At 71.9% G+C, this 57162-nt stretch carries 49 protein-coding genes (1 of these 49 only partly in view); 24 read left to right on the top strand and 25 right to left on the bottom strand.

Going from position 1 to position 57162, the window contains the following annotated elements:
* The 5 genes from ACFYW9_RS27115 to ACFYW9_RS27095 form a co-directional block, all read left to right on the top strand.
* Positions 1–747: the 3' portion of a glycoside hydrolase family 11 protein gene (locus tag ACFYW9_RS27115; protein WP_389155368.1), read on the top strand. The gene continues 285 nt to the left of window position 1, outside the view; the window shows 747 of its 1032 coding nt (coding positions 286–1032); its start codon lies off the left edge, out of view; its stop codon occupies positions 745–747.
* A 37-nt stretch (positions 748–784) separates the two neighbouring features.
* Positions 785–1783: a polysaccharide deacetylase family protein gene (locus ACFYW9_RS27110; protein WP_389155365.1), complete on the top strand. Its 999-nt coding sequence runs from the start codon at positions 785–787 to the stop codon at positions 1781–1783.
* Between the two features lie 363 nt (positions 1784–2146).
* On the top strand, positions 2147–6022 hold the full coding sequence (locus ACFYW9_RS27105) for a Pls/PosA family non-ribosomal peptide synthetase (protein WP_389155362.1): 3876 nt from the start codon (positions 2147–2149) through the stop codon (positions 6020–6022).
* 73 nt (positions 6023–6095) lie between these two features.
* Positions 6096–7502, top strand: coding sequence for a M1 family metallopeptidase (locus ACFYW9_RS27100; protein ID WP_351864055.1), 1407 nt, complete (start codon positions 6096–6098; stop codon positions 7500–7502).
* Positions 7503–7506: 4 nt separating this feature from the next.
* Positions 7507–7881, top strand: a complete 375-nt coding sequence (locus tag ACFYW9_RS27095; protein ID WP_389155359.1) for a YchJ family protein — start codon at positions 7507–7509, stop codon at positions 7879–7881.
* A gap of 26 nt (positions 7882–7907) precedes the next feature.
* Here ACFYW9_RS27095 and ACFYW9_RS27090 read toward each other — a convergent pair whose 3' ends face one another.
* Positions 7908–8609: a FadR/GntR family transcriptional regulator gene (locus ACFYW9_RS27090; protein WP_351864060.1), complete on the bottom strand. Its 702-nt coding sequence runs from the start codon at positions 8607–8609 to the stop codon at positions 7908–7910.
* 130 nt (positions 8610–8739) lie between these two features.
* Here ACFYW9_RS27090 and ACFYW9_RS27085 point away from each other — a divergent pair, with 130 nt between their 5' ends.
* Positions 8740–9252, top strand: a complete 513-nt coding sequence (locus ACFYW9_RS27085; RefSeq protein ID WP_389155355.1) for a gluconokinase — start codon at positions 8740–8742, stop codon at positions 9250–9252.
* A gap of 196 nt (positions 9253–9448) precedes the next feature.
* Positions 9449–10846: a gluconate:H+ symporter gene (locus ACFYW9_RS27080; protein WP_351864065.1), complete on the top strand. Its 1398-nt coding sequence runs from the start codon at positions 9449–9451 to the stop codon at positions 10844–10846.
* A gap of 194 nt (positions 10847–11040) precedes the next feature.
* Here the strand turns inward: ACFYW9_RS27080 and ACFYW9_RS27075 are convergent, their stop codons facing one another.
* The 5 genes from ACFYW9_RS27075 to ACFYW9_RS27055 form a co-directional block, all read right to left on the bottom strand.
* On the bottom strand, positions 11041–11676 hold the full coding sequence (locus tag ACFYW9_RS27075) for a cytochrome b/b6 domain-containing protein (protein ID WP_389155352.1): 636 nt from the start codon (positions 11674–11676) through the stop codon (positions 11041–11043).
* Complete coding sequence (locus tag ACFYW9_RS27070; protein ID WP_351864322.1) at positions 11660–12337, bottom strand: molybdopterin-dependent oxidoreductase; 678 nt, start codon at positions 12335–12337, stop codon at positions 11660–11662. Before ACFYW9_RS27070 ends, ACFYW9_RS27075 begins: the two co-directional genes overlap by 17 nt.
* Before the next feature lie 357 nt (positions 12338–12694).
* Positions 12695–14260, bottom strand: a complete 1566-nt coding sequence (locus ACFYW9_RS27065) for an APC family permease (protein ID WP_389155349.1) — start codon at positions 14258–14260, stop codon at positions 12695–12697.
* Positions 14261–14300: 40 nt separating this feature from the next.
* Positions 14301–15251, bottom strand: a complete 951-nt coding sequence (locus ACFYW9_RS27060) for a hypothetical protein (protein ID WP_389155346.1) — start codon at positions 15249–15251, stop codon at positions 14301–14303.
* A gap of 404 nt (positions 15252–15655) precedes the next feature.
* Complete coding sequence (locus ACFYW9_RS27055) at positions 15656–17311, bottom strand: FAD-binding dehydrogenase (protein ID WP_351864076.1); 1656 nt, start codon at positions 17309–17311, stop codon at positions 15656–15658.
* A gap of 300 nt (positions 17312–17611) precedes the next feature.
* Between ACFYW9_RS27055 and ACFYW9_RS27050 the strand changes: the two genes are divergently transcribed.
* The 6 genes from ACFYW9_RS27050 (at position 17612) to ACFYW9_RS27025 (ending at position 22427) form a co-directional block, all read left to right on the top strand.
* Positions 17612–18505, top strand: coding sequence for a DMT family transporter (locus ACFYW9_RS27050; RefSeq protein WP_351864079.1), 894 nt, complete (start codon positions 17612–17614; stop codon positions 18503–18505).
* Between the two features lie 197 nt (positions 18506–18702).
* On the top strand, positions 18703–19218 hold the full coding sequence (locus tag ACFYW9_RS27045; protein WP_351864081.1) for an NUDIX domain-containing protein: 516 nt from the start codon (positions 18703–18705) through the stop codon (positions 19216–19218).
* A gap of 72 nt (positions 19219–19290) precedes the next feature.
* Entirely contained in the window at positions 19291–19683 is a 393-nt protein-coding gene (locus ACFYW9_RS27040; RefSeq protein ID WP_351864083.1) for a DUF202 domain-containing protein, read from the top strand.
* Positions 19680–20009 carry a DUF202 domain-containing protein gene (locus ACFYW9_RS27035; protein WP_389155341.1) on the top strand — a complete coding sequence of 110 codons (330 nt, stop codon included), beginning with the start codon at positions 19680–19682 and terminating at the stop codon, positions 20007–20009. The genes ACFYW9_RS27040 and ACFYW9_RS27035 overlap by 4 nt, the downstream gene beginning before the upstream one ends.
* Before the next feature lie 174 nt (positions 20010–20183).
* Positions 20184–21206: a phosphotransferase family protein gene (locus tag ACFYW9_RS27030; RefSeq protein ID WP_389155338.1), complete on the top strand. Its 1023-nt coding sequence runs from the start codon at positions 20184–20186 to the stop codon at positions 21204–21206.
* A 6-nt stretch (positions 21207–21212) separates the two neighbouring features.
* Positions 21213–22427 carry an acyl-CoA dehydrogenase family protein gene (locus ACFYW9_RS27025; protein ID WP_389155335.1) on the top strand — a complete coding sequence of 405 codons (1215 nt, stop codon included), beginning with the start codon at positions 21213–21215 and terminating at the stop codon, positions 22425–22427.
* A 143-nt stretch (positions 22428–22570) separates the two neighbouring features.
* Here the strand turns inward: ACFYW9_RS27025 and ACFYW9_RS27020 are convergent, their stop codons facing one another.
* The 3 genes from ACFYW9_RS27020 to ACFYW9_RS27010 form a co-directional block, all read right to left on the bottom strand.
* Positions 22571–23164 carry a TetR/AcrR family transcriptional regulator gene (locus ACFYW9_RS27020; protein ID WP_328454182.1) on the bottom strand — a complete coding sequence of 198 codons (594 nt, stop codon included), beginning with the start codon at positions 23162–23164 and terminating at the stop codon, positions 22571–22573.
* Between the two features lie 62 nt (positions 23165–23226).
* On the bottom strand, positions 23227–24888 hold the full coding sequence (locus ACFYW9_RS27015) for a class I adenylate-forming enzyme family protein (RefSeq protein ID WP_389155332.1): 1662 nt from the start codon (positions 24886–24888) through the stop codon (positions 23227–23229).
* Complete coding sequence (locus ACFYW9_RS27010; RefSeq protein ID WP_326788713.1) at positions 24885–25649, bottom strand: SDR family oxidoreductase; 765 nt, start codon at positions 25647–25649, stop codon at positions 24885–24887. Before ACFYW9_RS27010 ends, ACFYW9_RS27015 begins: the two co-directional genes overlap by 4 nt.
* A gap of 204 nt (positions 25650–25853) precedes the next feature.
* Between ACFYW9_RS27010 and ACFYW9_RS27005 the strand changes: the two genes are divergently transcribed.
* Together ACFYW9_RS27005 and ACFYW9_RS27000 are read left to right on the top strand one after the other, a co-directional pair.
* Positions 25854–27101 carry a DUF1343 domain-containing protein gene (locus ACFYW9_RS27005; protein WP_351864097.1) on the top strand — a complete coding sequence of 416 codons (1248 nt, stop codon included), beginning with the start codon at positions 25854–25856 and terminating at the stop codon, positions 27099–27101.
* Between the two features lie 125 nt (positions 27102–27226).
* Positions 27227–28549, top strand: a complete 1323-nt coding sequence (locus ACFYW9_RS27000) for a serine-threonine protein kinase (RefSeq protein ID WP_389155327.1) — start codon at positions 27227–27229, stop codon at positions 28547–28549.
* A gap of 95 nt (positions 28550–28644) precedes the next feature.
* Here the strand turns inward: ACFYW9_RS27000 and ACFYW9_RS26995 are convergent, their stop codons facing one another.
* A complete protein-coding gene (locus ACFYW9_RS26995) occupies positions 28645–31437 on the bottom strand; it encodes a penicillin acylase family protein (RefSeq protein WP_389155324.1) in 2793 nt (930 codons plus the stop codon).
* A gap of 294 nt (positions 31438–31731) precedes the next feature.
* On the opposite strand from ACFYW9_RS26995, the gene ACFYW9_RS26990 reads away from it, so the two are divergent.
* Together ACFYW9_RS26990 and ACFYW9_RS26985 are read left to right on the top strand one after the other, a co-directional pair.
* Positions 31732–32334: a hypothetical protein gene (locus tag ACFYW9_RS26990; RefSeq protein ID WP_389155321.1), complete on the top strand. Its 603-nt coding sequence runs from the start codon at positions 31732–31734 to the stop codon at positions 32332–32334.
* A gap of 428 nt (positions 32335–32762) precedes the next feature.
* Positions 32763–33869 (top strand): RNA ligase (ATP), encoded by a 1107-nt coding sequence (locus ACFYW9_RS26985; RefSeq protein WP_351864110.1) that lies wholly within the window; start codon positions 32763–32765, stop codon positions 33867–33869.
* 62 nt (positions 33870–33931) lie between these two features.
* On the opposite strand, the gene soxR is transcribed toward ACFYW9_RS26985, so the two are convergent.
* The gene (gene soxR / locus ACFYW9_RS26980; protein ID WP_389155317.1) at positions 33932–34483 is read right to left on the bottom strand and encodes a redox-sensitive transcriptional activator SoxR; all 552 of its coding nucleotides are present in this window, start codon (positions 34481–34483) and stop codon (positions 33932–33934) included.
* Between the two features lie 106 nt (positions 34484–34589).
* Between soxR and ACFYW9_RS26975 the strand changes: the two genes are divergently transcribed.
* Complete coding sequence (locus ACFYW9_RS26975) at positions 34590–35051, top strand: MaoC family dehydratase (RefSeq protein ID WP_326788706.1); 462 nt, start codon at positions 34590–34592, stop codon at positions 35049–35051.
* A 106-nt stretch (positions 35052–35157) separates the two neighbouring features.
* Here the strand turns inward: ACFYW9_RS26975 and ACFYW9_RS26970 are convergent, their stop codons facing one another.
* From ACFYW9_RS26970 to ACFYW9_RS26960, 3 genes are all read right to left on the bottom strand, one after another.
* On the bottom strand, positions 35158–35784 hold the full coding sequence (locus ACFYW9_RS26970) for a TetR/AcrR family transcriptional regulator (RefSeq protein ID WP_328454166.1): 627 nt from the start codon (positions 35782–35784) through the stop codon (positions 35158–35160).
* 96 nt (positions 35785–35880) lie between these two features.
* A complete protein-coding gene (locus ACFYW9_RS26965) occupies positions 35881–36135 on the bottom strand; it encodes a YiaA/YiaB family inner membrane protein (RefSeq protein ID WP_326788704.1) in 255 nt (84 codons plus the stop codon).
* Between the two features lie 65 nt (positions 36136–36200).
* Positions 36201–37352 (bottom strand): acyl-CoA dehydrogenase family protein, encoded by a 1152-nt coding sequence (locus ACFYW9_RS26960; protein ID WP_389155311.1) that lies wholly within the window; start codon positions 37350–37352, stop codon positions 36201–36203.
* Positions 37353–37455: 103 nt separating this feature from the next.
* Between ACFYW9_RS26960 and ACFYW9_RS26955 the strand changes: the two genes are divergently transcribed.
* Positions 37456–38097 carry a TetR/AcrR family transcriptional regulator gene (locus ACFYW9_RS26955; RefSeq protein WP_389155308.1) on the top strand — a complete coding sequence of 214 codons (642 nt, stop codon included), beginning with the start codon at positions 37456–37458 and terminating at the stop codon, positions 38095–38097.
* Between the two features lie 306 nt (positions 38098–38403).
* On the opposite strand, the gene ACFYW9_RS26950 is transcribed toward ACFYW9_RS26955, so the two are convergent.
* The 8 genes from ACFYW9_RS26950 to ACFYW9_RS26915 all read right to left on the bottom strand — a co-directional run bounded on the left by ACFYW9_RS26950 (position 38404) and on the right by ACFYW9_RS26915 (position 48187).
* Positions 38404–39486, bottom strand: coding sequence for a Zn-dependent alcohol dehydrogenase (locus tag ACFYW9_RS26950; protein WP_389155305.1), 1083 nt, complete (start codon positions 39484–39486; stop codon positions 38404–38406).
* Between the two features lie 10 nt (positions 39487–39496).
* Entirely contained in the window at positions 39497–40885 is a 1389-nt protein-coding gene (locus ACFYW9_RS26945) for an aldehyde dehydrogenase family protein (RefSeq protein WP_389155302.1), read from the bottom strand.
* A gap of 133 nt (positions 40886–41018) precedes the next feature.
* Positions 41019–42365 carry an ABC transporter ATP-binding protein gene (locus ACFYW9_RS26940; RefSeq protein ID WP_389155299.1) on the bottom strand — a complete coding sequence of 449 codons (1347 nt, stop codon included), beginning with the start codon at positions 42363–42365 and terminating at the stop codon, positions 41019–41021.
* Positions 42366–42605: 240 nt separating this feature from the next.
* Positions 42606–43319 (bottom strand): class F sortase, encoded by a 714-nt coding sequence (locus ACFYW9_RS26935; protein WP_389155296.1) that lies wholly within the window; start codon positions 43317–43319, stop codon positions 42606–42608.
* A gap of 52 nt (positions 43320–43371) precedes the next feature.
* Positions 43372–44076: a hypothetical protein gene (locus ACFYW9_RS26930; RefSeq protein WP_389155293.1), complete on the bottom strand. Its 705-nt coding sequence runs from the start codon at positions 44074–44076 to the stop codon at positions 43372–43374.
* A 188-nt stretch (positions 44077–44264) separates the two neighbouring features.
* The gene (locus ACFYW9_RS26925) at positions 44265–46523 is read right to left on the bottom strand and encodes a molybdopterin oxidoreductase family protein (protein WP_389155290.1); all 2259 of its coding nucleotides are present in this window, start codon (positions 46521–46523) and stop codon (positions 44265–44267) included.
* A 327-nt stretch (positions 46524–46850) separates the two neighbouring features.
* Positions 46851–47468 carry a TetR/AcrR family transcriptional regulator gene (locus ACFYW9_RS26920; RefSeq protein WP_351864134.1) on the bottom strand — a complete coding sequence of 206 codons (618 nt, stop codon included), beginning with the start codon at positions 47466–47468 and terminating at the stop codon, positions 46851–46853.
* 146 nt (positions 47469–47614) lie between these two features.
* Entirely contained in the window at positions 47615–48187 is a 573-nt protein-coding gene (locus tag ACFYW9_RS26915) for a hypothetical protein (protein WP_389155286.1), read from the bottom strand.
* A gap of 192 nt (positions 48188–48379) precedes the next feature.
* On the opposite strand from ACFYW9_RS26915, the gene hmgA reads away from it, so the two are divergent.
* The 4 genes from hmgA to ACFYW9_RS26895 all read left to right on the top strand — a co-directional run bounded on the left by hmgA (position 48380) and on the right by ACFYW9_RS26895 (position 53159).
* On the top strand, positions 48380–49720 hold the full coding sequence (gene hmgA / locus ACFYW9_RS26910; protein WP_351864139.1) for a homogentisate 1,2-dioxygenase: 1341 nt from the start codon (positions 48380–48382) through the stop codon (positions 49718–49720).
* Between the two features lie 49 nt (positions 49721–49769).
* Positions 49770–50519 carry a GntR family transcriptional regulator gene (locus ACFYW9_RS26905; protein WP_389155282.1) on the top strand — a complete coding sequence of 250 codons (750 nt, stop codon included), beginning with the start codon at positions 49770–49772 and terminating at the stop codon, positions 50517–50519.
* A 41-nt stretch (positions 50520–50560) separates the two neighbouring features.
* Positions 50561–51775, top strand: coding sequence for a type ISP restriction/modification enzyme (locus ACFYW9_RS26900; protein WP_389155279.1), 1215 nt, complete (start codon positions 50561–50563; stop codon positions 51773–51775).
* Between the two features lie 175 nt (positions 51776–51950).
* Entirely contained in the window at positions 51951–53159 is a 1209-nt protein-coding gene (locus ACFYW9_RS26895; RefSeq protein ID WP_389155276.1) for a CaiB/BaiF CoA transferase family protein, read from the top strand.
* 157 nt (positions 53160–53316) lie between these two features.
* Here the strand turns inward: ACFYW9_RS26895 and ACFYW9_RS26890 are convergent, their stop codons facing one another.
* The 3 genes from ACFYW9_RS26890 to ACFYW9_RS26880 all read right to left on the bottom strand — a co-directional run bounded on the left by ACFYW9_RS26890 (position 53317) and on the right by ACFYW9_RS26880 (position 55088).
* Positions 53317–53586: a hypothetical protein gene (locus ACFYW9_RS26890; RefSeq protein WP_328667958.1), complete on the bottom strand. Its 270-nt coding sequence runs from the start codon at positions 53584–53586 to the stop codon at positions 53317–53319.
* 115 nt (positions 53587–53701) lie between these two features.
* Entirely contained in the window at positions 53702–54490 is a 789-nt protein-coding gene (locus ACFYW9_RS26885; protein ID WP_351864152.1) for an anti-sigma factor, read from the bottom strand.
* A gap of 55 nt (positions 54491–54545) precedes the next feature.
* Positions 54546–55088 (bottom strand): sigma-70 family RNA polymerase sigma factor, encoded by a 543-nt coding sequence (locus ACFYW9_RS26880; protein ID WP_037628546.1) that lies wholly within the window; start codon positions 55086–55088, stop codon positions 54546–54548.
* 352 nt (positions 55089–55440) lie between these two features.
* Here ACFYW9_RS26880 and ACFYW9_RS26875 point away from each other — a divergent pair, with 352 nt between their 5' ends.
* On the top strand, positions 55441–56982 hold the full coding sequence (locus ACFYW9_RS26875) for a DUF4331 domain-containing protein (protein WP_389155271.1): 1542 nt from the start codon (positions 55441–55443) through the stop codon (positions 56980–56982).
* Positions 56983–57162: the final 180 nt, after the last annotated feature.

Below are 57162 nucleotides of genomic sequence, written 5' to 3'. Positions count from 1 at the left end.
GTCGCCGGCAAGGGCTGGAGCAACGGCGGACGCAGGAGCGTGACCTACTCGGGCACCTTCAACCCGTCCGGCAACGCCTACCTGGCCCTCTACGGATGGACGGCCAACCCGCTCGTCGAGTACTACATCGTCGACAACTGGGGCACCTACCGGCCCACGGGAACGTTCAAGGGCACCGTCACCACCGACGGCGGCACGTACGACATCTACCGGACGACGCGGACGAACGCGCCGTCCGTCGAGGGCACCCGCACCTTCGACCAGTACTGGAGCGTCCGGCAGTCGAAGCGGACGGGCGGGACCATCACCACCGGCAACCACTTCGACGCCTGGGCCCGCGCCGGAATGAACCTGGGCAGCTTCAACTACTACATGATCCTGGCCACCGAGGGTTATCAGAGCAGCGGGAACTCCAACATCACGGTGGGCGACGCGGGATCGGGCGGCGGATCCGGGGGTGGAACCGGGGGTGGAACCGGCGGCGGGTGCGCGGCGGCCCTGTCCGCGGGCCAGCAGTGGAACGACCGCTACAACCTCAACGTCGCCGTCACCGGATCGAGCAACTGGACCGTGACGATGAACGTGCCCGCTCCGGCGAAGATCCTCTCGACCTGGAACATCAGCGCCGGTTACCCCAGCGCCCAGGTCCTGACCGCCCAACCCAACGGCAGCGGCAACACCTTCGGCGTCACCATCCAGACCAACGGCAACTGGACCTGGCCCACCGTCTCCTGCAGCGCGAGCTGACCCCTCCCCCGCCCCCGAGGCCGAAGGACCACTACGCATGACCTTCCGCACGAGAATCCGGACGGCGTCCGGACGACTTCGCTCGTTACGCACGCTGATCACGGGGCTGGCCGTCGTCGCGACCGCCGTCGCGAGCCCCCTCGCCCTCGACGCCGGAGCCGCGCACGCCGCCACCTGCAACGGGTACGTCGGACTCACCTTCGACGACGGGCCGTCCAGCACCACGTCGACCCTGCTCAACGCCCTCAAGCAGAACGGGCTGCGGGCCACGATGTTCAACCAGGGCCAGTACGCGGCGTCCAACCCGGCGCAGGTACGGGCCCAGGTCGACGCCGGCATGTGGGTGGGCAACCACAGCTACACCCACCCGCACCTCGTCCAGCAGAGCCAGGCGCAGATCGACTCGGAGATCTCCCGGACCCAGCAGGCCGTCGCCGGCGCCGGCGGCGGCACGCCGAAACTGTTCCGTCCGCCGTACGGGGAGACCAACGCGACGGTGAAGGCGGTCGAGGCCAAGTACGGGCTGACCGAGATCATCTGGGACGTCGACTCGCAGGACTGGAACGGCGCGAGCACCGACGCGATCGTCCAGGCGGCCGGCCGGCTCACCAACGGCCAGATCATCCTCATGCACGACTGGCCGGCCAACACGATCGCCGCGATCCCGCGCATCGCGCAGGGACTGGCCGCCCGCGGCCTGTGCGCCGGGATGATCTCCCCGGGGACCGGCCGCGCCGTGGCCCCCGACGGCGGCGGCACAGGTGGCGGCGGCGGGTGCACCGCCACACTGTCCGCCGGCCAGCAGTGGAGCGACCGGTACAACCTCAACGTCACGGTCACCGGTTCCAGCAACTGGACCGTGACGATGAACGTCCCGGCCCCGGCGAAGATCCTCTCGACCTGGAACATCAGCGCCGGTTACCCCAGCGCCCAGGTCCTGACCGCCAAACCCAACGGCAGCGGCAACACCTTCGGCGTCACCATCCAGACCAACGGCAACTGGACCTGGCCCACCGTCTCCTGCGCCGCGGGCTGACCGGACCGGACCGCACCGAGGAACAGCGCGCCCGGCGTGGCGGCGGCGAGCCGTCACGCCGTCCCGCCGCGCCTGGCACAGCGAGGGTCCCGATCATCGGATCGGGGCCCTCGCTCACCGTGTCCGCGGTGTCACGCAAAGATGTGGGGCAGATCTCGTCACGTTGACATACCCCCACGTCACAGCGCTGGAGCGCGGGCCGGACGACGCTCCCGAGGACGCCTCGCATCGCTGATCCGCAGGTCCGAAGCTAGCGTCGTACTAAAATTGCAGGCTTGTTCGGAGCTGGACCGGAATATCCCCAGGCGTACCTGCGGGCCCACCGGCTCCCCGGAGTATCCGGGAACAACACGTGAGGACCCGATGGCAGCCCTCCAGCAAGGCCCCGCAGTCGCGTTGTCCGACGACGAGGTGCGTGCGGAGTTCGGTGACCAGGCGCGCTTCTCCGCCGCCTCGGCCGCCTCGCCGCGCACGCTCGTCGACATCCTCGACGCCTCCGTACGGGCGTACCCCGACGAGCCGGCTCTCGACGACGGCCGGCGCGCCCTCAGCTACCGGGCCCTGGCCGCCGAGGTCGAGGCCGTGCGGTGGCGGCTCGCGGAGGCCGGGGTCGGTCTCGGCGACCGGGTCGGCGTACGGGTCCCGTCCGGTACGAACGAGCTGTACGTGGCGATCCTCGCCGTCCTCGCGGCCGGGGCCGCCTATGTCCCGGTGGACGCCGAGGACCCGGACGAACGGGCCGAGCTGGTGTTCGGCGAGGCCGGCGTGCGCGCGGTCGTCGGCGCGGGGCTCGAGCTGACCGTCGACGGACGCTCGGAGATTCCCGCCGGGCGGCCCGGTGTCGAGCACGACGCGTGGATCATCTTCACCTCGGGTTCCACCGGCAGGCCCAAGGGCGTGGCTGTGAGCCATCGCAGCGCCGCGGCCTTCGTCGACGCGGAGGCCGACCTCTTCCTGACCGAGGAGCCGATCGGCCCCGGTGACCGGGTCATGGCGGGCCTGTCCGTGGCCTTCGACGCCTCCTGCGAGGAGATGTGGCTGGCCTGGCGGTACGGCGCCTGCCTGGTGCCCGTACCGCGCTCCCAGGTGCGCAGCGGCGCCGACCTCGGACCCTGGCTGGTCGAGCAGGAGATCACCGTCGTCTCCACCGTGCCCACTCTCGCGGCCCTGTGGGAGCCCGAGACCCTCAACGAGGTCCGGCTGCTGATCTTCGGCGGCGAGGCCTGCCCGCCCGAGCTGACGCAGCGGCTGGTGACCGAGGGCCGCGAGGTCTGGAACACGTACGGGCCGACCGAGGCGACCGTCGTGGCCTGTGCCTCGCTGCTGACCGGCGACGAGCCCATCCGTATCGGGCTGCCGCTCAACGGCTGGGAGCTCGCGGTCGTCGACGAGGCGGACGAGCCGGTGCCGATGGGCGGCAGCGGCCAGCTCGTGATCGGCGGGGTGGGGCTCGCCCGCTATCTCGACGCGGAGAAGGACGCCGAGAAGTACGCGCCGCTCGCCTCGCTGGGCTGGGAGCGGGCGTACCGCAGCGGTGACCTGGTCAAGGCCGAACCCGAGGGGCTGATCTTCCTCGGACGGGCCGACGAGCAGATCAAGCTCGGCGGACGCCGGATCGAGCTGGGTGAGGTGGACTCCGCGCTCCAGGCGCTGCCCGGGGTCGCGGGCGCCGCGGCCGCCGTGCGGACCGCGCGCGGCGGCAATCAGCTCCTCGTCGGCTATGTCGTCACCCAGGACGGCTGGGACCAGGCGGCCGCCGTCGAGAAGCTGCGCGCCGTGCTGCCCGCCGCGCTGGTGCCGCTGATCGCGCCGGTCGAGGACCTGCCGACCCGGACGTCGGGAAAGGTCGACCGGAACGCGCTGCCCTGGCCGCTGGAGGGTCTGGAGACCGGCGGTGCCAAGGAGCAGCTGTACGGCACCGAGGCCTGGCTCGCCGAGCAGTGGAGCGAGGTGCTGGGCATCCCCGTCGGCGGAGCCGGCGACGACTTCTTCGCGATCGGCGGCAGCAGTCTCGCGGCCGCCCAGCTCACCACGAAGCTGCGCGCGCGTTACCCGAACGCCGCCGTGCTCGACATCTATCAGCAGCCCGTGCTGCGCAAGCTGGCCCGGCATCTGGAGAAGTCCGGCCAGGACGACGGCGCCGAGCGGATCGTCGCGCCGGTCCCGCTGCGCGCCAAGCTGGTCCAGCTGCTCGTCCTGATCCCGCTGTTCAGCCTGCTCGGGCTGCGCTGGACGGTGGCGCTGGCCGCGCTCGGCAACGTACTGCACTGGTTCGGCCCGTATCCGTGGGCGCCGGGCGCCTCGTGGTGGCTGGTGGGCGCCGGCGCGCTGGTTCTCTACAGCCCGCCGGGGCGGCTCGCCGTGGCGGCGGGCGGCGCGCGGCTGCTGCTGCGCGGTGTGAGGCCCGGACGGTACCCGCGCGGCGGGAGTGTCCATCTGCGGCTGTGGACGGCCGAGCGGCTCGCCGGGTTCAGCGGCGCGACCTCGCTGACCGGGTCCTGGCTGGAGCGGTACGCCCGTGCGCTGGGCGCCAGGGTCGGCCCGGACGTGGATCTGCACTCGCTGCCGCCGGTGACCGGCATGCTCAAGATGGGCCGGGGTGCCGCCGTCGGCTCCGAGGTGGACCTGTCGGGGTACTGGCTGGACGGTGACCGGCTGGAGATCGGCCCGGTGAAGGTGGGCGCCGGTGCCGTGGTCGGGACGCGCAGCATCCTCTTCCCGGGGGCCCGGGTGGGCAAGCGCGCCGAGGTGGCGCCGGGTTCCGCCGTGGCGGGCCAGATTCCGACCGGGCAGCGCTGGGCCGGGGCGCCGGCGGTCAAGCTCGGCAAGGCGAAGCACGCGTGGCCCAAGGACCGGCCGCAGCGCGGCACGTACTGGCGGGTGATGTACGGCGCGACCGGACTCGCGCTGAGCGCGCTGCCGGTGCTGGCCGCCGTCCCGGCGCTGCTCGTGGCCCGGGTGTTCGTGAGCGCGGACGCCGGGCTCGGCGCGGCGCTGCGGGGTGCCGGGATCGCCCTGGTTCCGGCGACGCTCGCGTTCGGTCTCGCGTACGCGCTGCTGCTCCTGGTCGCCGTACGGCTGCTGAGTCTCGGGCTGCACGAGGGCACGCATCCGACGCACAGCCGGATCGGCTGGCAGGCCTGGACGGTCACGCAGCTGATGGACCTCTCCCGGGAGACGCTGTTCCCGCTGTACGCGGGGCTGATCACGCCGGTGTGGCTGCGGCTGCTCGGCATGCGGATCGGGCGGGGCGCCGAGGTGTCGACCGTTCTCGCGCTGCCGAGTCTGACGACGGTCGGCGAGGGCGCGTTCCTCGCCGACGACACGCTGACGGCGCCGTACGAGCTCGGGGGCGGCTGGATGCGCATCGGGCGGGCCGAGATCGGCCGCCGGGCCTTCCTCGGCAATTCCGGGATGACCGCTCCGGGCCGCAGTGTGCCGGACGGCGGTCTGGTCGGTGTGCTGTCGGCGACGCCGAAGAAGGCGAAGAAGGGCAGCTCCTATCTGGGGCTGCCGCCGATGAAGCTGCCGCGGGCGGCGCAGGGCGGCGATCAGAGCCGTACCTACGACCCGCCCGCCCGGCTGCTGTGGGCGCGCGGTCTGGTGGAGCTGTGCCGGCTGGTGCCGGTGTTCTGTTCGGCGGCGCTGGCGGTGCTGACGGTCGCCGCGCTGTGTGCGCTGGGGCCGTGGGCGTGGGTGTTCCCGGGGGCCGTGCTGCTCGCGGTGGGCGTTCTCGCGTGCCTCGTCTCCATCGTGGCGAAGTGGCTGCTGGTCGGCCGGCACCGTGCCGGTGAGCACCCGCTGTGGAGCGGTTTCGTGTGGCGCAACGAGCTGGCCGACACGTTCGTGGAGGTCGTCGCGGTGCCGTGGCTGGCGGGATCCGTGCCCGGTACTCCGCTGATGACGGCGTGGCTGCGCGGCCTGGGTGCCCGGATCGGCCGGGGCACGTGGGTCGAGAGCTACTGGCTGCCCGAGACGGACCTCGTGACGCTCGGGGACGCGGTCACGGTCAACCGGGGCTGTGTGCTGCAGACCCACCTCTTCCACGACCGGATCTTGCGGACGGATACTGTGGTCCTCCGTGAGGGCGCCACTTTGGGTCCGGGCGGAATCGTCCTGCCCGGCAGCACCGTCGGGGCCCGCTCCACTCTGGGTCCCGCGTCGCTCGTGATGGCGGCGGAGTCCGTTCCCGACGACACCCGCTGGCTGGGCAATCCGATCGAGGCCTGGCGTTCGTAGCGGACTTGACCTGATCGGACACGAAGGGCGGTACAGCGGCACGTCGAGCACAGGGCAGGGAGCAGTCGCAGCGGTGAGCGTTCAGCAGACAGCGGGACCGGACCCCTATTTCCCGGCGAACGGAGATCCCCGTTACCGGGTGCACCGCTACGAGCTCGCGCTGGACTACCGCCCCGGCCCGAACCGGCTCTCCGGCACCGCGCGGATCAACGCCATAGCGGGCCGTTCCGCGCTGCCCGAGTTCCAGCTGAACCTGGCGGACTTCCGGATCGGCCGGGTCCGTGTCGACGGCAAGGCCCCGCACTACACGCACCGGGGCGGCAGGCTGCGTGTCCGTCCGCCGAAGCCGATACGGGCCGGCGCCGCCTTCACCGTCGAGGTGCACTGGTCGGGCAACCCCAAGCCGGTCAACAGCCCCTGGGGCGGGATCGGCTGGGAGGAGCTGGAGGACGGGGCGCTGGTGGCGAGCCAGCCGATCGGTTCGCCGTCCTGGTATCCGTGCAACGACCGGCCGGCCGACAAGGCCGCGTACCAGATCTCGGTCACCACGCCGTCCGCGTACGCGGTGGTGGCCGGCGGGCGTCTGCTGACGCGGACGACGAAGGCGTCGACGACCACCTGGGTGTACGAGCAGTCGGCGCCGACCTCCAGCTATCTGGTGGGCCTGTCGATCGGCAAGTACCAGACGGTGCTGCTCGGCGACCCGGGTCTCGGGGGCGTACCGCAGTCCGGGTATCTGCCCGCGCAGCTGCTCCCGGAGTTCTCCCGGGACTTCGCGCGGCAGCCCGCGATGATGGAGCTGTTCCAGCGCCTCTTCGGGCCGTATCCGTTCGGCGAGTACGCGGTCGTGGTGACCGAGGAGGAGCTCGACGTCCCGGTCGAGGCGCAGGGTCTGTCGCTGTTCGGCGCCAACCATGTGGACGGGGCGCGGGGTTCGGAGCGGCTGATCGCACACGAGCTGGCGCACCAGTGGTTCGGCAACAGCGTGACGATCGCGGACTGGCGGCACATCTGGCTGAACGAGGGGCTCGCGAAGTACGCCGAGTGGCTGTGGTCGGAGCGCTCCGGCGGGCGCCCGGCACGTCAGCTCGCCGCCGCCGCGCACCGGAAGCTGTCCGCGCTGCCGCGGGACCTGCTGCTGTCCGACCCGGGTCGCAAGCTGATGTTCGACGACCGGCTCTACGAGCGCGGCGGGCTCACGGTGCACGCGGTCCGGTGCGCGATGGGCGACGAGGCCTTCTTCCGCATGCTGCGCGGCTGGGCGACGCTGCACCGGGGCGGCACGGTCACCACGTCCGTCTTCACCGCGCACGTCTCGCGCTACGCGGCCGAGCCGCTGGACGAGCTCTTCACGGCGTGGCTGTACGAGACGGCGCTGCCACCGTTGCCGGAGGCGACCCCGCAGATTCCCGCGCGGCCCGCCCATCCGCCGACCTATCCGCCCCCGAACGCGGACTCGGCACGGGTCCGGGGAGAATGACGCGATGACCAGCCGTTCCTGTCCCTGCGGGCTCGCCGAGCCGTACGCGCGCTGCTGCGGGCGCTTCCATCGCGGCGAGGCCGCGGCGCCGAGCGCCGAGGCGCTGATGCGGTCGCGTTACTGCGCGTTCGTGAAGGAGGACGAGGGGTACCTGCTGCGGACCTGGCATCCGCGGACGCGGCCGGCCCGGGTGGAGTTCGACCCGGGGATGCGGTGGACCGGCCTGGAGATCCTGGACACCGGTCGGGGCTCGGCGTTCCACACCGCGGGGACCGTGACCTTCCGGGCCTCCTACCGGGGCGGTTCGCTGCACGAGCGGAGCCGGTTCGAGCGGGTGGACGGGGCCTGGGTGTATGTGGACGGGGAGTTCCTCGACTGACCTGGACCGGCCCCGGGGTGCTCCGGTCAGGGGGCCAGGACGTCCAGTTCCTGGAGTGCGCCGGCCGTGATCTCGCGGGTGAGCTTCTCGGCGCGGACGGCGTCGCCCTCGCGGACGGCCTCGGCGAGCTGGACGTGCAGGGTGACGGCGGCGGGGTCGGGGTCCTCGAACATGACGTCGTGATGGGTGCGGCCGGACAGGACTTCCGCAACGACGTCTCCGAGGCGGGCGAACATCTCGTTGCCCGACGCCCTGAGAATCACCCGGTGGAAGGCGACGTCGTGGACGAGATACCCCTCCAGCTGGTGTCCGCGTGAGGTGGCGACCATGCCGAGCGCGCACTCGGTGAGCTCCGCGCACTGCTCCGCGGTGGCGTGCCGGGCGGCCAGTCCCGCGGCGACGGGTTCGATCGCCGAGCGCAGGACGGTGAGGGAACGCAGCTGGTGGGGACGGTCGGCTCCGGCCAGCCGCCAGCGGATGACCTGGGGATCGTAGACGTTCCACTCGGACCTGGGACGGACCGTCACGCCCACGCGGCGGCGGGACTCGACCAGGTACATGGATTCGAGCACCCGGACCGCCTCGCGCATCACGGAGCGTGACACCTCGAAGCGCTGTGCGAGTTCGTCGGTGCGCAGCACGCTGCCCGGCGGGTAGTCGCCCGCCGTGATCGCCGGTCCGAGGGTCTCCAGTACGTGTCCGTGCAGGCCCCGGCCCCGTGTGCTCATGGGGTCAGGGTACGAGGCATACGCCACGAACAAAAAGTCAGACTTATATGTCACACGCTCTTGAATTAGTCGTACCTAATGCGTTTCAGTATCGTCGACATCAGATGTCGACGAAGACAGCGAGAGCGTGATGCAGCACAGTCCCACCCCCCATGTCGTCGTGGTCATGGGCGTCGCAGGCACCGGGAAGACCACCGTCGGCGCCCTGCTCGCGGCCCGGCTCGGCGTGCCGTACGCCGAGGGCGACGACTTCCACCCGCAGGCCAACATCGCCAAGATGACGGCCGGGACGCCGCTGACCGACGACGACCGGTGGCCCTGGCTGGACTCCATCGGGCACTGGGCGCACGAACGCGCCGGGCTCGGCGGTGTGGTCAGCGGCTCGGCGCTCAAGCGCGTCTACCGGGACCGGCTGCGGGCGGCGGCGCCCGGGATCGTCTTCGTGCATCTGACCGGCACCCGCGAGCTCATCGAGGACCGGATGTCGCACCGCACGGGGCACTTCATGCCCACGGCGCTCCTGGACTCGCAGTTCGCCACGCTCCAGCCGCTGGCGGCGGACGAGGCGGGCGTCGAGGTGGACGTGTCCCACGGCCCCGCCGAGATCGCCGAGCGGGCCGTGAGGGCGCTCGAAGCCCTCTGACGCCGCCCCGCCGGTGGCACCGCACCTCCCTCCTCCATGACAACGCTGTCTCCCTGACAGCGGCTGTCCCGTCCGCGCGCCGCCGCTTCCCCGCGCCTTCCGTCCGGAAGGCGCCGCTCCGCCGCCTTCCGGACGGAAGGTTCTCCCCCACGCACTCCTCCCCGCGTCCGTTCATCAAGCAAGCAAGGGAACAACCGTGACCAGACTCAGTGTCGAGATGCTGGCAGCGGACACCGTCGAACCGATCACCTCGGCGGGCCACGCTCAACTGGGCATAGCCGTGCTGGCGGGCATCGCCGTCATCGTCCTGCTCATCACCCGGTTCAAGCTGCACGCCTTTCTCGCCCTGACCATCGGCTCGCTGGCACTCGGCGCGTTCGCCGGCGCCCCGCTCGACAAGACCATCGTCAGCTTCACCACCGGACTCGGCTCGACCGTGGCCGGTGTGGGTGTCCTGATCGCCCTCGGCGCGATCCTCGGCAAACTGCTCGCCGACTCGGGCGGCGCCGACCAGATCGTCGACACCATCCTCGCGAAGGCCGGCGGGCGTGCCATGCCGTGGGCGATGGTGCTGATCGCCTCGGTGATCGGTCTGCCGCTGTTCTTCGAGGTCGGCATCGTGCTGTTGATCCCGGTGGTCCTGATGGTGGCCAAGCGCGGCAACTACTCGCTCATGCGCATCGGCATCCCGGCGCTCGCGGGCCTGTCGGTGATGCACGGTCTGATTCCGCCGCACCCCGGTCCGCTGGTCGCGATCGACGCGGTGCACGCGAACCTCGGCATCACCCTCGCCCTCGGTGTCCTGGTCGCCGTCCCGACCGTGATCGTCGCCGGTCCGGTGTTCTCGCGCTACGCGGCCCGCTGGGTGGACGTCCAGGCCCCCGAACGCATGGTCCCGGCGCGCGCCTCGGAGGACCTGGAGAAGCGCCCGGGCTTCGGCGCGACCCTCGCCACCATGCTGCTCCCGGTGGTGCTGATGCTGGCCAAGGCCCTGGTGGACATCGTCGTCGACGACCCCACGGACATGACGCAGCGCGTCTTCGACGTCGTCGGGGCGCCGCTGATCGCGCTGCTCGCGGCCGTGATCGTGGGCATGTTCACACTGGGCCGGGCGGCGGGCTTCACCAAGGACCGCATCGCGACGACCGTCGAGAAGTCCCTCGCGCCCATCGCCGGCATCCTGCTCATCGTCGGCGCGGGCGGCGGTTTCAAGCAGACGCTGATCGACTCCGGTGTGGGCCGGATGATCCTGGAGATCTCCGAGGACTGGTCGATCCCCGCGCTGTTGCTGGCCTGGTTGATCGCCGTCGCGATCCGGCTCGCGACGGGTTCGGCGACCGTGGCCACCATCTCGGCGGCCGGCCTGGTCGCGCCCCTCGCGGCCGACATGTCGACCACCCACACGTCCCTGCTCGTCCTCGCGATCGGCGCGGGCTCGCTCTTCTTCAGCCATGTCAACGACGCCGGGTTCTGGCTGGTGAAGGAGTACTTCGGCCTGAGCGTCGGCCAGACCGTGAAGACCTGGTCCGTCATGGAGACGATCATCTCGGTGGTGGCCGGGGGCCTGGTGCTGCTGCTGTCGCTCGTCATCTAGGCGGCCGTCCCCGCATCTAGTACCGCGACAGGCAACGTTTGCCCCGCCGGGATCCGGACGGGTGTCCGCGAGGCCGCACCTGTCAACGGCCGTATCTGTCACGGCCGTACCTGTCACGGCCGGACCGCGAACGGGCCGCGGGGAGAACCGTATTCGGTTCTCCCCGCGGCCCGTTCGTCGTCGTCAGCGGGTGCTCACGGCCGCCACAGCGGATGTTCGCGGTCGGCCCACACCCGGCTCACCGATCCCGTGCGCAGGCCCCGCCGGGCCTCCGGGTCGCCCAGCGCCATACCGATGTGGCCCGCGAGGACGATGCCGACGGTGAGGGCCAGCCAGTCGTGGACGAAGGTCGCCGAGGTGCGCCACATCAGCGGGGTGAGGTGGGTGAACCACATCAGCAGACCGGTGCCCAGCATCACCAGGGTCGCCCCCGCGATCCAGGCGGCGTAGATCTTCTGCCCCGCGTTGAACTTGCCGGCCGGACGGGACTCCGGGTCCTTGTCGCGGCGCAGTGCCGCCCGCAGCCACACCCGGTCGTGCGGGCCGAAGCGGTTCAGGAAACCCAGGTCGCGGCGGAACGCCCGGGAGGCGAGGCCCGCGAGGACCGGGACCGGCAGCATCAGACCGGCCCATTCGTGGACGCGGACGACGAGTTCGCGGCGGCCGACGAGTTCGGCGAACTGAGGGATGTACAGACAGGCCGCGGTGGCCACGCACACACCCATCAGCGCGCCGGTGACCCGGTGCACCCAGTGCTCGGCCCGGGTGAAACGCCGTACGTGGGAGGAGTGCACGGCCCCGGTCGGCGACGCGTCAGCTCGTGGGTTCATCGTCGCGTCCGTTCGAACGGCCGACCCAGGCGTCGACGTCGTACCCCCGGTCCTCCCAGTACCCGGGACGGACGTCCTTGGTGACGGTGATGCCGGAGAGCCACTTGGCGGACTTGTAGAAGTACATCGGGGCCACATAGAGACGGACGGGACCGCCGTGGTTGTGGCCGAGGGGCTTGTCCTGCATGCGCAGGGCCACCAGGACGTCCGGGCGCCTGGCCTGGCGCATGGTGAGGCTCTCCGTGTACGTCCCGTCGAAGCAGGTGAAGCGGATGGCGCCGGCCGAGTGGTGCACCCCGGCGGCGTCCAGGAGGTGCGACAGGCGTACGCCCTCGAAGGGGGTGCTCGGGACCCTCCAGCCGGTGACGCACTGCACGTCGTGCACCAGTCGGGTCTGGGGCAGGGCGCGCAGGTCGGCGAGGGTGTAGCTGGTGGGCCGGTCGACCAGTCCGTCGACGGTGAGACGGTAGTTCGTCTCGTTCTTGTGGGGGACGGACGCCGCCACCGAGTAGTAGCGGAAGCCACCGCCGTTGGGCAGCAGCCCCGTCAGGCCGGTCGGGTCCTTCTGGGAGGCACCGGCGAGGAAGGCGTCCATCGCGCGCTGGAGCGTGGGCGCGGTCACCAGGCCGAGGGCGCCGAGTCCGAGCGTGCCGAGCAGCACCCGGCGGCCGACGGGCCTGCCGCGCTCTCCGGACGCCTCGTGTTCCTCGTGTTCCTCGCGTCCCGTACGGACGTCACCGGCCTCGCGGACTTCACGGTCGTCGCGAGCCTCGTGTTCCTCGCGGTCTTCCGGTTCCCGCGGTTCGGGGTGTTCCGGCTCGCGGGGCTCCGGCCGCTCGGGTTCCCGTGGCCTCGGTCGCTCCGGGTCCGGTTCCCCGGGCCTTTCAGTGTTCACCCCTTGATTCGAGCACCCGCGACCCCCAAAAAGCCAGCGGTGGCGGGTGCTCGTCAGCGTTCCGTCATCTCTTCTCACCTGCGGACCGGGAACATCGGCCCCCGAGAGGACGGCGGGGCCTCATCAGGTGGCGGACTCGGCCGCCTTGTCCAACTGGAACGCCTCGTTGCCGAGGCCGATCCGGGCGTGCGCCTCGGGCTTGCGGGAGCGCAGCAGCAGCCCCTGGACGAGTCCGGCGAGCAGCGCGACCCCGATGACGGCGGGCAGCAGCACGTTCAGGACGGAGTCCGGACCCGAGGCGACGAGGACGTCGAAGTCCTTGACGGTGTAGACCGCGATGACCAGCAGGGCGAGGCCCGCGATCGCGGAGGTGACCAGACGCCAGGACTGGGCGCGGGCCGCGCCGCGACGGACGAAGAACACGATGACGGAGAGCGAGGCGGCCGCCATCAGGAGGGTGACGCCGAGCGCTCCGACGTTGCCGCCCCAGGTGAAGAGCTGGAGGACGGGCGCGGTCGGGTCCCCGGTCGGCTTGTCGTCGGACAGGGCGAAGCCGCCGACCACGATGAGCGAGACGACGGTGTGCAGGAGCGAGCCGGTGCCGGGGGCTCCGCTGGACTCGGAGGTGCGGCCGAAGGCGGCGGGCAGCAGACCCTCGCGGCCCATGGCGAAGGCGTAGCGCGCGACGACGTTGTGGAAGCTGAGCAGTGCCGCGAACATGCCGGTCACGAAGAGCACGTGCAGGACGTCGGTGAACGTGGAGCCGAGGCGTGACTCGGTGAGGAAGAACAGCAGTCCGGCGCTCTGCTTGTTGGCGGTGCCCACGATCGCGGAGGGTCCGGTGGCGACGGTGAGCGCCCAGGAGCTGATCGCGAAGAAGACGGCGACGAAACCGATCGCGAGGAACATCACGCGGGGCACGAGGATGTGCGGCCGGCTGGTCTCCTCGGCGTAGACCGGGGCCTGTTCGAAGCCGGTGAAGGCGGCGATGCAGAAGCACAGCGCGGTGCCGACGCCCGCTCCGGTGAGGGTGTCGGGGTTGAAGGCGTGCAGCGACAGGCCCTCCTTGGCGGGATCACCGACGGCCGCGATGTCGAAGACGACGACGAGCGTCACCTCGATGACCAGCAGGACGCCGAGCACCCAGGCGTTGACGTCGATCTTCAGCCAGGCCAGCGCGCCCACGACGAGCACGGCGGCCAACGCCGGTATCCACCAGACGACTTCGGTGTCGAGGTAGGTGGCGAACAGCCCGGAGACCTCGAAGCCGAAGAGGCCGTAGATCCCGACCTGGAGCGCGCTGTAGGCGACGAGGGCGACCGCGGCGGCGCCCGCGCCCGGGGTGCCGCCGAGCCCGCGCGAGATGTACGCGTAGAAGGCGCCCGCGTTGTGGACGTGCCGGCTCATCTCGGCGTACCCGACGCTGAAGAGCACCAGGACGATGCCGAGGATGACGAAGAGCAGCGGCTGCCCGACGATCCCCATCACCGCGAATGTGGTGGGCATGACACCCGCGACCACCATGAGCGGGGCGGTGGCCGCGAGAACGGACAGCAGCAGACCCGCCGTGCCCAGCCGGCCGGCGCGCAGGGCCCGGTCCTGTCCCTTGAACGTGCTGATGCCGGCGCCGTCGGCGTCCGGTCTTCCCGTGCTCGACGTACTCGATGTGCTCGAACTGCCCGTCGTCATCGCGGGGTCGTCCTTTCGGATGTCAGATCATCGGGGGCGTTCACACCGTGCCGAGCACGCGGTCGCGCGCGGCACGGAAGGCTTGGTGTCCGTCGAGGTCCGGATACGACCACGGAGCCGCCGTCGGGTGGTCCGCGATCCGGAGGAACAGGGCGGCTGCCTCGCCGTCCCGGCCCTCGCAGACCTTGGCGTGGGCGAGGAAGTTGAGGTCGACCAGGCGGCGCGGGTGGTCGGCGTGCTCCCACTCCAGCCACCAGTCGAAGGCGGCCTTCATCACCTGGCGGGCCCGGCGCCCGGCCCAGTGCCCGGAGGCGACCGGGTCGGCGGGCTCGCTCCCGGCGCCGGCGAGCACACGGAAACGCTCGGCGTGCGCGACGACCGGAAGGATCGCGAGCGGTGAGTCGGCGGGCGCCTGCTCGGCCGACCAGTTGGCGAAGTCGTACACCTCGTGCAGCGGGTCCTGGCCCGCGGCGGCTCGGCGCTCGGCGAGCCGGGCGACCATCAGGTGGTGCGCGTGGTGATGGACGGCGTGCCGGTGGCGCACCTCGTCGAAGAGCCGGACCACGTCGTCCTCGGCTCCGAGCGAGCGCTCCAGGAGGAGGAGTCCGAGCCAGGGGGTGGGGTCGTCGGGGGCGAGGGCCGCCGCCCGCCGGCAGGCCTCACGGGCACTGTCGGGGCGCTCCTTGCCGTGCAGGGCGCGTTCCACGGCGGCGCAGCCGAGGAGTACGGCGGCGTCGGCGGATTCCGGTTCGGCCAGCTGCCAGTCGCGGGCCCAGGCGAGCGTCGCCGGCTCCTGCGCGAGGACGGTGACACGATGCCCGCGGCGGTCCCAGTCGTCGCCGGTCGCGGCGAGCAGCGTCCGGACGTCGGTCCACCGCCCCTGGTTCAACGCGGCGCGTGCGGTCACGAGTTCGGCGTCGTCGAGGGCGGCGTCGAAGACCTGGGACGCCCGCTTGCGGCCGCGACCCAGGGGAGGTGGGGGTGGTGACACCGCTGCTCAACCTCACAGGCGCGGTTCGTCAAAGTGTGATCACGCACAGCAAACCCGGAGCCACCGGTTCAAGTCAAGCGCGGCCCATGTCACTACACGTGTCAACTGCCCGTGTGTACAGCTCAGTTACCTTCACTGTTTCCACAAAGTCCTGAACAGGCGCCTTGTCCGCCCGACTTGGACGGTCTTCATACCGCCGATCCAGGAACGGCCGCCCCTGTCCTGATGACAACGGCCGTCCCGGACGGGCGACTTGGACGCGGTCCCCGGCCACGAGGACCGGGGACCGCGAAGGGCGGGACCACGAAGGGCGGGGATCGCGAAGGCCGTCCGGAGGTGACCGGCTCAGCCCGCGGACCGCCCGGGACACGATCGCCCGGGCCCGTGAACCGCCCGGGACGCGGTCACTTCACCGCCTTGGCCGCCGCCCGGCCCGCCGTGCGGCCGGAGAAGAGGCAGCCGCCGAGGAAGGTGCCCTCCAGCGAGCGGTAGCCGTGGACTCCGCCGCCGCCGAAACCGGCGGCCTCACCGGCGGCGTACACGCCCTCCAGCGGGTCGCCGCCCTCGGTCAGCACCCGCGAGGAGAGGTCCGTCTCCAGGCCGCCGAGGGTCTTGCGGGTCAGGATGTTGAGCCGCACCGCGATCAGCGGACCGGCCGCGGGGTCGAGGATGCGGTGCGGGCTCGCCGTGCGGATCAGCTTGTCGCCGAGGTAGTTGCGGGCCCCCCGGATCGACATGACCTGGAGGTCCTTGGTGAAGGGGTTGGCGATCTCCCGGTCCCGCGCGACGATCTCGTGGCGCAGCGCCGCCTCGTCGATGAGGGGCTTCTCGGTGAGCGCGTTCATCCCGCGCACCAGCGCGCCGAGATCCTTCTCGACGACGAAGTCGACACCGTTGTCCATGAACGCCTTGACCGGTCCGGGCACGTCCGCGCGGGCCCGGCCGAGGACGCCGCGGATCGACTTGCCGGTCAGGTCGGGGTTCTGCTCCGAGCCGGAGAGCGCGAACTCCTTGCCGATGATCTTCTGGTCGAGCACGAACCACGTGTAGTCGTAGCCCGTCTTCATGATGTGCTCGAGGGTGCCGAGCGTGTCGAAGCCCGGGAAGAGCGGTACGGGCAGCCGGTTGCCGCGCGCGTCCAGCCAGAGGGACGAGGGGCCCGGCAGGATGCGGATGCCGTGCTTGTCCCAGATGGGGTTCCAGTTCTGGATGCCCTCGGTGTAGTGCCACATGCGGTCGCGGTTGATGAGGCGGGCGCCGGTCTCCTCCGCGATCCCGAGCATGGCCCCGTCGACGTGGGCGGGGACACCGGAGATCATCCGCTCGGGCGGGGTGCCCAGCCGCTCCGGCCAGTTGGCGCGCACGAGGTCGTGGTTGCCGCCGATGCCGCCGGAGGTGACGATCACGGCCTGGGCCCTGAGCTCGAAGGCACCGGTGACCGTACGGCTGCTGGCCTGGCCGCGCTCGATGCCGGACGGCTCCAGGACCTCCCCGGTGACGGTGTCGACGGAGCCCGCGCTGCGGGACAGACCGGTGACCCGGTGCCGGAACCGCAGCTCGACCAGTCCGCGGGCCACCCCTTCCCGTACCCGGCGCTCGAAGGGCGCGACGAGGCCGGGCCCGGTCCCCCAGGTGATGTGGAAGCGCGGCACCGAGTTGCCGTGCCCGTTGGCGTCGTAGCCGCCGCGCTCGGCCCAGCCCACCACGGGGAAGAAGCGCACGCCCTGCGCGTGCAGCCAGGGCCGCTTCTCGCCGGCCGCGAAGTCGACGTACGCCTCGGCCCAGCGACGCGGCCAGTGGTCCTCCGGCCGGTCGAAGCCGGCCGTGCCCATCCAGTCCTGGAGGGCCAGCTCGTGCGTGTCCTTGATCCGCATGCGGCGCTGCTCGGGCGAGTCGACGAAGAAGAGCCCGCCGAAGGACCAGTGCGCCTGGCCGCCGATCGACTGCTCGGGCTCCTGATCGAGGAGGATCACCTTGCGGCCGGCGTCGACGAGCTCCGCGGTCGCCGCGAGCCCCGCGAGGCCCGCTCCGATGACGATCACATCTGCGTCGTAGGCCATGGGCCCGTCCTCTCGGCATTCCGACGGGTCGGATCGGGTCGGCGTCACGGGGGACGACCTGATGACGTTTGTCACGAACCGATCGGTGGCGTCGCTGGTTGGTGAGACATTGGTGCCGGTCGACCACACGGCCGACCAGCACTTGTTACTGATGGGTCCGAATCCTCGGCAAGAAAGGTGACCGAGTCAACCGCCTGGTTCCGGTTGTTCCCGGGGGCGTGCGCGCGGACCATGGCACTACAGTCGGCGGGATACGCAACACTGGCCCGCCCCGACTTCTGACGCATCGAGGTACCCAGCGTGTCGGTACTGGTTCTGGTCCTCGCCGTGAGCGCGGCCTGCTGCCTGGGATTCGGGTTCGTGCTCCAGCAGAACGCCGCCTCGCACGCCCCGCTCAGCGACTTCCTCTCGCCGCGCATCCTGCTCGACCTCATCCGGGTCCCCCGCTGGCTGGGCGGTATCGGACTCATGGTGTGCGGCATGGTCCTCGGGGCGATCGCGCTCGGCAACGGCGAGGTCTCGCTGGTGGAACCGCTCCTCGCCACCAACCTGCTCTTCGCGCTCGCGCTCTCCCGACATCAGACCAAACAGCCGCTGGGCCGGCAGGGCTGGGCCGGGCTGCTGCTGCTCGCCGGCGGTGTCTCGGCGTTCATCATCGCCGGGCAGCCACAGGGCGGCGAGGCCGTCGACGACCCGCTGCGGCACTGGCTGATCATCGGGATCGTGGTCGGGCTCGCCGTGCTGCTCACCACCTGTGCGAAACGGTCCCGGCTGAGCGCCGGACCCGTGCTGCTCGCCACCGCCGCCGGCCTGCTGTACGGCCTTCAGGACGCGCTCACCCGGGTCAGCGGCCAGCGGTTCAGTGCCGACGGGCTGGCCGCGCTGCTCACCAGCTGGCAGCCGTACGCGGTGCTCGCCCTCGGCGTGACCGGACTGATCCTCGTCCAGAGCGCCTTCGAGACCGCGCCCCTGCGGATGTCGCTCCCCGCGCTCACCGCCGCCCAGCCGCTGGCGGGCATCGTCTGCGGGGTGGGCTTCCTCGGGGACCAGCTGCGCACCGACGCGGGCGCCCTCGCCTGGCAGGCCGCGGGGCTCGCCGGCATCGTGACGGGGATCGTCCTGCTGGGCATGCACCCGGCGATGCCCTCGGGCACCGCGGAACCGGAACACTCGCGGGACCTCCAGCCGCACTGAGCGAGCCCCGGACGGCCCGGGCCCGTGACGCCGTACCCGGCCGCCGTCGAGGCACCGGCCGCCGTCGAGGCCGCGCACTGCGCCGTCCGGCCGACGCCCCGGCCGAGGCGTCGGCGCACCACCCGACGGCCCCGCACACCACCCCGACGGCCGTGAGCACCGCCACCGCGGAGCCCGGAGCTGCTTGGATGGAACCCATGAGTGCCGCTGACGAGATCCTCGACATCGTGGACGAGAACGACGAGATCATCGGGCAGTCCCCGCGCGGGGAGGCGTACGCGCGCGGGCTGCGCCACCGGTGCGTGTTCATCGAGGCGCGGGACGCCCGGGGCCGGCTCTTCGTCCATCGGCGCACCCCCACCAAACTGGTGTTCCCCTCGTTCTACGACATGTTCGTGGGCGGGGTCGTCGGCGCGGGCGAGTCCTACGACGACGCGGCGCTCCGTGAGGCCGAGGAGGAACTCGGCGTCTCGGGGCTTCCCCGGCCGACCCCGCTGTTCAAGTTCCTGTACGACGACGGGGCCGGCGCGACCTGGTGGTCGGCCGTGTACGAGGTCCGCTGCGAGCTTCCGGTGAACCCCCAGGCGGAGGAGGTCGCCTGGCACGACTTCCTCACCGAGGACGAGGTGGAACGCCGGCTGGAGGAGTGGACGTGGGTGCCGGACGGGCTGGCGGCCTACGAGCGGCTCACCGACTACCGGGCGATGGACTGATCCGCCCGGCCGAACGCGACCGGGGCGGCACCGGAGGAGCCCCTCCCGAGGCCCCCCGGTAGGGTCCTGGGCGTGATCGAACTCGTGCGCAATGTCCGGTTGTGGTTCGCGCCGCAGGAGATCCGGTCCGAGGGCAGGACCCCGGACTACCGGTTCTCGCTGGCCAATGAGCGGACCTTTCTGGCCTGGCTGCGCACCGCGCTCGCACTCATCGGCGGCGGCTTCGCCGTGGACCAGTTCCTGCCGGACCTGCGCTGGGCCTGGCGGGCGGGTCTGGCCCTGGCGCTGCTGGCGGCGGGCGTGCTCTGCGCGCTGCGGGCCGTCAATCACTGGGTGCGCTGCGAGCGGGCGATGCGGCGGGACGAGGACCTGCCGGTGTCGCGCTTCCCGGCGCTGCTGAGCATCGTCGTCGCGGTCGTCGCGGTCGCGATGGTCGTCGTCGTCCTCGTCGGCTGGGCGGGATGACCACCCCTCTCCGGGAGGAGCGCGATCCGGGCCTCCAGCCGGAACGCACGCGGCTGGCCTGGCGCCGTACGACCCTCTCCTGCACCGTCGCGTCCGTGCTCGCCGCGAAGGCGGCCCTGCACGAGCGGGACTCGGCCGCCGGGATCATGGCGTTCGCGTTCTGCTGCGTCGCCTGGCTCGCGTTCCTGGCCCTCGCCCACCGTCGCATCCGGACCCTGGCGGCCGCGGGCCCGGCGGGTCCGGCCGCGCTCGCGCCCCGGCTCGCGGCGGCGACGGCGCTGTGCACGGTGGCACTGGCCGTGTTCGCCGTGGCGCTGGTGTTCTAGGCGCCGGGTCCAGGTGTCGGGTCCTCCGGCTGTCGGGTCCTCCAGGTGTCGGCTCCCCCGGAGCGGCGCCCGTCCGGGCGAGACGCCGATCACGTTTGGCGCAGCGGCTGGACGACATACCGACTGGTCGGCATCATGGTCATGTCCCGATACCCGTGTGCTGAGGAGCGACAGATGAGCCCGGACCACCCGCCAGGTCTCGATCTCGACCGGCTGCGCGGCCTGCTCGACCGTGAGCGGCCCGGACTGGTGAACGGCCCGCTGAGCGGCCGGCTGATCGAGGGCGGACGGTCGAACCTCACGTACGCGGTCACCGACGGCACCGCCCGGTGGGTCGTACGACGGCCTCCGCTGGGCCATGTGCTGGCCACGGCGCACGACATGAGGCGTGAGCACCGGGTGATCAGCGCACTGCACCCGACGGCCGTGCCGGTCCCGGACCCCGTGCTGCTGTGCGAGGACGAGTCGGTGCTCGGCGCCCCGTTCTACGTCATGGAGTTCGTGGAGGGCACCCCCTTCCGCACCGCCGACCAGCTCGCCCCGCTCGGCCCGCGGCGCACCCGCGACGCCGTGCTCGGTCTGGTCGACACCCTGGTCGAACTGCACGCGGTGGACCCCGCCGCGGTCGGCCTCGCCGACTTCGGCCGCCCCGAGGGCTTCCTCGACCGGCAGCTGCGGCGCTGGGGCAAGCAGCTGGCCGCCTCCCGCAACCGCGAGCTGGCCGGCATCGACGAACTCCACGCGGCCCTGGGCCGTGAACTGCCCGCCTCCCCCGCGCCCACCGTCGTGCACGGCGACTACCGGCTCGACAACGTGCTGATCGGACCCGACGACCGGATCAGGGCGATCCTGGACTGGGAGATGTCCACGCTCGGCGACCCGCTCACCGACCTCGGGCTGCTGGTCATGTACAGCACGCGCCTGGAGCTGCCCGACTCCCCCATCAGCACGACCGCCTCGGCCGCCGGACACCCCCCGGCGAGCGAGATCGTCGAGCGGTACGCCGCGCGCTCGGGGCGCGACGTCTCCGCGGTCTCCTGGTACACGGCCTTCGCCTGGTTCAAGCTCGCCGTGATCCTGGAGGGCATCCACTACCGCTACACCAAGGGCCAGACGGTCGGCACGGGCTTCGACCGCATCGGCGAGCTGGTTCCCGTCTTCATCGAGCACGGCCTGACCACCCTTCAGGAAGGCTGATCCGCCATGGACTTCGCATTCGACGCGCGCACCGAAGGGCTGCGCGGGAAACTGCTCGCCTTCATGGACGAGTACGTGTACCCGGCGGAGGCCGTCGCGGAGGAGCAGCGCGCCCTGCTGGCCTCGCCGTGGGACACGCCCGCCGTGGTCGGCGAGCTGAAGGCCGAGGCCCGCAGGCAGGGTCTGTGGAACCTCTTCCTGCCGGACTCCGCGTACGGTGCCGGGCTGACCAACCTCCAGTACGCGCCGCTCGCCGAGATCACCGGCCGCAGCCCGCACCTGGCGCCCACCGCGCTGAACTGCGCCGCTCCGGACACCGGGAACATGGAGGTGCTCGCCCAGTTCGGCGACGAGTCGCAGCGCAAGCAGTGGCTGGAGCCGCTGCTGGCCGGGGAGATCCGTTCCGCGTTCGCGATGACGGAGCCCGAGGTCGCCTCCTCGGATGCGACGAACATCACCACGCTGATCGAACGGGACGGCGACGAGTACGTCGTCACCGGCCGCAAGTGGTACATCTCCGGGGCGATGAACCCCGACTGCAAGATCTTCATCGTGATGGGCAAGACGGATCCGGACGGCGCCGACATCCGCCGCCAGCAGTCGATGATCCTGGTCCCGCGCGACACCCCGGGCCTGGAGGTCCGGCGCGCCATGCAGGTGTACGGCTACGAGGACCACTCCCACGGCGGGCACGCGGAGGTCGTCCTCGACCACGTCCGGGTCCCGGCGAGCAACCTGATCGGCGAGGAGGGCGGCGGGTTCGCCATCGCGCAGGCGCGGCTCGGTCCGGGCCGGATCCACCACTGCATGCGGCTGATCGGCATGGCCGAGCGGGCCATCGAGCTGATGTGCCGCCGGGCGGTGTCCCGTACGGCGTTCGGCAAGCCGCTGGCCCAGCAGGGTGTGGTGCAGAACTGGATCGCCGACGCCCGGGTCACCGTCGAGCAGCTTCGTCTGCTGGTCCTGAAGACCGCCTGGATGATGGACACCGTCGGCAACAAGGGCGCCCACACCGAGATCCAGGCCATCAAGATCGCCACTCCGCGCGCGGTCGTGGACATCCTCGACAAGGCGGTCCAGCTGCACGGCGCCGGCGGCGTCAGCCAGGACTTCCCGCTGGCCGAACTGTGGGCCGCCGCGCGGACGCTGAAGCTCGCGGACGGTCCCGACGAGGTCCACCAGCGCTCGCTGGCCCACCGGGAGATCAAGAAGCACGTCTGACGCGGTGCGGTGCGGGGGGGAGTTTCGCCCCCTCCGCCCCTGCCCGTCCCGAACCGGGGGGCGCTGCCCCCGGACCCCCGCTCCTCAAACGCCGGAGGGGCTGATTTTTCAGCCCCTCCGGCGTTTGAGGACGAGACGTGTCGTCAGGGGCGCAGGGCGCGCAGGAGCAGGTCGGCCAGGTGGTCGGCGACCTCCTGGGGGGCCAGGGGGCCGTCGGGGCGGTACCAGGTGGACAGGTGGTGGACCGAGCCGAAGTGGTAGTCGACGACCAGGTCGGCGGGGGTGGCCGTGGAGAAGACGCCCTTCTTCTGGCCCTCCTCGACCAGGGCGCGGAAGCGCTCGTGGTAGCGGCGCCGCTCGGACCGCACCTGCTTGAGCTTCTCGGGGCCCAGGTGGTGCATCGACCGGAAGAAGATCGAGGCGTCGTCCAGATTGTCGATGGTCGTGACGACCACGTCGGCCGCCGCGCGCCGCAGCCGCTCCTCGACCGGCGCGTCGGCGTCGGCGAAGGCGTCCAGCCGCTCCTGCTGGAGGCGCAGCACGCGCGCGTAGACCTCGTGCAGGAGGTCGTCCTTGGAGCCGAAGTAGTGGTACAGCGCCCCCTTGGTGACGCCCGCGGCCTCGACGATCTCCTGCACCGAGGTGCGGTCGTAGCCCTGCTCGGCGAAGAGCCGGGTGGCGGCGGCGAGGAGCCGCTGCGGGACGGGCGTACCGTCACCGTCCGTCGTCCTGGGCACTGCCGCCACCTGCCTTCCGTACGTTCACTTCGATGTCCGTCGTCCGCGGGGAGTCCTGGAGACTACTGGGAGTCCTGGGACCGGGAACGCAGTTCCCGACGAAGGATCTTCCCACTCGCCGTCTTCGGCAGTTCGGGCAGGATCTCCACCCGCCGCGGATACTTGTAGGCGGCCAGTCTCTCCTTGCAGTACGCGGCCAGCGCGTCGGGGTCCTCGGTGGCCCCCGGGCGCAGGCTGATGTACGCCATGACGGTCTCCCCGCGGTAGCCGTCCGGGATCCCGACGACGGCCGCCTCGCGGACCGCCGGGTGGGTGTGCAGGACGTCCTCGACCTCGCGCGGCCAGACCTTGAAGCCGGACGCGTTGATCATGTCCTTCTTCCGGTCGACCACGTAGAGCCAGCCGTTCTCGTCCATGAAGCCGATGTCGCCGGTGTGCAGCTCGCCGTCCGGGAAGGTCTCGGCGGTGGCGTCGGGGCGGCGCCAGTAACCGGGCACCACCTGCGGACCGCGGACGAGGATCTCGCCCTGCTCTCCGAAGGGGACCTCCTGGCCGAGGTCGTCGACGATGCGCACGACCGAGTCCGGTCCGGGCACGCCCACGGCGAGGGTCCCGGAGGCCGGGTCCACCGGCGCCTCCAGCCCCGGCGGCACGGAGGCGCAGGGCGCGGTGCACTCGGTGAGCCCGTAGCCGTTGCGGATGTACGGCCCGAAGCCGGCCCGGAACCGCTCGACGAGGGCGGGCGGCAGCGGGGCCCCGCCGGAGGAGATGTTCACGAAGGAGGAGAAGTGGTCCGGCGTGACGTCCGGGTGGGCGGCCAGCGCCATGAAGGCGGTCGAGGGGCCGACGGTGTAGAGCGGCCGGTGTTCGGCGAAGGCGTCGAGGACGACCCCGGCCTCGAAGCGGTAGGCGAGGACCAGCGTGCCCGCGCTGTCGAGGCAGGCGGCGAGCTGGCAGACCATCCCGGTGATGTGGAACAGCGGCGCCATCGCGAAGTACACGGGCGCCTCGGGCAGCGCGAGGCCGGTCCGCTGCCGCTCGGCGTTGTACATGATGTTGCCGTGCGTGTTGGTGGCTCCCTTGGGGGTGCCGCTGGTGCCCGAGGTGTAGCTGATCAGCGCGATGTCGGACGGGCCGAGGTCGCGGTCGCCGGGTGCCTTGTGCCCCTGCCGGGCGACGGCGAGGAGGTCGTCGGCCGCCTCGTCCACGGGCAGTCGCCCGAAGGCCAGCACGCGTTCGTCGTCGCGGGTCTGGAGGTCCCGTTCGCAGGCCGTCAGGACGACGCGTACGGGCGAGTCGGCGGCGGTCTCGCGCAGATACGCGTCCCAGGCGCGGTCGGAGCAGACGAGGGCGATCGTCTCGGCGTCGTGCAGGACGTGCCGGACCTCGCCGGACTTGTACATCGGGTTGACCGGCACGACCGTCGCGCCGGCCTTCCACGCGCCGAGCAGGGCGAGCACGAAGTGCGGGGAGTTCTGGAGCATGATCGCCACGCGGTCGCCGCGTTCCACGCCCCGGGCGGCGAGGTGCCCGGCCACGGAATCGCTCAGTTCGTCGATTTCGCGGTAGCTCAGCCGTCCGTCGAAGTAGGCGAGCGCGGTGCGGTCCGGGGTGTGCGCGACGACGTCCGCGAGGGCGTGCACCAGGGTGTCGGCGGGGTTCACCGGACCGCGCTGCGCCTCGCTGAGCAGGGCCGTCCAGGGCTTGTCGGAGTAGCGGGTCACTCGGCGGTCTCCCACTTCTGCTGGAGGTGGTTCATGTTCGTCATCCAGCGGTCGGGGTCGGCGGCCCGCGCCTGGTAGTACCCGGCGACCTCGGGGTGCGGCAGGACCAGGAAGCGGTCCTCCTCGATGCCCTTCATGAGCGCGTCGGCGACGGCCTCGGGCTCGATGGCGGTGGGCTGGAGCACCAGGTCGCCCGCGCTGCCGGTGGCCTCCAGCATGTCGGTGCGCACGCCCTGGGGGCAGATCGCGTGCACCTTCACACCGCGGTGGCGGTACGTCAGGGACAGCCACTCGGCGAACGCGTACGCGCCGTGCTTGGTGACGCTGTACGGCGCGGCGCCGATCATCGTGAGCAGTCCGGCGGCCGAGACGGTCGAGACGAACCGGCCGCTGCCGCGCTCCAGCCAGTCCGGGAGCAGTGCGTGGGCGGCGCGTACATGGGCCATGACGTTGACGTCCCAGGCCAGGGCCCACACGCTCTCGTCGGCCGCCTCGGAGCCGCCCGAGGCGACTCCCGCGTTCGCGCAGTAGACGTCGACGGTGCCGTCGAGGGCGTCGCGGGCCTCGGCCACGATCGCGGAGGCGTCGCCCACGACCGCGATGCCGCCGATCTCGTCGGCCACGGCCTTCACCTTGGCCGCGTCGAGGTCGTTGACCACGACCCGAGCCCCCTCGGCGGCGAAACGGCGGGCCAGCGCGGCCCCGATCCCGCCCCCCGCTCCGGTGACGACGACTCCCGCACCCTGCATGGCTTCCACCACGGGTCTCCTTCGACGCGACGTGACACGGCTCTGCTGCGACGCCAGACTAACCGGTCGGTATGTAGCAAGGGAAGGGTTCCCTGCCGCCGCGCGGACGGCGCCGTGACGAGCCACGACAGGCCGGTCGGGTCCGCGCCCTACGAACTTCCCCCGGAAGCCCTTAGCGTGCCTGTGCCAGCCTTCCGCGATCACGGAGGTCCCACCATGCGCATGTCCCGACGGTCACTGCTCGCGGCCGGCACCGCCGCGGCCGCCCTGACCCCCCTGCCCGCCGCCGCGGCGGAGCGGGGAGCGAGTACCGGCGCCCGGCCGCGCACCGGATTCGAGCGTCTGGCCGGGGACGGGTACGCCCTGCTCGACGGCCGCCGTGCGGGCATCGTCACCAACCCCACGGGCGTCACCCGCGACGTCCGGCACATCGTCGACGTCATGCACGCCGACGCCCGGGTGGACCTGACCGCCGTCTTCGGCCCCGAGCACGGTTTCCGGGGGACCGCGCAGGCGGGCGGGTCCGAGGGACGCCACGACGATCCGGCGACCGGACTGCCCGTCTACGACACGTACTCGAAGAGCGGTCAGGCCCTCGCCGACATCTTCACCGCGTCCGGCGTGGACACCGTCGTCTTCGACATCCAGGACGTGGGGGCGCGCTTCTACACGTACATCTGGACGCTGTACGACTGCATGGAGGCGGCGCGGCTGGCCGGGAAACGGTTCGTGGTCCTCGACCGGCCCAACCCGGTCACCGGGCGCTCGGCCCAAGGGCCCGTCCTGCACAAGGAGTTCGCGACGTTCGTCGGGCGGCAGCCGATCGCGCAGGCGCACGGGATGACGGTGGCGGAGCTGGCCCGGCTGTTCAACGGGGAGTTCCTGGCGGCACCCGTGGAACTGGACACCGTGCTCATGTCGGGCTGGGGACGTGACCGGTTCTACGACACGTCGGGGCTGCCCTGGGTGCCGCCGAGCCCGAACATGCCGACGCCGGACACCGCGCTCGTGTACTCCGGGACCTGTCTCTTCGAGGGGACGAACCTGTCGGAGGGGCGGGGCACGACACGCCCCTTCGAACTGCTCGGCGCGGAGGGCCTCGACGGGCGCTGGGCCGCGGCGGCCGGTGAACTGGGGCTGCCCGGCGTGCACTTCAGAGAGTCCTACTTCGCCCCCACCTTCTCCAAGTTCCAGGGAAAGACCATCGGGGGCGTCCAGATCCATGTGCACGACCGGGCGGCGTTCGAGCCCGTCCGTACCGGGATCGCCCTGCTGGTGACCGCGAAGAAGGTGTGGAGCGGCTTCGCCTGGCGCTCCGACAACTGGATCGACAAGCTGACGGGCTCGACACTGGTGCGCACGATGATCGACGCGGGTGCCGGCACCGACGAGGTCGTGGCGGCCTGGCAGGACGAGTTGGAGGCCTTCCGCAGGGTCCGGAAGCATTACCTCATCTACAAGTAGGACAGAGCCCGCTTCCACGAACGAGTGAGTCTGCGTGACGGATAGGTCGTCATGTATGGCCAACTTTCCCCGCCGGGTGGACGATGCGCCCATATCGCACCGCCCGCGGGGTCAGGGGGCCTGACATGACGGAACCGGCAGTGAGCGTTTCTCCCTACTGGGAGCTGACCTTCGACGCGGACGGGGACGTGGACGGCCGCCAACGGGACCGGTGGCTCGAGGAGATACCGCGGCGAAAGGTCCGCGACCTGATCGTCTTCGCGCACGGCTGGAACAACGACCGTTCGGCGGCCACCCGCCTGTTCAGCCGGTTCCTCGAACCCGTCCCCGGGCTCGCGCCGGCCGCGCGGCTCGGATACGTGGGGGTGGTCTGGCCCTCCATGCGGTTCTCGGACGAACCGATCCCGGACTTCTCCCCGTCCGTGGCCCCCGATGTCACCGGGGACAGCGCCTCGCCGCTCGGCAAGAACACCCGGCACGCCCTTCTGGAGGTGTTCCCCGGCCGCGCCACCGTGGTCGAACAGATCGCCCGGCTGCTCGACCAACAGCCCGACGAGGGAGCCTCGCTGGAGGAGTTCGGCCGCCTCGTACGGCTGCTCGTCGAGGTCCGGCCGGGGGGTCCGGGGGCCTCCTTCGCGGCGGACACCCTCGCGGAGGGCGTACCGGAGAGCGATCCCGAGATGCTCTTCGGGGACACCGCGACGGTGTGCGCCGAGTTCGCGCGGGCGCTCGCCGGGACCGGGACCCCCGGTGCCGAGACGTTCACGCCGCCCCGGCTGTGGGACGGAGCGCTCGAACTGCTGCGCCAGGCGACGTACTACGCCATGAAGAGACGCGCGGGCACGGTCGGCGAGCGTGGGCTCGGCCGGGCGGTCGGTCAGCTCGCGGCGGCGGCACCTGACGTGCGGGTGCATCTGGTCGGGCACAGCTTCGGCGCCCGGCTGGTCTCCTTCGCGCTGCGCGGACTGCCGCCCGGGGTGCACGCGGTGAAGTCGGTGACGCTGTTCCAAGGAGCCTTCTCGCACTACGCGTTCGCCTCGCGGCTGCCCCACGATCCGCGCGCGAGTGGTGTGCTGGACGGCCAGTACCACCGGATCGACGGCCCGCTGGTGTGCTGCTACTCCCACTTCGACTCGGCGCTCGGCACGGTCTACCCGCTGGCCTCACGGATGGCGGGTGACGGCCGGTCCGTCGTGGCGGACTTCGGCATCGGCCGTGCGCTCGGCGCGCAGTGGGGCGCGATGGGCCACGACGGGGTGCAGGCGGTGCCGGGGACGAGGTCGTACACGCTCGCCGAGGCGCTGCGCACCCGGCTTCCGGTCTCGGGGTGCGTGAACGTCGACGCCGCCTCGGTGGTGCGCCGGGGCGGCGCCCCGTCGGGTGCGCACGGCGACATCTGTCATCGCGAACTGGCCCAGGTGGTGCTGGCGGCGGGCCGCGTCAGGTGACCCGCCGCCGTTCAGGGCCTGTCCGGCGGATCATGCCGGACAGGCCCTGAGCGCCGATCGCCCCTAGGGGCGGTCCTGGCGGCGCCGCTCCGCGCTCACCGGTGCGAGGTGTACTCGACGACCTGCTGGAAGGTCGGCCGGTTCTGCCAGGTGATCTTGCCGTGCTTGATGCCGCCGAGCGTCCGCTGGACGATCGAGTCGGCGCACCACTGGTCGCCCGCCGAGCACTGGTCGTCTCCGGGGTAGACGGTCGCCGCGGTCTTGCCCGCCGCCTCCTTCAGTGAGCTGATCAGGAGGTCCCGGCAGGCGGTGAGGCTGCCCCCGCCGCAGTACGTCTGCGGCAGGCCGCCCTGCACGGACTCCCCGAGCACCGCCCGGATGTCCTTGTCGACATAGCTCCACCAGCCGTACTGGAAGGAGCTTCCGGCGTGCGAGCCGGTCGGTCCGTGCCCGGCGGACGGCGCTTCGTCGACGGGGAGGTTGTTGCCGAACGCGGTGTACAGGTCGCTGCCGAGCCCCGGCTGGAACTCCGCCTTCACCAGCAGCGGCCACCAGGCGTCCAGGATGCGGATCGCGTCGGCGTCGGCGTAGGTGTGCGAACCCGCGGAGGTCTCCTTGCGCCGGGCACCCGCCGTCACCCAGGCGGACAGCTTGCCCACGGCCGCGGCGGCCGTGGAGTCCGTGACCGGCGAGCTGTTGACGACCTTCAGCAGGTCGGGGAGCACGTCCTCGGCCCGCAGATCGGCGAGCGCCGCGTCGGCCATCGCCTTCACCAGCGCGGACCTGGTCACTCCGCCCGCCGCGACCAGCTTGGACACCCGGTCCTCCAGCAGGTCGCCGCGGTGCACCGAGCCGTCGCCCCAGGAGGCCGTGGTGTAGTCCTTGGCCTGTTTGTTGTTCCAGGAGATGTAGTAGTCCTGGTCCACCGAGTTGGGATGCGCGGACGCCGGGGTGTAGGAGGCGGTGTTCGTGCCCGCGTCCCAGTTCTGCCACTCGTACGCGGCCTGCGCCCACACCGGGAACTCCGCGTCGACCCCGTTCGCCCGGACCGGGTTGTCACCGCTGTTGTAGTAGGCGGTGTGCGCCGAGTCGGCGTAGAACCAGTTGAAGGTGTAGTTGATGTTCTGCACCGCGCTCTGGAAGGTGGCCGGACTCTTCACGTAGTCGGGGTCGTTGAGCATCTGGAAGCCGATGATCGAGTCGGCCTCGTGCATGAAGGAGGAGCGCAGGGTGGTGTACGCGACCTTCTTGCCGCCCACGGTCGCGCGGTAGGCCACGGGACCGTACTTGGTCCGGTAGACCTGCATCCGGTACGAGCCCGCCGCGGTGCCGTCGGCCACGGTCGGCTTCCAGGAGTTGGTCCGCTCGACCTTGTCCATCGCCGTGCAGGTGCCGTGGTACAGGTAGTGGTAGTCGTCCTGGCACAGCTCGACGGCGTAGGTGTCGATGATGTCCTGGCCGGAGGTCGTCGCGCTCCAGGAGTAGTCCTGGCCGCGGCCGAGTTCGACGTACATGCTCAGGCCCGCGAAGGAGGCGCCGCGGGCGCTCAGGCCCGGGCCCTGGATCTCCTGGAGCATGAGGAGCTGTGGCGCGAAATAGCCGGTCTGCGGACCGAAGACGGCGATCGGGTGGCCGCTGGCGGTGTGCTTGCCGCTGACCACGAGGGCGTTGGACATCCCGCGCCTGGCCGAGGTGAGCGACGTCTTGGCCGCCGCGGCCGTGGCGCTGGTGGCGCTCGCGCCGGCCGCGCTGCCGGTGCGGTCGTAGACCAGCGGCTCCTGGGCCACCGAGCCGGCGTCGGGCAGGGCCTGGCCCTGCGCGCTGTCGGGCTTGGAGGCGTACGGGAAGCTCTCGCCGTTGTGCACGGTGAGCGCTGCTTCCGGGTCGTTGCGCTCGCGGAAGGACTCCCAGACCTTGGTGCCCTCGACGACGCCGTACTTGGACTGGGCGGCGAGCAGGGAGATGGCGTTGTTGACCTCGCCGCCGCCTCCCGAGCCGAACAGCGAGCCGATGACGGAGGCCAGCGCGACCAGGTCGGTGAGCTTGAAGTGGTCGATGGTGCCGGCGTTGGTGATGGAGTCCTTGTGGCCGGTCAGGACGTATTCGCCGGGGAAGTAGCGGCCGCTGTCGGAGGCGTCGATGTAGGCGTTGACGCCGTCGACGTAGGCGTTGGCGTCGGCGAGGGCCTGGACCCCGCGGGCTCCGGCCTTGCTGGTCGCGCTGTCGATCTGGGCCTGCAGGTCGGCCTCGGTGTAGGGCGCGTTGCGCCAGAACTCCTGTTCCAGTCCCTGGTTGGAGGGCGCGCCGCCGGCGAAGCTGGTGAGCTGGCCGCGTCCGACGTGCCGGAAGACGTCCATGAGCCACAGCCGGTCCTGGGCCGCCGCGTACCCGGCGCCGTACTCGGTGCCGTAGCGGGTGGTGCCGGTGATGTGCGGGACGCCCGTCTTCTTGTCGCGGACGATCGTCACGTCGGTGCGGCCGCCGGGCTTGGTGGTCGACTCGACCTGGTTGGAAGCGACGCCGAAGGAGGCGTCGTTGAAGAAGTTGTTGATCTTGGCGTCGGTGAGCGCGGAGTAGCCGGAGGGCAGGTTGCCGTAGGGGCCGAGCTGGTCCTCGGCGTGACCGGGCTGGGTTCCGAAGGCCTGGTTGAGCAGGATCTGGGCGAGGGTGGCGTTGCCGTTCTCACCGGGCGGCAGGATGTCGGAGCACTGACCGCCGCAGTAGTCGTTCGCGGCGGCCTCGGCCGAGGTGTCGGCGGCGGCCGCAGGGGAAAGCGGCGACAAAAGACCGGCAATGAGCACGCATAGGGATGCCGCCTTGAGGAACTTGGGGAATCTGCGGGGAGTTCTCAGTCTGTCCAAGGTGGTGCGTGGGGTGCTCGGTGGCATGTCAGCTCCTACCGACGGGGGGTGGGCCGGACGTTACCGCCGGTATCCCCGAGTTTGAAGATGAACATGCGTCAGTTTTCGGGATTCACGGCGAGTGAGGGCGCACCGGCGGTCCGGCGGACGGCCGGCGGCGACGGGAGGCGTGGTCGGGACACTCGGCGGGGGCTCGCGGGGGGTCGTCGAAAAATTGGATGGAGCCGAATCGCTTGTCGATACGTCTACTCGACGACGTCCGTACGGGACGGCGCCGAAGTGACCGGAGTACAGGTGCAGGTGTGACGGAGGTGCAGGACGATGGCCGGTTTCCGGAGTCTGGCGAGACAGGCGCGAGATCCGAGGTGTGATCTGGCGCTGCGGCGGTACTCACTGCGCAAGTGCCTGGAGCGGTTCGCCCCTTACGGGCATCGGGCGACCTGGGACCATCTGTGTTCCCGGGCCGGGTTCGACCCGGAGGACCGCTCCCCCGATCCGGCGCGGCTCGTGGCCGCACTGGACGAACTGGAGGAGGCCCGCTCCGTCTGGCTCGCCTACGAGGTCGCGTTCGCGCAGCGTCGCAAGAAGGAGAAGCACGACGGGCTGCGCAGGCCGGGCAGTGTCGACGACTGGCACCGGCTGACCTGGGGCGGCTTCGGTGTCGCCTGGTGCGACGACCCCCGTGTCCACCCCCATGAACCACTGGCCGAGGTGCTGCGCCGGCTGATCGCGGCACTGGAGCGCGAACCGGGCACCGTCTGCCCCGTGTGCGCCGGTGAGCGCCTTGTCTGGATGTACGAACTGGCCCACGAACCGTCGTCGGGTCCCGTCTGCACGAGCTGCGGAATCGTGGTGCCGCGGCCCGTCCTGACCCCGGAGGCGCTGGCCGGCGCCAGGCGCAGCCGGCTGCTCGTGTCCGCGTGAGCGACCCGTCCGGCCGAGCCGAGCCGGGCGGCGGACCCAGGGGGTGAGCCGTCGGCCGCGGAAGGTCCGTGGCCTGGCGCGTACTTGCCGGCACCGGGTCGGCCGGGGAGTGTCCCGCGCCGACGGGGGACTCGGTGCGGCTCCGTGCGGACGGAGCCGGATCGGCACGGCGGCACCGTCGTGCCGGTGCCGCCCGGGCGACGGTCCAGTCGGCGACCTGTGCGGCCTCCATCCGGGCCGCGACCGAGGCGGGACGCCCTCGTGACGGGCCCGCGGCCGAGGCGGCGGTATCCCCTCGCGGCGGGCGTGCGCAGGGATCGCGGTGCCGCGCGGTGACGGTACCAGCCGTAAAACCGCTGGCTCCAGCCGTTTCTCCCACGGACAGTTGGGGGCGATGAAGAACCCCTGAGCGACCCCTGGAGTCCCCCATGTCGACGCTGCGCGTCACCGCCGAAGTGCTGACCGTCCACGACCATCCGAACGCCGACGCGCTCGAACTGGCCCAGGTGGGTCTGTACCGGGCCGTGGTCGCCAAGGGCGCGTACCGCACCGGCGAGTGGGCGCTCTACATCCCGGAGCAGTCCGTGCTGCCGGCCCCGCTGATCGAGGAGCTGGGGCTGACCGGGCGTCTGGCGGGCAGTTCGTCGGACCGGGTCAGGGCGGTACGGCTGCGCGGCGAGCTGTCGCAGGGGATCGTGTGCCGGCCGAAGGCGCTGGCGGACGTGGACCTGGCGCGGGCCGCCGAGGACGGCACGGACTTCGCGGAGTTCCTCGGCATCGTGAAATGGGTGCCGCCGATCCCGCCCACGATGAACGGCGATGTCGAGGCGGCTCCCGATCTGCTGCCCTGGGTCGACATCGAGAACATCCAGCGGTATCCGGACATCTTCACACCGGGCGAGCCCGTCGTCGTGACGGAGAAGCTGCACGGTTCGGCCTGTCTGCTGACCTACCTCGCCGACGAGGGCCGCGTCCATGTGTCCTCGAAGGGCTTCGGCTCCAAGTCCCTGGCGCTGAAGGAGGATCCGCGCAACCTGTACTGGCGCGCGGTACGCGGGCACGGTGTCGCGGAGGCGGCCGCCGGGATCGCCGAACGGCTGGGCGCACGCCGTGTCGGCATCTTCGGCGAGGTGTACGGGGCCGGTGTGCAGGACCTGTCGTACGGCGCCGACGGCCGCCGCGAGACGATCGGTTACGCCGTGTTCGACGTGTCCGCGGAGATCGACGGCGAGGTCCGCTGGCTGGACGCGCAGGAGCTGCTGGCGGGCGAACTCCCCCTCGTACCAAGGCTGTACGAGGGTCCGTACGACGTCGAGCGCGTCCTGGAGACCGCCTCCGGCCGGGAGACCGTGTCCGGGCGCGGGCTGCATCTGCGCGAGGGTGTCGTGATCCGGCCCGGGGCTCCGGCTCCCGGTGGACCGGAGGGGACCTTCGTCGCCGCCGAGCGGTACAGCCCGGTGACGGGCGGACGGGCGATAGCGAAGGCGGTCAGCCCGGCCTATCTGACCCGCAAGGGCGGCACGGAGTACGAGTGACGTGCCCGCGGCAGGGCGGGGCGGCTGACGCGTCGGGGGGCGGGGCGGTCGAGGACCACGCGTCAGCGGCAGTCCCCCGCCGCCGGTTCCCGGCGTGGCCCGGGTTCGCACGCGGCCGCCGGCCCACGCTCCTGGGTCGCCGGCGCCGGCTGCGTTCCGGCCCGCTCCACCATGAGGCGGGAGCCGGCCCGGCGCTCGCCGAGGACGTCGTCGGGGTTGGAGAGCACACAGGTCTCCAGGGAGAGGCAGCCGCAGCCGATGCAGTCCGTGAGGTGGTCGCGCAGCCGGCCGAGCTGCTTGATGCGCTCGTCGAGTTCGGAGCGCCAGGCCCGGGACAGCCGGGCCCAGTCCTCCCGCGTCGGGGTGCGCTCCTCGGGGAGCTCGGCGAGCGCCTCGCGGATGGTGGCCAGCGGGATGCCGACGCGCTGGGCGGCCCGGACGAAGGCGACACGGCGCAGCGCGTCACGGTGGTAGCGGCGCTGGTTGCCCGAGGTGCGGCGGCTGCTGATCAGGCCCTTGGACTCGTAGAAGTGCAGGGCGGAGACGGCCGCGCCACTGCGGGCCGACAACTGTCCGACGGTCAGCTCGTGGACCGTCTCGGGGATCTGGGGCACTCCTCCAACCTACCTACCGCGCCACGCGTCCGGTCCGTTGACATGCGCCGCCCGGCCGACCATGCTAAGCAGTCGCTTAGACTATGAGATGCGGGAGGCCAGGGACATGGCAGAGCCGAGGACGTTCGCGACGGTCGACGAACTGCGGGGCGCCGTGGGCGAGCAGCTGGGACACACGGACTGGGTCGAGATCGAGCAGAAGCGGATCGACCTCTTCGCGGAGGCGACCGGCGACCACCAGTGGATCCACGTCGACCCCGAGAAGGCCGCGGCGGGTCCGTTCGGCACCACGATCGCGCACGGCTACCTCACCCTGTCGCTACTGCCGCTCTTCGGCCCGCAGCTGATCAGCGTCGAAGGCGTGAAGATGGGCGTCAACTACGGGACGAACAAGGTCCGTTTCCCCGCCCCCGTTCCGGTCGGCTCGCGGCTGCGCGCCACCGGGACGATCACCGCGGTGGACGACGTGCCCGGTGGCGTGCAGGTCTCCCTGGCCTTCACCGTGGAGCGCGAGGGCGGCGACAAGCCGGTCTGCGTCGCGGAGTCGGTCTCTCGCTACTACCTCTGAACCGCACCCGGGCCCGGCACCGGCGCGTCCGGGTCGGGCCCGGCACGTACGCGTCCGCCGGCCGGCCCCCGCCGAGTCCGGGGACGGGCACAGGACCGGCCGGGTCCTACTCCTTGAATCCCACCATCCGCCGGACCAGGTCGGCGTAGAGCGCTCCGACCTCGTCGGGCGTGCGGGGGCCTTCGACGTTGAACCAGCGGGCCACGTCGATGCACAGGGACAGCACGGCGACGGTGGTGCCGGGGACGTCCGGGACGTCGAACTCACCGGTCGCGACACCGTCCTGGATGATGCCGCGGACCTCCGCGTCGACCTGACGGCGCAGCGCGATGATCTCCGCCCGGGCGTCGGGACCGAGGGCCTCCAGCTCGTACTGGACGACGCGGGCCGTGGTGTGCTGGCCCGCGTGCCACCGTACGAAGGAGCGCACGGCGTCGGAGAGCCGTTCGGCCGCCGTGCCCTCGGCCTCGGCGGCGGTGCGCACGATGTCGAGCGCCTTGTCGTGGCCGATCCGGCTGATCCGGTGGAGCAGCTCTTCCTTGGTCTTGTAGTGGATGTACAGCGCGGCCGGGCTCATGCCCGCGCGGCCCGCGATGTCCCGGGTCGTCGTCGCGTGGTACCCGCGCTCGGCGAAGGCCTCCACCGCGGCCACGAGCAGCCGCCGCGCCGCGTCAGGGGTCACCTCGGACCACGGCTGCATCTCGCCGCCGGACGTCTCCTGCGCCGCACTCATCGCTGTTCGCCCCTTCATCACTGACAGGGTGAACACCATACCCCCGAACCTGAGCGAGCGCTTAGCGCCTTCGGCCAGGTCATGGCCGCGCGGGGATCAGAGCTTCTCGAACGGGTCGTACACCCGGGTGCCGGGACGGCCGCCGTCCTGGCGGTCGCGGATCACCTTGGCGAGCGTGAAGGAGGACGTCACCAGATAGAGGACGGCGATGGCCAGGAAGCCGCGCACCCAGGCGTCCGCCTGGAGCTTGAAGATGCCGAGCGCGGTGGCGGCCATGGCGACGGAGAAGGAGGCCACGGCCTGTCCGTAGAAGGCGGCCGTGTTCTGCTGCTTGACGGGTGTCTCGGTCATGGGACAAGGGTCGGCGGATGTGGCCGCCGCCACATCCGTCCTCGTACTCAGGGACGTACTCAGAGTCAGAACGCCGAGACACCTGTCAGAGCGCGTCCGATGACCAGTTTCTGTATCTGGCTGGTGCCTTCGTAGAGGGTCATCACCCGGGCGTCGCGCAGGAGTTTGCCGACCGGGTACTCGTCGATGTAGCCGTAGCCGCCGTAGACCTGGAGGGCGTTGTTCGCCGCGCGCACGGCGGCCTCGGAGGCGAAGAGCTTGGCCTTGGAGGACTCGGTCGCGAACGGCAGTCCGCGGTCCACGAGGTCGGCGACCCGCCAGGTCAGCAGCCGCGCCGCGTCCACGTCGACGGCGATGTCGCTGATCAGTTCCTGGACGAGCTGGTGGTGGGCGATCGTCTTGCCGAACTGCTCGCGCTCGGTCGCGTACGTCACCGCCGCGTCCAGGGCGGCCTGGGCGATGCCGACGCAGCCCGCGGCCACCGACATCCGGCCCTTCGCGAGTGCCGACATGGCCACGGTGAAGCCCTTGCCCTCGGGCGCCAGCATGGCGCTCGCCGGCACGCGTACGTCCTCGAAGGCGAGCTCGGCGGTGGCCTGGCCGCGCAGCCCGAGCTTGCCGTGAATCGTGCGGCGGGTCAGACCGGGGGTGTCGGTGGGCACGAGGAAGGCGGAGACGCCCTTGTGGCCGGGGGCGTCGGTGGAGCGGGCGAAGAGCAGCACGACGTCGGCCCAGGTGCCGTTCGTGATGAACATCTTGCTGCCGTTGATCACGTAGTCGTCACCGTCGCGCACCGCGCGGGTCGAGAGCTGTCCCGCGTCGGAGCCGGTGCCGGGTTCGGTGAGCCCGAAGCAGCCGACGTACTCGCCGGAGGTCAGCCCCGGCAGCCAGCGCCGCTTCTGCTCCTCGCTCCCCCACGCGGCGATCGACTTGGCGACGAGCCCGAGCGAGACGGAGACGATCCCGCGCACGGAGGAGTCACCGCGCCCGAGTTCCTCGGTGACCAGGCAGTACGCGAGGTGGTCGCCGCCGCTGCCGCCGTACTCCTCGTCGATGGTGAGGCCGAGGAAGCCGACCTCGCCGAGCTTCTTCACGATGGACCGGTCCACGTCCTCCGCGCGGTCCCACGCGACGACGTGCGGGGCGATCTCGCGGTGCACGAAGTCCCTGGCGAGCTGCCGGACGGCGGTCTGCTCATCGCTGAGCCCGAGGTTCATGCCGGGTCACCCCACAGGTAGCGGCCTTTGAAAGCCGTACATTGAAAACCGTACATTTAAATTAGCACTGCTAGTTTCATGGTGCAGCCCTACTATGTGCGCCATGGCCCGACCGCGCAAGCCCCTCCTCAGCACCGACCGCATCGTCGAGACGGCACGGGCGCTGGTGGACGCCGAGGGCCTGGCGGCCGTCTCGACCCGCCGGCTCGCGGCGGAACTGGGAGTGAGCGGGCCCTCCCTCTACAACCACTTCAGCACCAAGGACCAGATCCTGGAGGCGGTCGCGGACTCGGTGAGCGCCCAGGTCGAGCTGTCGATGTTCGAGGACGGCCGCGACTGGCGGACCGCGCTGCACGACTGGGCCGTCTCCTACCGCGCCGCCCTGCGCGACCACCCGAACATCGTCCCGGTCCTCGCGCGCGGACCGGGCCGCAGGCCGGCCGGACTCCGGCTCGCCGACGCCGTCTTCGGCGCCATGGTCGAGGCGGGCTGGCCGCCGGCCCAGGCCACCTCGATCGGGGCGCTGATGCGGTACTTCATCATGGGGTCCGCGCTGGGTTCCTTCGCCGGCGGCTTCGTGGACGACGAGAGCGCGTACGACCCGGACGACTATCCGCATCTGGGGCAGGCGCACCTCCTCGCCGAACAGCAGGAGAAGATCGACGAGCGGGCCTTCGAGACGGGGCTCGGCGCGCTGCTGGACGGCCTCGCCGTGCAGTACGCGAGGCTGGTCCGGGAGAGCTGAGCGGGCCGATGTGACCGCCCGGCGCGGCGGACGTCCGGGTGCGGGTGTGCGTCCGGGTACGGGTACGCATGCGGGTGCGGGTGTACGTGCGGTTCGGGTGTGCGTGCGGTTCGGGTTTCGCGTGACTCCTCCCCCGGCCGGAGCCGGGGGCTTCCCGTCACGCCGTGCCGGCGGCCGGAGATCCGGGCCGAGCCGGCCCGACCGGGCCGCACCGGGTGCTCTCGCATCCTCCCGGGGCGGCCCGGGGACGTCCGCCGGACGTGGTGCCCGGATGACCACCGGACCTGCCTAGTGCCGCGACAGGCACTAGAAGACCACCAGGGCCCGGCCCCCCTTGCCCGCGATCATGTTGTCGAAGGCCGCGGGGATGCCGTCCAGGGCGATGTGGTCGGTGACCAGGCCCCCGAGGTCGAGACGGCCCGCGCGTACGTGCTCGGCGAGCACCGGGAGATCGCGGGCCGGGTCGGAGTTGCCGTACACGCAGCCGGCGAGGGTCCTGCCCCAGTGGAAGATCTCCAGGGCGTTGAAGGTGACCTGCTGGTCCTTGCCGCCGATGCCGACGACGGTGGTGCGGCCACCGCGCCGGGTCGACTCCCAGGCGGTACGGATGGTGACGGCGCGGCCGACGCACTCGACGGCGACGTCGACGCCCTGCTTTCCGGTGAGGGCGCGGACCTCGCGGGCGGTGGTGTCGGAGGCGACGACGTAGTCGGTGGCTCCCGCCTCGCGGGCCAGCGACTCCTTCTCGGGCGAGACGTCGACCGCGACGATCTTCGAGGCGCCCGCGATCCGGGCGGCCTGGAGGGCGGCGAGCCCGACCCCGCCGGCCCCGAACACCGCGACGGTCTCGCCGGGCCGGACCTTCGCCGAGTTGTGGACGGCGCCGTATCCGGTGAGGACCGCGCAGCCGAGCAGGGCGGCCTCGGTGAGCGGGATGCCGTCCGGGGCGGGCAGGACGCAGGACACCGGCACCACCGTCTCCTCCGCGAACGCGGCGACGTTCAGGCCGGGGTGCAGATCGCTGCCGTCGGAGGCGCGGCGGGCGTACACGGTGCCCGCGCCGGTGAGCGCGTCGGCGCACAGCCACACCTCACCCAGCGAGCAGGCGTGACAACTCCCGCAGGAGGGAGCCCAGTTGAGGACGACACGGGAGCCGGGGGCGACCTGGGTGACACCCTCGCCGACGGCGACGACGGTGCCGGCGCCCTCATGGCCGAGCACGGCGGGCACCGGCACCCGCATGGTGCCGTTGGACAGGGACAGGTCGGAGTGGCAGACCCCGGCGGCGGCGAGTCTCACCCGGACCCGGCCCGGCCCGGGGTCGGGGAGTTCGATCTCGGCGATCTCCAGCGGGGCACCCACGGCGGGCAGGACGGCGGCGCGAACCACGTGAACGCTCCTAGAACTGGAGGGACTTGGTCTGGAGGTACTCGGACAGTCCGTGGGCGCCGAGTTCGCGCCCCACACCCGACTGCTTGTAACCCCCGAAGGGGGCGAGGGGGTTGAAGCGTCCCCCGTTGATGTCGACCTGGCCGGTGTCGAGCCGCCGCGCGAAGGCGACCGCCTCGGACTCCTCGCCCGCCCACACCGCGCCCGCGAGCCCGTAGACGGTGCCGTTGGCGATCCGCAGGGCGTCCTCCTCGTCCTCGTAGCGCAGGATCGAAAGGACCGGGCCGAAGATCTCCTCCTGCGCGATCGTCATCTCCTCGGTGACGTCGGCGAAGACGGTGGGGCTGACGAAGTAGCCCTGTTCGCGCGGGGATTCGGCCCCGCCCGCGACGAGCCGCGCGCCCTCGGCGACGCCCTTCTCGATGTAACCGCGCACCCTGTCCCGCTGCTTGGCGTTGACGACGGGTCCGATGCGGTCGCCGTACTTCGCGGCGGCGGCCGCGGCCAGCTCGACCGCCTCGTCGTAACGCTCGGCGGGGACCAGCATGCGGGTCCACGCGCTGCACGTCTGGCCGGAGTTGGACATCACGTTGGCGACGCCGACGTTCACGGCCTTGGCGAGGTCGGCGCTCGGCAGGATGACGTTCGCGGACTTGCCGCCGAGTTCGAGGGCGACGCGCTTGACCGCGGCGCCCGCGGTCGCGCCGATGCTCCGGCCGACGGCCGTGGAGCCGGTGAAGGAGACCAGGTCCACGTCCGGGTGCTCGGCGAGCGCCTGGCCGGCGACCGGGCCGAGGCCGGTGACGAGGTTGAAGACACCCGCCGGGACGCCCGCCTCGGCCACGGCCTCGGCGAAGAGCTGGGCGGTGAGCGGGGTGTCCTCGGCGGGCTTCAGCACCACCGTGCAGCCCGCGGCGAGCGCGGGGGCGACCTTGGCGACGATCTGGTGGAGCGGGTAGTTCCAGGGCGTGATCGCGCCGACGACACCGACGGGCTCCTGGTAGACGGTCGAGTTGCCGACCTTCTCCTCGAAGGCGTACGTCGCCGCCAACTCGGCGTAGGAACCGGCGACCAGCACCGGGACGCCCGCGTGCACCGCCTGCGAGAACGCGAGCGGTGAGCCGAGCTCGGCGGTGACGGTCTCGGCGATCTCGTCCTTGCGGGCGGCCAGTACGTCCCTCAGGGCGGCCAGGCGGGCGGCGCGTTCGGCGGGCGCGGTCGCGGCCCAGCCGGGGAACGCGGCACGGGCCGAGCGCACGGCGGCGTCGACGTCCTCGGCCGTGCCCGCCGGGACGTGGCCGATCACCTGCTCGTCGACCGGGTTCACGACCTCGATCGTGTCCCGTCCGGCCGCGGGGCGCCACGCCCCGTCGATGTACATGCCGTCATGTGCCTTCATCGTGTTCCTCCCGGGCGGGGCAGCGTCGTCCGGACCCTAAACTAGCGATGATAGTTTTGCGGCGCCAGGGTGACCTGCCGCACGGCGGATCACGGGCCCCGCCCGGAGTCCGCACCCCGCGCACCCCGGGGAGTCACTCCTCCAGGTCGGGAAGCCGCTCCGGCGCCGGGCAGATCCGTTCGCCGCTCCGGTCGAAGACGAACAGGTGGGCCAGGTCCACGAGGAGCGGGACCTGCATGCCGTGGCGGAGGTCGATGTCGGGCGTGGTGCGGACGACGAGATCGCCGGGCAGCAGCCCCTCGGGCGGTGTCTGCCCGGGGTGATCGGCCTCGTCGTCCGAGGGGTGGTCGAGGACGACGACCGGTCCGGCCCGCAGCGCCCCGGTGCGCCCCCGCAGCCGGTCCAGCACGGTGCCGGCGTCACGGCGCCGTCGGCGCGTCGGGCGGGACGGGCGCGGCGACTCCAGGTCGGGCACGAAGGCCGGCCGCGAGCCCGTGTTGAAGTGGACCAGGACCTCGTGACCCTGGAACTCCACATGCTCGACCAGACCGGTGATCGCCACCTCGCCCGGCCGGGCGTCGGACGCCCTGGCGAGCCGTATGGCCTCGGAGCGCAGCCCGACGATCACCTCACGGCCCTGCTGCACCCTGAGCAACTGGTGGTCCAGGCAGAGGGGTTCGGGCAGCCGCAGGTACTGCTTGCCGAGACTGATCGTCATGGCGCCGTCGAGCGGGGCCCGGACCAGTCCGCGCAGCAGGTTGATCCGCGGGGTGCCGATGAAGGCGGCGACGAAGACGTTCGCGGGCAGCCCGTAGACCGTGCGGGGCGTGCCCAGTTGCTGGAGGACTCCGCCGCGCATCACGGCGACGCGGTCACCGAGCGACATGGCCTCGGCCTGGTCGTGGGTGACGTAGACCGTGGTCGCTCCGAGGTCCCTGGTGAGCTTGGAGATCTCGGCCCGCAGGTGGTTGCGGAGTTTGGCGTCGAGGTTGGACAGCGGTTCGTCCATCAGGAAGGTGGAGGGGTGGCGCGCTATCGCCCGGCCCATCGCGACGCGCTGCCGCTCGCCGCCGGAGAGCTGGTTGGGGAAGCGGTCGAGGAGGTCCTGGATACCGAGCATCCGGGCGGTGGCGTCCACCCGGGCCCGGGGGTCCTCGCCGGGCGTCTCGATCCGCAGCGGGAAGCCGATGTTGTCGCGGCTGGTCATGCTCGGGTAGAGGGCGAAGTTCTGGAACACCATCGCCATGTTCCGCTCGGAGGGCGGCAGGTCGTTGGCGTACTCGCCGTCCAGGCGCACCTCGCCCTCGGTGACCTCCTCCAGTCCCGCGATCATCCTGAGCACGGTCGACTTGCCGCAGCCGGAGGGGCCGAGCAGCACGAGGAACTCGCCGGGCCGGATGTCCAGCGAGAACCGTTCCACGGCACGGGGCCCGCGGGCGTACGACTTGCTGACGTGGTGCAGGGAGATGGCGCGTGTCATGACAGGGGCCCCCGGGGGCGTGCAAGGCGCTGGTGCTCCGCGGCCGGTCGTCCCGTACGGGTCGTACGGGACCTTGAGTCACGGAAGCTAACGGACCGCACACGTCCGGGGGAAGACACGTGGCGGTATCGGACGGGCAGGTTCGGTACGGGCGGAAACGGACGATCGGATACCGGTCGGGCCGGGACCGGGCACGGGGATCCTTCGCCGCGACTCCGTTCCGCCGCACCGCGGTTCGCCTCATCGGGCGCCGGCCCGCCCCAGGATCTGCGTGAGGTGGGCGAAGGCGATGACGTTGGCGGCGTATCCGGACCTGTGGTCGTAGGCGCCGCCGCAGGTGATCAGCCGCAGTTCGGGGCGCCCCCGGTCGCCGTACACCTCCTGGTCGGGGAACTGTGCCTTCGCGTACGTACGTACGACGTCCACCGTATAGACGGCGGTCCGCCCGTCCGCGCGCCGCGCCTCGACGCGCGCGCCGGGACGGATTCGTTCGAGCGGGGCGAAGACGGCGGGTCCCGTCCGGGTGTCGCGGTGGCCGACGACGAGGGCCGTACCGCGTTCGCCCGGCGTGGGACCGTCCGTGTACCAGCCGACGGGCTTCGGATCGTCCACGGGCGGCACGGCGAGCCGTCTTCGGCGGTCCAGCCGGAGACCGATGGCCGGTGCGTCGACGCCGAGGGAGGCGATGCGCAGGCGGACGGCCCGGGAGCGGGGCAGCGGTGCGGGCGGGGGTGCGGGCCGGGCCGTCCGGCGCGCGGGCGCGGACGGATGCCGCCGCGGGCCGCGCGCGTCGCCGCCGGGGCGGGCGTCCGGCGTGCGCCCGGCGCCCGCCTTGCCGGCCGGAGCCCGGGAGGCGGCGCCGTCGTCGCGTACGGCGCCGGACGCCACCGTCCCGGCGGGCTCACCGTCCCCCGCCCACCAGACGCCGCCCGCCACCAGTGCGACGGCGACCACCAGGGTCCTCGTCAGGCGGTAGGCGCGCGTCCGGTACCAGGGCCTCCGTCGTCTACGCGGCGCCATTGCCGCGTCGGCGCAGCCGCAGGAACACGACTCCCCCGGCCACGACGAGACCCGCGGCCGCCGCACCGGCCACCGGCGAGAAGTTCCGCTCGTGAGCGAGTCCGCCGCCGCCCGCCGGAGGTCCTCCGTTGGGGCCCGGGCCGCCCTGCTGTCCGCCGGGGCCACCGCCCGGGCCGCCCTGCCAACTCGGTGTCGCGCTCGGGCCACCGCCCAGTTGGCTGGGCGTGGCGCTGGGTCCGCCGCCCCTGGCCGGCGTCGGGGTCGGAGCGCCGACGGGGCAGTCGACCCTGAAGACCTTGCTCTTGCCCGCGCCGTTCTCGCCCTGGAAGTTCCAGGTCAGCTCGTACCGGCCGTCGGGCAGGGTGAAGATGCGGGTCCCGGCGCGCCCGGTCCGGGACGCGGACAGTGTGCCCGCCAGGACGGGGGCGGCCGCGGCGCCGGGCTGGTGCGCGATCCACCAGGAGACCTGCTGCCCCGCGTCGAAGTCGAAGCCGTCGAGGTAGAAGCGGCAGACCTTCGGGTCGTCCCGCTGGTTGTCGAACGCGGTGTTCGCGTCGTGGACCTTGACGTCGCCGTTGTCACCGGGGGCGGCGACGGCGGCCGGGGCACCGAGGAGGGCGGTGCCCGCGACCGCGAGGGCGGCGAGGGCTCCGGCACCGCGATGCGGCACGGAGAGGAACGGGGTGGACATGCGAGACGCCTCCGAGCCAGATGATTTTCATACGAATTTCAGGTCATCTGACTACTTCTCACATAAGCTCCGGAAAGGGACGCAACTGCGCCCTGGCCCCCGCCGTCTGTCGCTCTACCGGCGGAAAGGCGCTCCCGGGCCGCGGCGGCCCATGGGCGTCCGCGGCGGCCCCGGGGCACACGGCAGGCTCAGGGGCAGGCCGCCAGTTCCACGGGCACCCCGTTGAGGACCGCCGTTCCGGACAGCGGGTCGAGCAGCGAGCCGTCGAGGAGCTGGTTGACGTTGACGCCGGGGTCCAGGGAGGCGTGGCTCATCCGGGTGCCGGGGCGGTCGTGCCCCCAGCCGTGCGGAAGGCTCACCACCCCGCGCCGAACGGTGTCGGTGACCTCCACCGGCGCGGTCACCTCTCCCCCGGCGCCCTTGACGCGCACCGCAGACCCGTCCGCGAGCCCCAGCCGGGCGGCGTCGTCGGGGTGGATGTGCAGGGTGCAGCGGTTGGAACCGCCGGTGAGCGCGGGGATGTTGTGCATCCAGCTGTTGTTGGAGCGCAGATGACGGCGGCCGACGAGGACGATCGCCGCCGGGCGCTCGCGCAGCGCCTCGCGCAGGCGCGGCAGATCGCCTGCGATCGGCTCCGGAAGCAGCTCGACCTTCCCGCTGCGGGTCTTCAGCCGGCGCGGCAGGCTGGAGGAGAGCGGTCCGAGGTCGATGCCGTGCGGGTGCGCCAGCAGCTTGTCCAGGGTCAGGCCGTCGGGGCGGGCGCCGAAGCCGTCGCCGTACGGGCCGAGGCGCAGCATCATGTCGAGCCGGCGTTCGGGGCCGTTCTCGCCGGTGAGGGCGGCGGCGAGTTCACGCGGGTCGCGCCCGTGCACCGGGGACGCGCTGTCCCCGGCCGCCTTGGCGAGGGTGCCCTCGACGACCATGGCGTCCACGGCGGACGGGTCGGCTCCGTGCATGCCGGTCGCGGCGAGGACGAGCCGGGCGAGGATCTCGGTCTCCGCCATCCGGCCCTCCTCCAGGGGGACGGCGGGGCGGTTGTAGCGGACCTGGTTGCGCACGGCGAGGGTGTTGAACGCGAAGTCATGGTGCGCGCTCCGGGAGGGCGGGGGCGGCGGGAGCACGACGTGGGCGTGGCGCGAGGTCTCGTTCAGGTAGGGGTCGACGCTGACCATGAAGTCCAGCGATTCGAGCGCCTTGTCGAGCCGGAGGCCGTCGGGCGCGGAGAGGACGGGGTTGGCGGCGACGGTGATGACCGCGCGGACCGGGCTGCCGTCCTCGGTCGGGGTGTCGATCTCCTCGGCCAGGGCGGCCAGGGGCAGTTCGCCCTTGGCCTCCGGGTGCCGGCTCACCCGGCTGTGCCAGCGGCCGAGCGCGAAGCCGCGGCCGGGGCCCGCCGGGCGGGGTGCCCGGTCGGTGGCGGCCGTCGGGAAGAGGGCACCGCCGGGCCGGTCGAGGTTGCCGGTGAGGATGTTGAGGACGTCCACCAGCCAGCTGGCCAGGGTGCCGTGCGGAACGGTGCAGCTGCCGATGCGGCCGTAGACGGCGGCGGTGGGGGCCGCGGCCAGCTCGCGCGCCAGCTCCCGGATGGTGACGGCGTCCACGTCGCAGGCCGCGCTCGCCGCCTCGGGGGTGAAGTCCCGCAGCGCGTCCGGAAGTTCGTCGACACCCTGGACGTGCGGGGTCAGCGCGCCGAGGTCGACGAGCTTCTCCTCGAACAGGACGTACGCCATCGCCGCGAGGAGCATCGCGTCGGTGCCGGGGCGGACGGCCACATGGCGGTCGGCGAGCTTGGCCGTGCGGGTGCGGCGCGGGTCGATGACGGTCAGCGTGCCGCCGCGGGCCCGCAGCGCCCGGAGCTTGCCGGGGAAGTCGGGGGCCGTGCACAGACTCCCGTTGGACTCCAGCGGGTTGGCGCCGATGAGCAGCAGGTGGTCGGTGTGGTCCAGGTCCGGCACGGGGATCGCGTTGGCGTCGCCGAACAGCAGCCCGCTCGACACGTGCTTGGGCATCTGGTCGAGCGTGGAGGCGGTGAAGACGCTGTGCGTGCGCAGGGCGCCGAGCAGGACGGTCGGATACAGGGCGCCGGCCATGGTGTGCACGTTCGGGTTGCCGAGGACGACGCCGAGGGCGTGCGGCCCGTACCGCTCGACGACGGGGCGCAGTCCGGCGGCCACCGCGTCGAAGGCCTCCTCCCAGGTGGCCTCGCGCAGGACGCCGTCCTCGCGGACGAGGGGGGTGCGCAGCCGGTCGGGGTCGCTGTCGGCGGCGCCGAAGGAGGCACCCTTCGGACAGATGAAGCCCTTGCTGAACACGTCGTCCCGGTCACCCCGGGCACCGGTCACCCGGGTGCCCTCGATGGTCAGGGTCAGCCCGCAGGTGGCCTCGCACAGGGGGCAGACGCGCAGCGCGGTTCGGGAGTCGGGGGTGGTACCGGAGGTACGGGACACGGGTCCTCCCGGAGGGCGGTGGCCTGGGTGGCACACGGACGCGAGTGAGCATACCGACCGGTACGCATGACGGCGAGGGTCCTCCGGGCGTCCGTCGGAATTCCGCGCACCGGGTTCCCGCGCCCCGCGAGCGTCGCGTCACGGACGTCGCCGCCCCGGGAAGGGACGGGGGGATCAGAGGAATCCGGGGAGCCCGAGAGGTCCGAGAAGCCCGGGGACCGAGAAGCCCGGGGACCGGGAAGCCCGGGGACCGAGAAGTCCGGGAAATCTGCAGGGTCCGGGATTCCCGGGCAGGCGCTCCCCCTCGCACGCGCCGGACGCCGGCCGTCAGTCGAGGACCCTGGCCAGATACGCCCGCAGCAGCTCGCGGGTCTCCGCGATGATCCGCTCGTCCCCCTCGGGATCGACCCGGAAGGCGAGGTGGACCAGGGTGTCGGCGCTCTCCACGGCGACCAGGAAGCAGCGGCGGAGGTCGTCGTCCGGTTCGCGGTCCAGGTATCCGGAGAGCAGGTCGGTCAGGCGGTCGGCGACCCGGGTGTTGGGCTCGGCGTAACGGGCGCCGACGGGAATCTGGTTGCCGAAGTCGACGAGGGAGAAGCCCGGCGCGGTGCGCTTCATGGCGAGGTACTCGTCGAGCACCGCGTCCATCGCGGCCCGCCAGCCTCCCCCGTCCGCCTCGCGCAGACTCTCGGTGACGCGCTCGCTGTAGAGCTCCAGGTTGCGCTGGGCGAGCGCGTCGGCCATCGCCCGCTTGTTGCCGAAGAACCGGTAGACGGAGCCGATGGGCACACCGGCCCGCTGGGCCACGGCCCGTGTGCTCAGCCCGTCGTAGCCCACCTCGTCGAGGAGGTCGGCACAGGCGTCGAGGATTCTGGTCAGTCGTTCTGCGCTACGCCGTTGTACGGGCGCTCTGCGGAGCGAGGTCGCATGGGGCACGGTCTTCATGATGCCTTTCCGACGGGGTCCGGTGAACCTCGCCCATCAGTACGCGCCTCCGTGCCATGACCACTCATTTTCGGCGGCGCATCCGTGCCCTGACCACGCGTCGCGCCTCGGACCCTCCGCCCGGGAGGTCCCCGAGGCCGGCGGCGTCAGCGCGCCGCGGGCGACACCGTCGAGGCCGCGGCCTCGGCCTCGGGCGTCCGCGATTCCGGGCCGGGTATCGCGCCCGAGCCCGAGGCGGTGATGTCGGCCGTGCTCTCCACGGGCCTGCCGTGGACGGCCCAGACGGTGCCGTCGTCCGCGTACAGCCGCGCGGTGACGTGGTGGGTGCCGCGCGGCACGAAGTGCCCGGCCAGGTGGTATTCGGCGGCGCGCAGCCGGGCGACGGTCCGGCCGTCGACGTAGAGGTGCGCGATGCCGCGCCCCGCGACCGGCACGGCGCGCGTGCCCGCGGGCGAGAAGCGGAAGTCGCGGACGGTCAGCCGCACGTCCCAGCCGTCGGCGGAGTCCGGCTGGATCTCGATCGCGACCTCGGGTGCCCCCTTCCCCTCCACCTCACGGTAGAGCCGCCCCTCCTCGTCCGTCTCGTCGAGCAATGTGCCCACGGGCGAGGCGGAGACCGTGGTCCCCCGCTCGTGCGCGTCACCGGTGCCGCAGCCCGCGGCTCCGCCGCACAGGGCGCAGACCACGAGCGCGGTGAGCAGTCCACACATCCACCGCATGTCCGGGAGCGTAGAACAAGGCCCCTTACGGCCGTATCCCCCTGAAGTCGGGTTCTTGGACCGGCCGCACACCCTTGAGTACTAGTCCCCTGGCAATTCCGGCCAACCCTCGGCCTGCCCCGGTCGGCCTCTTGCGCGGGGCGGGAGGGAATCCTACGGTGATACATAGGAATCGGGCGCGAGGGAGCGAACATGAGCGGGGACGCGAGGAAGACGGCCGAGGGGCTGGCCTACCTCTCCGGATTCGGCAACGAACACAGCTCGGAGGCGGTCCCGGGGGCCCTGCCGCACGGCCGCAACGCACCGCAGCGAGCACCCCTCGGCCTGTACGCGGAGCAGCTGAGCGGTTCGGCGTTCACCGAGCCGCGCGCGTCCAACCGGCGTTCGTGGCTCTACCGGATCCGGCCGTCGGCCGCGCACCCCGCGTTCACCCGCGCCGACAACGGCACGCTGCGGACGGCGCCGTTCACCGAGACGGTGCCCGACCCGAACCGGCTGCGCTGGAACCCGCTCCCCGAGCCCCCCGCCGGGACGGACTTCCTCGCGGGTCTGTGGACGCTCGGCGGCAACGGCGACGCCGGTCAGCGCACCGGGATCGCGGTGCACCTCTACCACGCCAACGCGTCGATGGAGCGGGTGTTCAGCGACGCCGACGGCGAGCTGCTCATCGTCCCGGAGCGCGGCGGCCTGCTGCTGCGCACCGAGTTCGGGCTCCTGCACGTGGAACCGGGCCAGATGGCACTGATCCCCCGGGGGGTGCGTTTCCGGGTGGAGCTTCTGGACACGGCACCGGAGGGCGGGCGCGCCCGCGGCGCCCGGGGTTATGTGTGCGAGAACTACGGTGCGCCCTTCCAGCTGCCCGACCTCGGCCCGATCGGCGCCAACGGCCTCGCCAACGCCCGCGACTTCCTGGCGCCGGTCGCCGCCTACGAGGACGTCGAGGGTCCCGTCGAGGTGGTGAACAAGTTCTGCGGCAACCTCTGGACGGCGACGTACGACCACTCGCCGCTGGACGTCGTCGCCTGGCACGGCAACCATGTGCCGTACATCTACGACCTGCACCGTTTCAATGTGATCGGCTCCATCAGCTACGACCACCCGGACCCCTCGATCTTCACGGTGCTGACCTCGCCGTCCGACACCCCGGGTCTGGCCGGTGTCGACTTCGTGGTGTTCGCGCCGCGCTGGCTGGTGGGCGAGGACACGTTCCGGCCCCCGTACTTCCACCGGAACGTGATGAGCGAGTACATGGGTCTCGTCGAGGGCGCCTACGACGCGAAGGCGGAGGGCTTCGTGCCGGGCGGCGGCTCGCTGCACAACATGATGTCGGCGCACGGTCCGGACCAGGAGACCTTCGACCGCGCCAGCGCCGCCGAACTGAAGCCCCAGAAGATCGACGACGGGCTGGCGTTCATGTTCGAGACCCGCTGGCCGGTGACCGCGACGGCCCAGGCGGCGCGGGCGGACCATCTCCAGAAGGGCTACGACGACGTGTGGAAGGGCCTCGGGCGACACTTCCGCCCGGCCGGCTGACCTTCACCGGCCGTTGCCTTCCACGCCCGCGACCGGTACGGATACCCTCGTGACCTCCTTCGCTCCCGATTCGATCGTCCTGAACCGCAAGCTGCCGCTGTGGTATCAGGTGTCGCAGTCCCTGCGCGCCTCGATACTCGGCCGCGCTCCCCAGGATCCCCTGCGCCTGCCCACCGAGGAGCAGCTCGCGGGGCACTACGGGGTGAGCGTGCTGACCATGCGGCAGGCGCTCAAGGAGCTGGAGGTCGAGGGGCTCATCACCCGGCACCGCCGCCGGGGCACGTTCATCGAGCCGAGTGCGCTGCGGGGCGCGCCCGTGCGGCTGCTCGGCTCGGTGGACGCGATCGTGGCCCAGCAGTCGGGCATGACGACCGAGCTGCTGGATCAGGGGAAGGCACCCGTTTCCGGCGAACTGGCGGAATTCTTCCCGGATGTGGCCGAGGTGGCGACGTACCACCGGCTGCGCAGCGACGAGACGACGGGCGAGCCGACCAACCACGCGCGCAACTACCTCCGGCCGGAGTTGGCCGACCGTATCGACCGGGAGGATCTGATCCGCTGGCCGATGACCAAAGTGCTGCGGGACGTGCTCGGGGTCGGCATCAGCCGGATCACCGACACGGTGGAGGCCACGCTCGCGGACCCGGAGACGGCGCGTCTGCTCCAAGTGCCGCTGCTCAGCCCGATCCTGCGCTACACGGGCGTCATCCACGGCACGGACGGGCAGGCGCTGGACGTGGCGGTCATCCACTACCGGGGCGACCGCTTCTCGTTCACGGTCACCCTCGACGCGCACTGACGATGGCGTACGGGGGCGGCGCGCGGCACCCGCGTCGTACGATGCCGGGCGTGACGCCCGACGCCGCTCCGCTGCTCGCGGACCTCATGCCGTGGTCCGTCGCACCGCCGAGGCTGGGCCGGAGGTGGCCGACGGCACCCGACGCGGCCTCCCTGAAAGCCCGCTGGGACGCCCTCGTGCGGGCCGAGGGGGAGGACCGCGAGACGCTGTTCGGGCCGACGCGGGCGCGCACGACGCACTCCGCGGTCGCCCAGCTTCCGGGCCAGTCCAGCGGGACGGGCCGCCTCGCCCGGGCGTCGGACCCGTGCCCGGCGCCGGTCCGCGTGCTGAGCGCCCCCTTCGACGAGCAGTGGCTGATTCCCGACCACCGGCTGATCGACTCGGCCCGCCCCGAGCTGTGGCGGGTGGCGGACGAACAGCAGGTGTTCGCGGTCGAGCAGACCCCGGTGCCCGAGGCCTCCGGTCCGGCTCTGCTGGCCGCGTCCGTGCTGCCGTTGAGCGCGGGCCGCGGCGGGCGGGTGCGCCCCCTCTACCGGCGCCCCGGTGGCCGTGAACCGAACCTGGCACCGGGCCTGCTGGAACATCTGGGCTCCCGCCTCGGCGACACACCCGCTCCCCTCGACGTCCTCGCCTGGACGACGGCGGTCGCGCGGCACGGCCGCGACGGATGCGCGGTCCCGCTCACCGCCGACCCCGAAGTGTGGGCGTACGGCGTCGAGTTGGGCCAGCGCATGCTGCGGCTGATGCGCCGGGAGGGCGAGCGCCCCAAACTTCCCGGCGGCCGGCGGCCCTACGTCCGCGCGCCGCTGTCCGCCCTGCCCCAGGGACCCCGGCCGGCCACGGGCCCCCCGTTCACCGACCCGTACTACGACCGCGCCGAGGAGTCCCTGCACCTCGGCGACGGCAGGATCTCGCCCGTGCCGCCCGAGGCCTGGGACTTCGAGGTCGGCGGCGTACGCGTGCTGGAACAGTGGTTCGCGGCGAGGACGGGGGTGGCGGAGCCGGGCACGCTGGAGGCGATCGGCCCCGTCGGCTGGCCGCAGGCGTGGACGTCCGAACTCCTCGAACTCATCACGGTGCTCGCGCTCCTCGCGGAACTGCGCCCCCGGCAGGCCGCGTTGGAGCCGCGGTCGCCGATCACCCGGACGGAGCTGCGCACGGCCGGGGTGCTCCCGGTCCCGGACGCGGCGCGCCGCCCGGCCTCGGTGCTCGACCACCACGAAGAGGGCCCGGAGGGCCAGTTCGCGCTGATCTAGGACCTGTCCTCCGCTGGAATCGGCAGGCTCCCGGTGCCCCGGCGGGCGATGTCCGCCCCGTCGCGGCGGCCGGCGCTCCCTGACGGCCGGACGCCGGCTGCCGGGAACCGCCGGCCGGCGGCCACCGGATCACCCCGCGGCAATCAGCGCATGACAAAGGTGGTGGGGAGGAGTCATGATCCACCGCATGCAGCCAGAGCCCCTGCCCCTCGAGGGCATCACCGTCGTCGCCGTCGAACAAGCCGTCGCCGCGCCCTTCGCGACCCGGCAGCTCGCCGATCTCGGCGCCCGGGTCGTCAAGGTCGAGCGGATCGACGGCGGGGACTTCGCGCGTGGCTACGACACCGCGGCCCAGGGCCTGGCCTCGCATTTCGTGTGGTGCAACCGGGGCAAGGAGTCCGTCGCCCTCGATCTGAAGGACCCGCGCGGGCTCGACGTCGTCCGCCGGCTCGTCGCGGACGCGGATGTGTTCGTGCAGAACCTCGCCCAGGGCGCGGCGGCGCGGCTGGGCCTGGACGCGGCGACCCTGTGTGCCGAGCATCCCCGGCTGATCGCCGTGGACATCTCCGGATACGGGCCGTCGGGGCCGTACGCCGGCAAACGGGCGTACGACATGCTCGTGCAGTGCGAGGCGGGGCTCGTGTCGGTGACGGGGACGCCCGAACAACCGGTGAAGGCGGGCATCCCGGCCGCGGACATCGCGGCGGCCATGTACGCGTTCTCGGGGGTCCTCGCGGCGCTGGTGCGGCGCGGCACGACCGGGCGCGGGGGCCCGGTCGAGGTGTCGATGCTGGACGCGCTCGCGGAGTGGATGGGGCATCCGCTGCACCACGCGATGCACGACGGGACCGCACCGGCTCGCACGGGCCTCGCCCACGCCGTCATCGTTCCCTACGACGCCTATTCGACGGCGGACGGCGGGCGCGTGCTGTTGTCGGTGCAGAACGACCGGGAGTGGCGGCGGCTCGCCCAGCAGGTTCTGGGGCGGCCCGAGACGGCGGACGATCCTCGTTTCGCGACGAACGCGGCGCGGGTGGCGGACCGGGAGCGCGTGGACGCGCTGGTCGCCGGGGCGCTGGGCGCGCTGGGCGCCGACGAGGCGGTGGCCCGCCTGGAGGCCGCGGGCATCGCCTGCGCACGGCTGCGGGACGTGGGCGAGGTGGCGGAGCACCCTCAGCTGGCGGCCAGGAACAGATGGCGGGAGGTGGGATCGCCGGCCGGACCGCTGCGGGCCCTGCTGCCCCCGATCACCCTGCCGGGCGGGGAGGAGGCGCGGATGGGGTCCGTCCCGCGGCTCGGCGAGCACACAGGGGTGGTGTTGCGGGCGCTGGGCATGACGGACGCGGACGTCGCCGAGCTGCGGCGGGACGGAGTGGTGCGCTGAGCCTCACGGCTCGGTGATGGTGGTGACCCGCGCTCCGGATGTGGTGATCACCGGGCGCCGCCGCCCGCCGTGGGGATGACGGACGCGGAGGGGCAGCGTTGCGCCGGTTCGGTGGAGTCGCCGGAGCGCGGGTCGAGAAGGCCGGTAACGACAGCGGTCAGCGGTCGCCGAACAGCGAGCGGCGCAGCCGCCTGAGCGGTGCGAACAGCGAGACCCGCCGCACGCGCGCACCCCTGGAGCCGCTGTCGTGCGCGTGGTCACGGGTCGTGAGCTCACGCATCAGCGACGTCGCCTCGACCGTCTCGCGCTGCGGTATGGCAGGGCCACCGAGCACCGCGAGATGTCGGTCGAGGCGCGAACTGGTCGCGCTGCTCCCGCACGTGATCGCAGGGACGCGTGCCCTGCTGCGCACTGTTATCTGTTCCATGTCACTCCCCACCCGTACAAGTCCACCCGGCCCGGGCAGACTAACCCTATCGCCCCCTCATGGCGCGCGTGTATCTCGGACAAAGGATTCACCTTCCCCATAAGGGGGTTGACGGTTACTCTCCGAATCCAACCGTTTCCAGGGCGAGTTGGACAACCGGCGAGGTAGTGGGCTGTTCCGAGCCCCCGCGAGGCTCGACGGTCACTGCGAGTGACGTCGCGTTCGTGTTCAGCCCGTCGGCGACGAGGGGCGTGTCGCCGTCGAAGAGACCGAGGGAACGCGGTTTCTCGTTGGGGCGCATGAGCCACAGCTGATGGACGCGTCCGCCGGCGGGCGTGCCGAGTCCGCTGAGTGTCACGACGGCGCGCCGCTCCGACGCGGAGGCCACTACTCCGATTCCGCGGCCCCCCGCGTCCCGTTCACCGGTCGCCCGCGCGTCCGGTGCCGCGAGAACGTGGGCGATCTCACGCGCCTGGGCGCGCTCCTGGCTCAGCTCGTCGCGCGCCTGGGTCGCCTGCACCGCGAAGAGCGCGGCGACGACGAGGGCAGCGGCGGCCGTGGCGGTGGCGAGCGGGGCGAACAGCGGGCGGAGCCGGGGGGTTCGCGCACGCGCGGGCTGATGGGCCGGCCGCGCACGGGGCAGGTCCCGGGCCGTGTGTTCCTGCGGTGTCGTCCGTACGGCGGTCAGCACCCGCGCGCGCAACGCGGCCGGCGGGGCCGCCGCCGTGGACCAGGCGAGCCGTACCGCGTCCTCGGTCAGCGCCCGCACCTCCTCGGCACAGCGGTCACAGCCCTTCAGATGACGTTCGAAGCGGCGCCTCTCGTCGCTCTCCAGCGCGTCGAGGGCGTAGGGGGCGGCGAGCGAGTGCAGATCGCGGCCCAGCAGTCGGTCGAGGACGCTCATGCGGCACCCCCCTCTCTTCCGTTCGGATCACGGCCCGGCAGGCGGTCGTCGGCGTTCACGCGACTCCTCCCAGGCAATCGCGCAGGCGGGTGAGCCCGTCGCGCATACGGGTCTTGACGGTGCCCAGCGGCAGGGAGAGCCGCTCGGCGACTTCCCGGTAGGTGTAGCCGTCGTAGTAGGCGAGGGTGACGGACTGCCGCTGAAGGGCGGTGAGCCGGTCGAGACAGCGGCGGACCCACTCGCGTTCGAGCCCGGCCTCGACCTCCTCGGCGACCTGGTCGAAGGCGGGGCGGTGGTTGCGCTGCCCCTCGCGCTGCTCGCGTTCGGTGGCCGCGCGGGCGCTGCGCACCCTGTCGACGGCGCGGCGGTGCGCGAGCGTGAGGATCCAGGACAGCGCGCTGCCGCGTCCGGGGTCGAACCGCGGCGCGGAGCGCCAGAGTTCGAGCAGCACCTCCTGCGACACCTCCTCCGACTGCGCCGGGTCCCGCACCACGCGGCGCACCAGTCCGAACACCGGCCCGGACACCAGTCCGTACAGCTCCTCGAACGCCTTCTGGTCGCCTCCGGCCACCAGCACCAGTAGCTCGTCAGCCTCCACCCGTCCCCCTCTCCGGCCGTGCACGGCCCGTCCTTTCCCCTACGTCTTCGCAGCGAACCCGTCTACGGATGGGTTACGGATCAGCGAGCCGAAAACGCGCGTCCACCGCTGATCAGTTCCCGTCCCCGAGACCTGTTCGTCCGCGTGTCCGCCGGTGACCGTCCCCCTGTCCGCGACCGGCACTGTCGCACGTCTCGCGCCGACCGGTTCGGGCGACCGTCGGGAAAGAAGCCGGCCCGTCGATGAAACAACCTGGGAGAACCGCCGTAAAGACGTTTGGGATTCGACCAATCCACCCCGGCGACCGCTCCGAATGGCGTGCGTCAGGCAAGTTGGACAGAGGACGGACGGCATGACACCTATCTCCAGGAGCGGCGCGGGTCGAAGGACTCTCGCGACCCTCGTATGCGGTGCGCTGGCTGCCGGGGGGCTCGCGGCCGCCGGTGCGACGGCGCTGGCGCCGGGGGCGGCCTCCGCCTCCAGCCACCGGGAGGCCCCGCTGATCTCGGGCACTCCCCAGTACGACAACACGGACGTGTACGCGTTCGTCAGCCCGGACAAGCCGGACACGACGACGATCGTGGCGAACTGGATCCCCTTCGAGGAGCCCGCGGGCGGTCCGAACTTCTTCACGTTCGCCGACGACGCCCAGTACGACCTCCACATCGACAACAACGGTGACGCGCAAGGTGAGTTGATCTACCGCTACACCTTCAAGACGCACCGCAAGAACGGCAACACGTTCCTGTACAACACGGGTCCGGTCACCAGCCTCGACGACCCCGACCTGAACATCACGCAGACGTACGACATCGAGCTCCTGCGGCTGCACAACCAGCGGCTGGTGTCGAAGACCAAGGTCGCGGACGACGTTCCGGTCGCCCCGTCCAACGTCGGCAAGGCGTCGATGCCGGACTACTCGAAGCTGCGCTACCAGGCGGTGTCCAAGCTCGCCGGCGGCTCGACGACGTTCGCCGGCCAGGCGGACGACCCGTTCTTCCTGGACCTGCGCGTCTTCGACCTGCTGTACGGCGGGAACCTGACCGAGGTCGGACGGGACACCCTCAAGGGCTACAACGTCAACTCCATAGCCCTTCAGGTCCCGAACGACATGATCCGCGAGTCGGCCGGACAGCCGGTCGTCGGCATCTGGTCCACCACGCAGCGCAAGGACGCCCGCGGCCAGTACCGCCAGGTCTCGCGTCTCGGCATGCCGCTGGTCAACGAGGTCGTCAACCCGCAGAAGGACAAGGACAAGTTCAACGCGTCCGCGCCCTGGGAGGACGCCCAGTTCCTGAAGAACGTGACCAACCCCGAGCTCCCGAAGCTCATCGAGGGGATCTACAAGATCAAGGCCCCGGCCGAGCCCCGCAACGACCTGGTCGACGTGTTCCTGAAGGGCGTCAAGGGCCTCAACCAGCCGCCGCACGTGCGTCCGGCGGAGGAGCTGCGGCTCAACACCTCGATCAAGCCGACCATGCACCCCAAGCGGCTCGGTGTCCTCGACGGCGACAACGCGGGCTTCCCGAACGGACGCCGCCTCACGGACGACGTGATCGACGCCTCGCTCCAGGTGGTCGAGGGTGAACTCGTCGGATCCAAGAACGACTTGGGTGACGCGGTCGACAAGAACGACAAGAAGTTCGAGAAGTACTTCCCGTACGTGGCCGAGCCGACCTCGGGTTCGCGCGGCGCGCTCGCCAAGGGCACGACCAGCGGGACCGATGTGCGCAGCCAGCTCGGCGACGCGCTCCAGCCGGCCGGCTCCGGCTCCGGTGGCGGAACCGACACCGTGCTGATCGCGGGCTCCGCCGCGGCGGGCGCCGCGGGCATCCTGCTCATCGGCTCCGGTCTGCTGTGGTGGCGCCGACGGATGTACAACCGGGCCTACTGACCCGGCTCACCGACTGGCGCGGCCCGCACGCAGTTCAACCCCCCACGGTGCGGGCCGCGCCGCCCCCCCCCCCCCCCCCCCCCCCGGACCCCCCCCCCCCGGGGGGGCGGGGCAATACCCCCCGGACAAAAAAAACAACCACCCCCCCCCCCCAAACGGCCCCCCCCCCCCCGGCGCCCC

The organism is Streptomyces sp. NPDC002698 (genome assembly GCF_042888945.1).
Classification (GTDB): domain Bacteria; phylum Actinomycetota; class Actinomycetes; order Streptomycetales; family Streptomycetaceae; genus Streptomyces.
This window is presented reverse-complemented; position numbering and strand designations above follow the sequence as displayed.

Excerpts from the sequence above, each read along its gene's own strand:
- ACFYW9_RS26875 (WP_389155271.1), top strand. The coding sequence starts at position 55,441 with ATGACACCTATCTCCAGGAGCGGCGCGGGTCGAAGGACTCTCGCGACC.
- ACFYW9_RS27055 (WP_351864076.1), bottom strand. The coding sequence starts at position 17,311 with ATGGCCTACGACGCAGATGTGATCGTCATCGGAGCGGGCCTCGCGGGG.
- ACFYW9_RS26995 (WP_389155324.1), bottom strand. The coding sequence starts at position 31,437 with ATGCCACCGAGCACCCCACGCACCACCTTGGACAGACTGAGAACTCCC.
- ACFYW9_RS26985 (WP_351864110.1), top strand. The coding sequence starts at position 32,763 with ATGTCGACGCTGCGCGTCACCGCCGAAGTGCTGACCGTCCACGACCAT.
- ACFYW9_RS27000 (WP_389155327.1), top strand. The coding sequence starts at position 27,227 with ATGACGGAACCGGCAGTGAGCGTTTCTCCCTACTGGGAGCTGACCTTC.
- ACFYW9_RS26915 (WP_389155286.1), bottom strand. The coding sequence starts at position 48,187 with ATGCGGTGGATGTGTGGACTGCTCACCGCGCTCGTGGTCTGCGCCCTG.
- ACFYW9_RS27075 (WP_389155352.1), bottom strand. The coding sequence starts at position 11,676 with ATGAACCCACGAGCTGACGCGTCGCCGACCGGGGCCGTGCACTCCTCC.
- ACFYW9_RS27110 (WP_389155365.1), top strand. The coding sequence starts at position 785 with ATGACCTTCCGCACGAGAATCCGGACGGCGTCCGGACGACTTCGCTCG.
- ACFYW9_RS27045 (WP_351864081.1), top strand. The coding sequence starts at position 18,703 with ATGAGTGCCGCTGACGAGATCCTCGACATCGTGGACGAGAACGACGAG.
- ACFYW9_RS26920 (WP_351864134.1), bottom strand. The coding sequence starts at position 47,468 with ATGAAGACCGTGCCCCATGCGACCTCGCTCCGCAGAGCGCCCGTACAA.
- ACFYW9_RS26940 (WP_389155299.1), bottom strand. The coding sequence starts at position 42,365 with ATGACACGCGCCATCTCCCTGCACCACGTCAGCAAGTCGTACGCCCGC.
- ACFYW9_RS27025 (WP_389155335.1), top strand. The coding sequence starts at position 21,213 with ATGGACTTCGCATTCGACGCGCGCACCGAAGGGCTGCGCGGGAAACTG.
- ACFYW9_RS26960 (WP_389155311.1), bottom strand. The coding sequence starts at position 37,352 with ATGAACCTCGGGCTCAGCGATGAGCAGACCGCCGTCCGGCAGCTCGCC.
- ACFYW9_RS27065 (WP_389155349.1), bottom strand. The coding sequence starts at position 14,260 with ATGACGACGGGCAGTTCGAGCACATCGAGTACGTCGAGCACGGGAAGA.
- ACFYW9_RS27030 (WP_389155338.1), top strand. The coding sequence starts at position 20,184 with ATGAGCCCGGACCACCCGCCAGGTCTCGATCTCGACCGGCTGCGCGGC.
- ACFYW9_RS26970 (WP_328454166.1), bottom strand. The coding sequence starts at position 35,784 with ATGAGTGCGGCGCAGGAGACGTCCGGCGGCGAGATGCAGCCGTGGTCC.
- ACFYW9_RS26885 (WP_351864152.1), bottom strand. The coding sequence starts at position 54,490 with ATGAGCGTCCTCGACCGACTGCTGGGCCGCGATCTGCACTCGCTCGCC.
- ACFYW9_RS26895 (WP_389155276.1), top strand. The coding sequence starts at position 51,951 with ATGATCCACCGCATGCAGCCAGAGCCCCTGCCCCTCGAGGGCATCACC.
- ACFYW9_RS26890 (WP_328667958.1), bottom strand. The coding sequence starts at position 53,586 with ATGGAACAGATAACAGTGCGCAGCAGGGCACGCGTCCCTGCGATCACG.
- ACFYW9_RS27105 (WP_389155362.1), top strand. The coding sequence starts at position 2,147 with ATGGCAGCCCTCCAGCAAGGCCCCGCAGTCGCGTTGTCCGACGACGAG.
- ACFYW9_RS26965 (WP_326788704.1), bottom strand. The coding sequence starts at position 36,135 with ATGACCGAGACACCCGTCAAGCAGCAGAACACGGCCGCCTTCTACGGA.
- hmgA (WP_351864139.1), top strand. The coding sequence starts at position 48,380 with ATGAGCGGGGACGCGAGGAAGACGGCCGAGGGGCTGGCCTACCTCTCC.
- ACFYW9_RS27090 (WP_351864060.1), bottom strand. The coding sequence starts at position 8,609 with ATGAGCACACGGGGCCGGGGCCTGCACGGACACGTACTGGAGACCCTC.
- ACFYW9_RS26955 (WP_389155308.1), top strand. The coding sequence starts at position 37,456 with ATGGCCCGACCGCGCAAGCCCCTCCTCAGCACCGACCGCATCGTCGAG.
- ACFYW9_RS26990 (WP_389155321.1), top strand. The coding sequence starts at position 31,732 with ATGGCCGGTTTCCGGAGTCTGGCGAGACAGGCGCGAGATCCGAGGTGT.
- ACFYW9_RS26975 (WP_326788706.1), top strand. The coding sequence starts at position 34,590 with ATGGCAGAGCCGAGGACGTTCGCGACGGTCGACGAACTGCGGGGCGCC.
- ACFYW9_RS27095 (WP_389155359.1), top strand. The coding sequence starts at position 7,507 with ATGACCAGCCGTTCCTGTCCCTGCGGGCTCGCCGAGCCGTACGCGCGC.
- ACFYW9_RS26930 (WP_389155293.1), bottom strand. The coding sequence starts at position 44,076 with ATGTCCACCCCGTTCCTCTCCGTGCCGCATCGCGGTGCCGGAGCCCTC.
- ACFYW9_RS27085 (WP_389155355.1), top strand. The coding sequence starts at position 8,740 with ATGCAGCACAGTCCCACCCCCCATGTCGTCGTGGTCATGGGCGTCGCA.
- ACFYW9_RS26945 (WP_389155302.1), bottom strand. The coding sequence starts at position 40,885 with ATGAAGGCACATGACGGCATGTACATCGACGGGGCGTGGCGCCCCGCG.
- ACFYW9_RS27035 (WP_389155341.1), top strand. The coding sequence starts at position 19,680 with ATGACCACCCCTCTCCGGGAGGAGCGCGATCCGGGCCTCCAGCCGGAA.
- ACFYW9_RS27005 (WP_351864097.1), top strand. The coding sequence starts at position 25,854 with ATGCGCATGTCCCGACGGTCACTGCTCGCGGCCGGCACCGCCGCGGCC.
- ACFYW9_RS26900 (WP_389155279.1), top strand. The coding sequence starts at position 50,561 with ATGCCGGGCGTGACGCCCGACGCCGCTCCGCTGCTCGCGGACCTCATG.